Genomic DNA, 50317 nt, shown 5'->3' with positions numbered 1-50317 from the left:
CTGGCTGGTGAGCCGCCGCTCTATATAGGCTACGCCTTGATACATCAGGGTAGCGATGACCGCGATAATGGCTAAGCTCATCATGACCAGGGTGAAATTAAATACCTGGAAGCCGTATATGATCAAATACCCCAAGCCTTGCTGGGATACGAGAAATTCTCCGACGATGACGCCCACCCACGAAAGTCCGACATTCACCTTCAGCGTAGCGAGAAGGGTTGGGATGGTTGCTGGCAAGATGACGAGCTTGAAGATTTGCCATTTGCTCCCTCCGAGTGTTTGCACGACTTTGACGTAGTTTTGATTGACTTCCTTGAAGCTGGTGTAGACGTTGATTGTGGTGATGATGACCGAGATTGCGCACCCCATGGCTATGACGGAGAGCAAACCTGGACCAAAGCCGACGATGAAAACCGGACCGAGAGCTACCTTTGGCATACTGTTGGCAATCACCAGATAAGGCTCTAGTACGCGGGAGAGAAAAGGGGACCACCAAATGATCGTTGCCATGACTGTTCCCAAAATCGTTCCTAAGAGAAAGCCGATGATTGTTTCCCATACGGTCAAGCCGACATGCGGGAGAAGACTGCCATCTTGCAGCTGCAACCAAAATTGAGCCCAAATCTTGGAGGGATAGCTGAAGATGAGCGCATTAATGGTGTTGGTTCGAGCCAAGAGCTCCCATAAGCCGAGAAAAACGAGAAAGAGGAACAGTTGTGTGGAAAAGACGGAAAAGCTCATACGCTTTTCTAACTGTAAGTAGCGACGATGGACGGATTCAATTTCCTTTGGCTGCATCAGACACTACCTCCATCTCTTTCCACACGCGATGGAACAAGTCTTGGAATCCATCATGATTTCTCGCGTCGAATGGCAGAGCATCCCGGATCGGGCTGGGTACGACAATCTGGCTGTTGATGCGTCCCGGGTTGCGTGAAAAGATATAAACGCGATCGCCCATCGCGATCGATTCGGAGAGATCATGTGTCACAAGGACTGCCGTTTTCTTATGCCGACGCAGTGTTGAAAAGATCAAGTCTTCGAGCTTAAGTTTGGTCTGGTAGTCCAATGCCGAAAATGGTTCGTCAAGTAACAGCACATCAGGTTGACAGGCGAGTGTACGGACGAGTGCAACCCGTTGCCGCATGCCGCCTGACAGCTGCAGGGGAGAGGATTTGCGCACATCAGACAGTTCCATCTCATCCAGCAGATGCAGGGCGTACTCCTCTGTTTCCTTGGAACGGATGCCTTGGATATCGAGTCCGAGAAACACGTTTTCTTCGATGGAGCGCCAGTTGAACAAATAATCTTGCTGAAGCATGTAGCCAACTTGCCTAGACGTTCCGTTGACCTCTCTTCCGTCGATCCACACCTTGCCTGCTGTCGGCTTCTCAAGCCCTGCAATGAGTGAGAGCAGCGTCGTCTTTCCACAACCGCTGGGACCAACCAGACAAATGAATTCGCCTTCCTCCACGCGCAGGTTAATGTCTTGGACCGCCATGAACGCCCTGGTCGTGGATAAATAAAGATGGGTCACGTGGCCGAGTTCTATTTTTGCCGGCGTAGAAGAAATCTGCTTCATGACGGCCTATTTCCCTTCCTTGGATTGGGTAGCAAAAGTGGTGTTTACCAGCTTGGTGTAATCAGCGCGTTGCTTTAATTCGCCAGCGGAATCCATAATATCTTGTAACTGGTTCCATTCTTTTTCGTCCAGAATGGGATCTGTCGCATAGGACCCCTGTTCAAGGTAACGCTGTACTGCGGTTTCCAGAATCTTTGGATCGATTTGCTCGAAGTATTTGCCTATCACATCAGCCGTTTCTTTTGCACTGTGGCTGGCAACCCACTGTTGCCCTTTGTAGACCGCATTGGTAAACTTTTGAATAGCTGCTGCGTTGCTGTCGATATAGCTTTGTTTTGTCATGAAGACGGTGTAAGGAACGGTTCCGCTCTCTTTGCCAAAAGAGGCGACGACATGGCCGATTCCTTCCTGTTCAAAGCGGGAGGCTTCCGGTTCAAACAGCTGTACATACGCTCCGGTACCAGATGCGAAGGAAGACGCAATATTTTTGAATTCGATATTCTGAATGAGTTCCAGGTCGCCTTGCGGATTGATATTGTGCTTTTTGAGTACATACTCTCCGACCATTTGCGGCATGCCGCCTTTACGTTGACCCAAGAAGACACTGTCCTTTAGCTTGTCGAAAGTAAAGTCATCCATTTTGTTGCGGGAGACGAGGAAGGTACCGTCCGTCTGTGTGAGCTGCGCAAAGTTGACAACTGGATCGGCAGCTCCTTGCTGAGAGACGTAGATGCTGGTCTCGGAGCCGACGAGAGCGACCTCGATGCCGCCAGATAACAGAGCCGACATCACTTTATCTCCGCCGGGTATGGTTGAGAGCTCCACTTCCAAACCTTCTTCCTTGAAAAAACCTTTTTCAAGTGCGACATATTGCGGGGCGTAAAACAAAGAACGTGTCACTTCACCAATTCTTATTTTTTCAGGAGTGCTAGAGCAGCCAGTCAAGACGGCCGTCATAACGAGAAATGCGGCCAGCCCCAGCGCCAAAAATCGTTTCATGATTAGGAGTCCCTCCTTGCTAGGCTTTGTATGTTGTAGGCTATGCGCCCAGACAAAAAAGGGTGAATGCCTAGAGATAGAGACAGGCACATGATGAGGGAAGGCCACAAAGGAGATGGACATAGCGTGATCGTTACATTTTTAGGCACCGGATCAGGTGCACCCACTACACGAAGAAACGTGAGTGGGATCGGCTTGCGATTTTTACAGGCAGGCAAGTGGTGGTTGTTTGACTGCGGAGAGGGGACTCAGCATCAGCTACTACGAGCCCCGATGAAAATTAGTCAATTGGATAAAATCTTTATCACCCATCTGCATGGGGATCATCTGTACGGTCTGATCGGGCTGCTTGCGAGCCGGTCTTTGCGCAATACCGAACCGACTCCGTTAGAGCTGTATGGACCACCGGGGCTCGACCAATATTTTCGAGCTATCATGGAGGCAAGTCCAGTTCATTTGCAATATCCTTTAGAAATAAAAATCGTCAGCGAGGGCGTAATCTACGAGGACGAAGAGATCGTGGTGAGCTGTCGATTGGCGAAACATCGTGTGCCTTCGTTTGCTTATGCCGTGATGGAAAAGGAAAAGACAGGAGCATTTCAAGTAGAACTGGCAAAGCAGGCAGGAGTGCTGTCAGGGCCGTTATTTGGAGCCTTGAAGAGAGGAGAACAGGTCACACTCGAGGATGGTCGAGTGCTGGACGGGAAGGACTTCGTTGGAGAGCCGCAGCCAGGACGCAAAATCGTCTTCAGTGGAGATACGGAGCCGAGCCAAGCGGTTATGGAGCTGGCAGAAGGGGCAGATTTGCTCGTCCACGAAGCGACCTACGCCCACCATGACAAGGAGCTGGCGACCAGAAGCGGGCATTCCACAGCACGCGAGGCTGCTCAAATTGCCAAAGACGCGGGCGTGAAAGAACTGTGTCTGACTCACTTTAGTCCACGTTATGAAGATGAAGACGGAGATTTTTCGATGGAGGATCTATTGGCAGAAGCGCAGCAAATTTTTCCGGCGACCCAATTGGCTGATGATCTTGGCAGCATTTCTGTAAAGCGAGAGAGAAACGATGGGAGAAAGCCATAATCCCTGCTATAATGAATGATCACGATGGAGGAGGTGGGGGAGCATGAAGCGGATTACTTTTTCTACACCAGAAGAACTTATTCAACATTGCCAGTCGGAAGAAGTCAGCCTCGTCGTCGAATACCGAGATGATGTGAACAAGCACCGCCAGGTCACTTTGACGGGAGAGCAGCTTGTAGAGGCACAGAACTACCTGAACTTCTCCAAATCCGAAGCGTATTACCGGAAGGACGGGCTTTTTTACGAAGTCATTGCAGGCTGGAAGTAAACCACATCGTCAGGAGATGAGAGAGACGTGTCTGGCAGAGGGTTCAACAGGTCGATCGCAGTTCGCTACATGATGTTTGTACTGGGCTTGTTCGTTGGTGCATTCGGTACAGTACTGGCCATTAAAGCAAACCTCGGCGTAGCACCTTGGGAAACCTTTCACATCGGCCTGCAAAAAACATTTGGATTAACGATTGGCCTATGGTCTCAGATCGTAGGAGTCGTTGTCATTTTCGCCACTTATTTGGTGGCAAAAATAAAGCCTAATTTTGGAATGTTCTTAAATATGATTTGCTTTGGCGTATTTCTCGATCTTATCTTATGGTTAGATTTTATTCCTGAGCTGCAATCTATTTGGGCGAGGCTCTTGATGTTTCTCGCAGGTGTCGTTGTTTTGGCTGTCGGGATCGGGATGTATTTATCTCCTTCTCTTGGGGCAGGACCGCGAGACAGCTTCATGCTGGCGATGAACGAGCGTCTTGGCTGGAGTATCCAGCGAGTCCGACTCATCATAGAAGTAACCGTACTGCTTGCAGGTGCTGCTTTGGGTGGACCTGTGTCAATCGGCACGATACTGATAGCGCTGTTAACGGGACCGATGATTCAACGTACGATTCCGTTTTGGCGTCAAGTCATGAAAAAGCAGTATGGATTGCCAGAGCCAGTTGAAAGACAAGCGAGCTAATCTCCTTTCCATTTGCCAGTAACTGTGTAAAAAACCAGGAAAAACAGTCTTGTATAGGCGATGGTCCAATCATCTTTGAGCATTCGCACATACAGTATGACTAGTTGCTGGCAAAGGAGGGAAAGCGAATGAGTCTGTTCAACGGAGGATTTGACGACTTTGCTTTAATACTGGTGTTGTTCGTATTGCTCGTTATCGTTGCTTGCTCTTGCGACTAACGAAAACACTGGGTATTAGCTTCACCAGGAGGGAGAGCGATTTTTCGCTCTCTCTTTTGTTTTGCAAAAAAAGGCCTCGCCAACCAAAGAGGGGCGAAGCCAAATGGAGACATATCTTATCCGAGGCGATCATGCACTTGCTTTTTTACACTGGACATTTGCTGGTCGGATAAGTTGACACCGACCGCCTTGCTGACTTTTTTAATCAGCTCGCTTAATTTCTTGTCATCCTTCAAGTCTTTCATGGAGAAGTTTTTTGCCAACGATCGCACATCGCCCATCGTCCATTTTTTCTTGCTTTTTTTGTTGATGGATTTCAGTATGTCACGTGGACTGCCCTTCGCTTTGAGCTTGACTTTTGCCTTTGCTTTTCCTTTTGCTTTCGCCATGATGCATCGCTCCTTTCAAAGGAATACGCCTGCCATATGCAGTTATATGGAAAAGCAAGGGAGTTCGCTTGGACAGATTCACGCCACTATTCGCCTATTTTGCTCAACGTTGTGCAATGGCCCAAACCCATAGGGGGAGCCGTGACATAGGATGAGTCAGAACGACGCATGACAGGAGGCTAGTGGGTTGAAAATTGTCAGCTTTCATCGGGATACGCCGTTTACCGAGATACTGTCAGATTTGAAAACCAAGGTTCTGACCAAAACCGAGAGACTTCCATGGCGATGCTATGATGACCTTTCTTGCTTGTGTGTCAAACAAAAGATTTTTGAGCAGCATGAAGAGCTTTTTCGAAGGTATAAAGCTATGGTGGAAGAGAACATTACCGTAAGCGTCCATGCGCAAGGGGAGGATGAAATCCCGTGGGGCGTGCGATATGTGGGTGCACAGAGATTGTGGCGAAAGGGGCGTGGAGCAGGCGTCAAGGTCGCCGTCATCGATACGGGAATCTCCCGCGAACATTTTGATTTGAAGGATCAAATAAAGGGTGGCGTCCAGCTAGTACGCGGCAAACAAAATGGACACGGTACGCATGTCGCAGGGATCATCGTAGCTGAGATGAACCAAAGAGGAATTGTCGGAGTTTCTCCAGAGGCCCATTTGTATGACGTCCGTGCTTTTGATTATGGGGGTCAATCATCTTTGTCAACTATTTTGCAGGCCCTGCAATGGTCGATTGCCAATAAGATGGATGTTATCAACATGAGCTTTGGCATGCCCCAATATAGCGAAGCAATGGCAAGAGCAGTTAATCGGGCCCATCAGCAAGGAATCGTGCTCGTAGCTTCTGCAGGCAACGGAGGGGGAGAAGCGGAGTATCCAGCGCGGTACGATGGTGTCTTAGGGGTTAGTGCGATTGATCAAACGGGAAAATTGGCATCGTTCAGTGCGAGAGGCAAGGGCGTAAATATGAAGGCACCCGGGGTTGATATTTTATCTACGTGGCCGGGGAATCAGTTTAAAAAGCTGAATGGCACTTCGATGGCTGCCCCGCATGTAGCAGGGCTGAAGGCGTTAGAAATTGGTCGCAAGCGAAAAAAAGCATAACGTTCCTACAAAAAAACAGCTCCGAGGCTAAAAATGAAGCCAAGGAGCTGTTGCTTTTTATAAACGAATTATTGATGGATTTTGGTGTCATGGTCTTGCTGGACACGGAACCATATATTAAGATCATTAATAACACTGGCCAATTCGTGGATCTCGCTGTTCAATTCGCAAGATCTTACGAAATTTTCTTCTTCGGACATTTGTTTGGTTTTCTCAATGATGACTTTCTCTACCCGGTGTATTTGATCCGGAATGGCTGCGCGGATTTCTTCCCATTCCAGCAACATGTCTGCTCTTTCTACTTTCGAATAATCTTCCCATTCCAGATGCAGCACGGGAAGTCGTATACCTAGCCGTTCATCATGGATAAATTGATAGCGCAAAGGTGAACTCACTCCTCTCCACCTCCATCATACCAAAAATGAATCGGTACGGGGAGAGAAATACACATCAAAGGAGCAATCATGTCAAAAGGACGTGTTCTTATCGATGCGGATGCCTGTCCGCGCCAGGCTCTCATAACTGCCCAAGCATTGTGCAAGGAGCTTGACTGGATCTGTTTGACCTTCGCTAGCTATAATCATCAAATCGGCAACGCAAATCATGTAACGGTAGATGCCGGCCCACAAGCAGTAGATATGAAGCTGGCAAACGAAACGAGTTCAGGGGATGTCGTGGTGACACAGGATATTGGTCTGGCAGCGCTCATTCTTGGGAAGAGAGCCCATGCCCTGACACCACACGGGATGGTTTTTGACCCAGAACGGATTACGTTTCATTTGGAAGAACGAAATGAAAAAGCGAGATATCGGCGCGGGGGAGGTCGTACGAAGGGGCCTGCTGCTCGCACGCGTGAAGACGATCAGCGATTTGCTGAGTCCTTGCGCTTTTTGATGGAAAGAGGAGATCAACAATGAATCAGACAATGAGAAAAAATGAATATGTACGCGGAGCTCTTTGGTTTGCGGTACTTGCCACAATCATGTTTGCCCTCTACTTAGCAGGGAAAGTGGCAGGTATGGATCAAGCTGCCATCGCATTTGCGGAGTCGATTCGCTCGGATGCAGGGACTGCTTTTTTTCGATTGGTAACCAATCTTGGCGGAGGCCTGTTCCTTGTACCTGTAGCGGTGATCATGTTTGTTGTCCTATACATAAAGAAATATCGTGTGGAGGCAATGTTTGTTCTCATTTCCCTCGGTGCCAGTGAAGTAGCGAATGAGCTTTTAAAGCGGTTCTTTGAGAGACCTAGACCGAGTGGCGTCAATCTGATTGAGTTGCCGGATTCCTTTTCGTTTCCGAGTGGTCATGCGATGATTGGACCAGCCTTTTATTGCATGGTTGCGTTTTGGATTGCCCAATGGTTTGCGGAGAAAAGATGGTCGTCGCTCGTACAGCCTGCGGTTTTTATTTTCGTAGCATTGCTCGCGTTCAGCCGTGTGTACTTGGGTGTTCATTATTTAAGTGATGTGCTTACCGGCTTTTTCCTGTCGATGTGCTGGTATTTTCTCCTTCGTCTTGGCTATGAAGAATGGATGGGGAGACGAAGCACGGTCGTCGACCCCATACCGCATTCCAGGTAATCAGCAAGCTAGGTGGAATATCCTAATTCACTCATTAAACTCAGCCATTTTTCTACGCTGGGTTTATTTTTTTTGTCCTTAGGCAAGACGATGTACGCCGAGCGTTTGGGAGGCTTATTGCCTGTTATGATCAGTTCCTTCAAGGTACCCGCCGCAAGCTCCGCTTTGACGGTAGAGCGCGTCAACAAGCTCACGCCGAGACCTTCTTTGATCAGATCGATGGCGAGCTCCGCTTTGTCTACTGTCAGCTTGGGTACGTAATTACGCGGCAGGGTCTGTCTAATCCACTCGTTAAAAGGAGGGCCCCAATTCATGTACAGCAGCGGCAGATTGCGCAGCTCGCGCGAATCGACGTGTGTAGATGTGGCAATGGGGCTCTCAGGACAGCAAACCAAGACAATTTCATCATCCCACGTTGGAATAACGTCAAAGTTGGGCAAGGATGGGGGGACGTACACGATTCCGATTTGAATCACGTTGTCCAGCAAATACTGGATGACATCGGACGAGTGCCCTGTCTTTGTGCTGATTGCAATTTGTGGATACCGATAGTGGTACTCTTTCAAGATCGGCTCGAGGGTGGAAGTCCAGATCGCGTTTAAGCTGCCGATCGATAAATAGTCTTCATAGGGCTGGAGTGAAGCGACTTCATTCAGGGCTTCATGGGACAGTTTGAGGATTCTCTCTGCATACGGTAAAAGGGTTAAGCCTGCTTGAGTAATCTCCACACTTCTTTTATCACGAATGAAAAGAGGTTTGCCAACTTTTTCTTCCAGTTGCTTGATTCGCATTGTCACCGTAGACTGGACTAAGTGGAGCATTTCCGCAGCCTTGGTGAAATTTTTCGTTTGGGCCAATGTGTAGAAAGCGCGTAATTGTTCGAAGTCCATACAGTTGGAATCCCTCTTATCTAAATATTTGATTACCATATACAAAAATGTTCGTTTCCCAAATTATACCCTGTTCGCTAAGCTGGGGATATCCTTATTTCATGCGGGCTATCGGGAGAGTGAGGGGTATTGGGATGAAGTGGGAATGGTGGCGAGAAACGCCCTTTTCAGTGAAGCTCTTGTTAAGCACATCTTTTATGATGAATATGGGTTTTTATGCATTAATCCCGTATCTCACTTTGTATTTGACGGGTAGCATCGGCTGGACACTTGCGATGGCAGGGATAGTCCTGAGTGTTAGACAGTTCTCTCAGCAAGGTCTTGCTTTTTTAGGCGGTGTGATCGCGGATGCCTTCGGATACAAAGGGGCGATGTTCCTCGGATTGGGCGTACGTGCTGTTGGTTTTGCGATGTTCGCTTTTTGTACCGAGACGTGGCACTTTTTTGTTGCCGCGATTCTTTCCGGATTGGGTGGGGCGCTGTTTGAGCCTGCTTGCTCTGCTGCCTATGCGATTATTACACCAGAGGCCATCCGAAAAGAAGTATTCTCCCTTCGCAATGTGCTAGGTAATATTGCGGTTGTCGGTTCCCAAATCGTGGGGACAGCACTCTCGGCTATTGATTTTACGTACATTTCGTTGTTTGCAGGGGCCGTCTTCGGAGTGAATACAATCGTGATTTTCTTTTTATTCCCACCGATTCGCGCCACGAATACACGGCATAGTATATGGGAAAGTATGTCCACAGTAGTGAAGGACAAGCTGTTTGTACGATATACCTTTATTTTGATGGGGTATTATTATTTGAATATGCAGGTGTTTTTAACGATTCCGCTGTTTGTTGAAAATGTTACGCATAGCAAGGTGAATGTAGGGATCGTGCTTTCTGCGCTCTCGCTGTTTGTGATCTTATTTCAAATGAAAGTGACACAATTGCTGGAGAGTTATCAGCAAAGGCTTACCTTGATTGGCATCGGGACGTTGTTTATGAGTGTGGGACTATTTTTGTTCACGTTTGCCGATTCATTGTGGCTCATTCTCTTGGATGTGTTCCTTTTTGCACTGGGTACCATGATTGCTGTTCCGAATCTGGTGGATGTCGTTCCTCGTTTTGCTCCCAAGGACTTGGTGGGCGCCTATTATGGCTTCAACGGGTATTCGATTGCCATCGGGGGTTCGTTCGGACAAATAGCAGGAGGATGGGTGTACGATGTAGGGCTGCGCTTGCAAACGCCGTGGCTGCCGTGGACCATTTGCTTGGTCATAGGGTTTTGGGTGGCTTGGATGCTGCATCGCATGGAACAACAAACCGGACAAATCGGGAATGATCTAAAGAAAATAGCTCGATCATAAATATTTTTGGGTGAAATGAAACATTTTCCATCGTTCAAACGTATATAACGATAGAGATGATTGGCGCAAGAAAGTGAGGGAATTTTTATGGAAGATATGAAAAAGCTGAAGCGCATGTTGCTGGTAACGAGTTCCCTTGGATTTGCAGTTTTTGCCATGGTAGTCGTTACGGAAATTGTCCGAATCTCATTGTAGTATTGCCAAGCCTATCGCATCGCATATAAAACATGAAAAGCTTGCAATCCCTTCTTGAAGAGGGGGTAGCAAGCTTTTCTTTTTGAATTACGCTTCGAGTTTCTTTTTAAAATGGAATTGATACACGCATATCGCAATGATCATGAACGGAACTCCGCAATACAAGGCGATGCGCTGTTCTGGATCGAATGCCAAACTCACGAGAACGAGCAAGTTCAAGATCAAGGAAATCAAAGGCAGTATAGGGTACAAAGGTGTACGGAACTTCAGATCCTCCAACTTGCCTCCATTTTTCAGGTAATGGCGACGGAAAGCGAGCTGCGAAGCGGAGATGGAGATCCAACCCACCTGTGCGCCGAGACCAGCGATTGACAACAGTACCATGAACACCGTATCTTCTGCAAAAATACCGGACAGAAGAGACAAGAGAGCGATTGCAAACGTAATCAACAAAGCGTTCATCGGAATCCCTTTTCCATTTACGGCTCCAAGCTTTTTCGAAGCCATTCCTTCTTTGGATAGGGAGTAAAGCATACGAGTTGCTGCGTACAAACCAGAGTTGGCCACAGACAGAAGTGCTGTCAAGACAACGAAGTTCATGATGTCAGCCGCATAAGGAATCCCAATACTGTCAAATACCATGACAAACGGACTTTCAATCACACCCGCCTGTTGGTGTGGAATCATCCCTGCCACGATGGCAATCGCCAGAATGAAGAAAACGAGTGTACGCCAAACCGTCGTACGAATGGCCTTCGGAATCGTCTCTTCTGGATTCTCACTTTCTCCAGCCGCAATCCCGATGAGCTCAGTACCTTGGAAGGAAAAGTTCACGGTGATCATCGTCATCAGCAAGCCTGTGATTCCAAAGGGGAGAAGCGGGCTTTCTGTAAAGTTGGTGAGCATTGGCGCAGGCTGACCGTTTTTCAGGTCGATGAAGCCAAACATCGCGGCTCCACCCAAGATGATGAACAAGATGATAGCGCTTACTTTAATGCTGGAAAACCAGAACTCAGATTCACCGAACGCTCGAGCAGATAAAGCATTTAATAAGAAGAGCACTACACCAAAGATCGCGCACCACATCCAAACAGGTGAGTCAGGGAACCAACGTTGCATCAGCAATCCTGATGACAACAACTCTAAAGCAACGGTCACGGCCCAACCAAGCCAGTATAACCAGCCTACACCAAACCCAAGTGCTGGGCTAACAAAGCGGGTCATATATGTTTGGAACGAACCGGCCACTGGCATGGCAACTGTCAGCTCGCCCAGACATAGCATAGTCAGGTACATGATAAAGCCGCCGACTAAATAGGAGAGAATGGCACCAACTGGTCCTGCCTGACTAATTGTATAACCTGATCCGAGGAATAACCCGGTTCCGATTACGCCGCCAAGAGAAATCATAAAGAGGTGTCTGCTGTTCATCGTGCGTTTCAATTGATTGTGCTGTTCCATGTTGCTTGTGGACATATAACCCTCTCCTTCACGCGAGTATGTTAAATGGATGTATGCGTTTTCAGGCGCGATAGCGATATATGCTCTGCAAGAATGATACCAAACGAAATACTTTATGAAAATATTATTTTTGAGGTATATACTGCCAAAAAGCGCAAAATCATTCGGCAGTTGATGCAAAATAATTAAAAAAACGCCAAATCTCTTGGCGTTTATTAAAAATGATAAGGTAAAAACTGGACTGATTAAATAGCATCTAATAAGATTATCATGCAAGCTTTTGGAGGCCACGATGAACCGTCAAAGCTGGTGAGAAGAAAAAGCGCAGGGCTCGTAAGACCTTGACAATGCCTACCCAGTCGGAACTTCAAAAAGGGGACCACGCTCGTCTAACACTTCTTCCTCGAGAAACTTCCGCCCGTAGGGTGGCTTTGGATCGACGGGCCCCTTTTTGAAGTGGAGACGAGCAGTGAATCACCCTTGCAGGTGTTGTCAGAGTTGAAGAGAACTGTGCTTTTTCTTCTCCTCCACTATGTTGACTCAAACCAGAATGCTATTAAAAGGTACTCTTTATCCTTTAATCCCCAGCTTACGCAAGCGATATTGCAAGCTCTGACGACTGATTTGCAATTCCTTGGCTGCTCGTGAAATATTTCCGTTATAGCGTTCCACAACATGGTGAATATATGCTGTTTCAAATTCTTGCATGGTTTCCTTCAACGGTTTTCCTTCGTCCACAAAAGGCAATGTGTGAGGGGAGGGTTGCTCGATCTTTACAGAAGCGGCGGCTGGTGTACGACGCAAAAAGTGCAAGGGCAAGTGTTCATAGCGGATGCTTGATTCGTCAATCATCAGATTCATGGCCCCTTCTATCAAGTGTTGAAGTTCACGCACATTGCCAGGCCAGTCATGCTGGATAAAAAATTGCAGAACCTCGTCACTGATACCTCTGACTTCCATTTGGAACAGCTCATTGTATTTCTCGATAAAATGGCTGACCAGCATCGGAATATCTTCCTTGCGTTCCCGAAGCGGGGGGAGAAATAACGTGACGACGCCGAGTCGATAGTACAGGTCTTTTCGCAAATGTGAATTGGCGATTGCTTCAACAGGATCTTCATTGATAGCGGCGATGATTCGTACATCGATCGACCGATCCTTTGTGTCACCAATTCGTCTAATCGACTTCTCTTGCAGAGCACGCAACAATTTTGCCTGGAGTGGCATACTAAGCGAGTTGATTTCGTCGAGAAAAAGTGTTCCGCCTTCCGCTTGCTCAAACAATCCAGGTCGCTCTACTGCGCCAGTAAATGCTCCGCGAGCAGTTCCAAACAAAAGCCCTTCGATCAGGCTATCCGGAAGCGCAGCGCAGTTTTGTGAAATAAGGGGACCAGAAGCACGCAGACTGGCATTATGAATGCTTTGCACGAACAGCTCTTTCCCGGCACCAGTTTCACCGACTACCAATACGGATGAGGAGGTGCGTGCTGCGCGTTTGGCATTCTCTATGACATCGAGAATAGGACCGCTTCTCCCGATAATGTGCTCGAATGTGTAGCGTGACCCGTTTTTTTGCAGCAGGTTTTCTCTGATCAATCGTTCCATTTTGGTAACATCATTTGCGATTTCCATTGCGCCGATGACCTTGCCATTTTCAATGATGGGGAACGTATTGTTAATGGTTGAAATTTCTTTTTGCTTGTCATTGAAATACGTTTGGCGTGTATTGCGAATGCTATTTCCGGTACGCAAGCATGTGAGCAAGGTACTTTCCTGTCCAGAGGGGAACTGAAAAACCTCTGCCAAAGGTTTGTGCAAAACGTTTTGTCTGGTCATCGATTCCAGCTCGGTCATTTTGGTATTGTAGACAATCGTTGTCCCGTCCGAATCGATGACATGTACACCTTCATTCATTCTGTCCAAAATATGTTCATAAATGCGCAAGAGAGTGTCAGCTGAAGAATTATGCGTAGAAGACGACACCGTGGTCACCAGCCTTTCCTTATGAAGGTATCATAGCATAAAGGGAATGAGTGCAAAAACATTATGCACTGCAAAAGAATATGAATGCGAGATGCAAAATTTTTTTGCTCGTCTGATCGGATTGGATCGACTTTGCGGGGTTTTCCTATTTGGCATCGTTCTTGCTAGATAATTTTAGCAAGTGATCTTGAAGGAGGCTAACGACATGAGTAAAACAAACGTGGTTATTGAACAAACAGAAAAATTTGGTGCGCACAACTATCATCCACTACCGATCGTTATTTCCAAAGCAGAAGGCGTATGGGTACACGATCCGGAAGGCAATAAATATCTGGATATGCTGAGTGCATATTCTGCGCTGAACCAAGGGCATCGTCATCCACGTATCATCCAAGCTCTGAAAGATCAAGCAGATAAAGTAACGCTCACTTCCCGAGCTTTTTACAATGACCAACTGGGTGAATTTTACGAAAAGCTCTCTGCCGTGACAGGAAAAGAAATGATCCTGCCAATGAACACTGGTGCAGAAGCAGTAGAGACAGCACTCAAAGCGGTTCGTCGCTGGGCTTATGATGTGAAAAAAGTACCAGAGAACCAAGCAGAAATCATCGTATGTGAAGGCAACTTCCATGGTCGTACTGTCACAGTAACTTCCTTCTCTTCCGCAGAAGAGTACAGACGTGGCTTCGGACCATTCACACCTGGCTTCAAAATCATTCCTTATGGCGATATCGAAGCGCTTAAGCAAGCGATTACACCGAATACAGCAGCATTCATGCTGGAGCCGATCCAAGGGGAAGCAGGCATCATCATTCCGCAAGAGGGCTACTTGAAGCAAGCACAAGAGGTATGTAAAGCAAATAATGTACTCTTGGTCAGCGATGAGATTCAAACGGGCTTCGGTCGCACAGGTAAAATGTTTGCCAGCGATTGGGAAGATGTAGTACCAGACATGTACGTCATGGGGAAAGCTCTTGGCGGTGGCGTGTTCCCAATTTCCGCAGTAGCAGCAGATAAAGAAATCTTGAGCGTGTTTGAGCCAGGCTCCCACGGTTCTACCTTTGGCGGAAATCCACTCGGATGTGCAGTTGCTGTTGCAGCTATGGATGTATTGGCTGACGAAGGTCTTGTACAGCGCTCCCTGGAAATGGGCGCATACTTCATGGAGAAATTGAAAGAAATCAACAACCCGATCATCAAGGAAATTCGCGGTCGTGGTCTGTTCATTGGTTTGGAGCTGACAACAGCGGCTCGTCCATATTGCGAAAAACTAAAAGAACTGGGACTCCTGTGCAAAGAAACACATGAGACAACCATTCGCTTTGCACCGCCACTCGTCATCAGCAAAGAAGATCTGGATTGGGCAATTGATCGCATCAAGCAAGTTCTGCACGTAACAGAAGCTGCAAACGCATAATAGCAACGAAAAAAGCCATCCTGTACAGGATGGCTTTTTTTCTGGAGGGGTCATTATGACAGAATAGTCACATCATTCGTTCGACAATTTTCGACTGACTGTGGATAAATGGAAGAAAACATCCACAAAGGAAATGCTTGGATAATTATAAGTTACACACAATTTGCCCACATGTTACCAACAAGATGTCCACACTGCTTGTGGATATCCGAACGATTGTTCGATACAAATGCTTCTGTTACAATGGGCTCATATTAAAGATGGAGGTGAGCAAAGGTGAAATACTTAAGTGACCAAATGTTGATAGAAGTATATCATCGAGCTGTCGACCTTCAACTAGATGCAGCGTTTATCGAATTGCTTCGCGAAGAACTACAGCATCGGAATATCCGTATCACGCAGTTCAGCGCCTAAGAGCAAAATCATCACACATACGTAACATATGGCAAAAGCCATCCTCTTTTTTCGAAGGAGGATGGCTTTTGTTATCTTACGCTTACTCGGTAATAAACTCCAAAGCGGTAATTCCTTTGATCGGTGCTTCATTTGCCAGCAACACTTCCGGCAAATATAAGTACACAGGACCATCTTCTTTAATAGGCTTGCCGTCTTTGGAGAATTGTAGGATGGCTCTTCTTGCCTCAGCAAGTGGAAGAATGATCGCTTCGTGATCCTCGCGGTGAAGACGCACATGAGTCACCTCTGGTAGTGGCTCAGCATTTGTAATGAAAGGATCAAGACGGATTCCGTACTCGCCTTCGAGTACTTTACGTTCTTCGGCTAAGCTTTTTCGTTCGGAAGGAAGCGTAGCCCCCTCGCGCAATTCCTTATCCCATTGCGTCCCCGTGCCAGCCAAATACTTTGCTTGTGTTGCCAGCGAGCTATCATCTTCGCCCGAGTATGTTTTCAGATCGAATTTGCGTTCATCAAAAACCCAAACGGTTGGATCCAATGTAATGGGGAAAGCAATAGCCCCTTTGAACACGATAACATCAGACATACGTCATTCCTCCGTGATCATTCGTAGTCAATCTCTATATTACTATAGACTCGCAAATGACAGCAATTATCCAAAAAGCGAAAATTTCATAAAATAGTCTAAAAATTATTGACATGCATTTTATAGATTATATAATCATATTAGAAAGTTATTATGTGAGAGTGAACTTTGCCTGTGATAATTGAGTTCCTACTAAAAAGTTGGAGTCAGATAAAAGGCATTGTGTACAAGCCTTTCGATTCTTGTAAAGGCTTTCACGAGAAAAGAGAAGCTCACTTCGTCTTTCTCCCGCTGAACCATCAACGGCGATGAGCGCTAGAGAAGGAAGACCACATCATTCATCCCGAGGATGGTAGCAAAGCCGCAGAAACATTCAGGGAATTCAAACGACTTAGGGGGCGAAACTATGGCGAAAGGCACGAATGTGCAAGCAGATCTGATGAAGCAAAAAGGTATCCTAAAATGGATTGAAACGGTAGGGAATAAGCTCCCGCATCCATTTGTATTGTTCATTATTTTGTGTGGTGTATTGATGATAGTCTCAGCAATCCTTGCAGCCATGGACTTTTCGGTTATGCATCCTGCTAAAGGCGAAGAGGTTGCCGTTAAGAGTTTGCTTAGCGTCGAAGGTGTTCATTGGATTTTAACGAGCATGCTGAAAAACTTTATTGAATTTCCAGCACTTGGTCTCGTTCTGGCGATGACGCTTGGAATTGGACTGGCAGAAAAAATCGGTCTTTTGACGACTGTTCTACGCAAAATGATGGCAGGCATTCCGGCATCGGTTGTCAGTTATGCAATTGTCTTTGTCGGTATATTAGGAAATCTTGCTTCTGATGCAGCCATGGTTATTATTCCTCCGCTTGGCGGTCTTGTGTTCTTGGCAATGGGGCGTCACCCGATTGCAGGTTTTGCAGCTGGTATGGCTGGTGTATCCTCCGGTTTTACCGCGAACTTTTTCATTGCCGGTACAGATGCTCTCTTGGCAGGGATCAGTACCGAAGTAGCGAAAACGATTGATCCGAATGCAATGGTTACACCTGTAGATAACTGGTTCTTCATGTCAGCTTCCGTTGTCATTCTCGCTTTCATTGGTGGATGGATTACTGATAAAATTATCGAACCACGCCTTGGCACGTATCATGGCGATCGAAACGTACAATTCGAAGAAGTAACTCCTCAAGAAAACAAAGCACTGCGCAAAGCGGGTATCGCAGCGTTGATTTTCATAGTCATTGTAGGATTGCTGGTCGTTCCAGAAGGGTCACTGTTGCGTGATCCAAAGACAGGTGACTTCTTGACATCACCGTTTTTGAAAGGGATCATTCCCATCATCCTGTTGTTCTTCGTGACCGTATCTTTTGTATACGGTAGAGCAATGGGGCTGATTAAAACATCGAGGGACATTCCGCATTACATGTCCGAAGCAATCAAGGATATGTCCGGCTTTATTGTGTTAGCGTTTACAGCAGCGCAGTTCATCGCGTTCTTTAACTGGAGCAACATTGGTATTTTGATGGCTGTCAATGGCGCAGAATTCATGACGAGCATGGGCCTGACAGGCTTGCCGATCATTATTGCCTTCACACTTTTTACAGGTATCTGTAGCTTGTTTATCACGAGTGGTTCAGCACTGTGGGCGATCCTGGCACCTGTATTCATGCCAATGCTGATGCTGTTGGATTACAATCCAGCGTTTATCCAAGTCGCTTATCGGATTGCAGACTCTGCAACCAATACGATCTCTCCTGTGAATCCGTACATCCCGCTCTTCCTGGCTTTCTATCAGAAGTATAATAAGAATGCAGGAATGGGAACGATTTTCTCTACGATGACTCCGTATGCAATCGTTTTCCTGGTGGTTTGGATCTTGCAATTGACAGTGTGGTACTTCCTGGATCTCCCATTCGGTCCTGGCGTATACGCTCGCTAATCTATTCTTTAGTAAGAAGAGAGTCGCTCATTAGGGCGGCTCTTTTTTTCGTACACCAGAAGCTTGGACAATTGGAAAAAGACGGTTTATGCTGTGTGTATGTATGTGAAGGGAATAAGGGAGGGAACGAACGTGTACGATTTTGATCAGCGCATCGAACGCAAAGGGACAGATAGTGTCAAATGGGAGATTCAGAATCCGAAAGTGAACGGAGAAGGAATGCTTCCGCTGTGGGTGGCGGATATGGATTTTGCTTGCGCTCCTGAAATCACAGAGGCACTGATCAAACGAGCGAGTCACCCAATATACGGATACACGTTGAAGTCAAATGCCCTTTATCAAAGTTTGAAAGAGTGGATACACAAGCGATTTGGTGTAGAGGTAGAAGTGAGTTGGATGACAGGGATACCTGGAGTCGTTCCCGGCATACACGTAGCGGTAGAGGCGTATACAGCCCCGGGAGACGGTGTCTTGATCCAGACGCCTGTGTACCATCCTTTTTATCATGCAGTCGAAAATCGCGGACGTCATGTCGTTACCAGCCCACTAATGGAGCGTGACGGCCGTTATGAAATGAATTGGAGTGATCTCGCGCAAAAGCTTAGCGACCCGCGGGTGAAGCTCATGCTGCTCTGCACACCGCACAATCCGATTGGGCGAGTATGGACCAGAGAAGAGCTGGAGCGCTTGGGAAGATTGTGTGTAGAAAATGGCGTGCTTGTGGTTGCCGATGAGATTCATTCGGATTTGGTCTATGAGCCAAATGTTCATACGCCTTACTATTCGCTGGCACCGGAATTAGCCAACCAGAGCGTTACCTTTCTATCAGCAGCCAAAACGTTTAATTTGGCTGGTCTGTATACTTCCTTTTTGATGACAGAAAATCAGCAGTTATTGCGGAACTTCTCCATCACAGCGTCCAAAATGGGCTATGAGAATCTGAATCTGTTTGGGATGGAAGCTACGATTGCTGCCTACCAACATGGAGAAGCATGGCTGGAAGAATTGTTGATCTATTTACGTAAGAATGCAGCCTATGTGCATGAGTTTTTATCGACTCGTATCCATGGCGTATCCATGGCCATTCCGGAAGCGACATACTTGGGGTGGATGGATTTTAGACAGCTAGGACTTAGTCAGGCGGAGTTGAACAAGCTCATTCGCGAGGATGCCAAGCTTGGCTTACATGATGGCACCACGTTTGGGCCGGATGGTGTAGGGTTTATGCGAATCAATTTTGCTTGCCCGAGATCGATTCTAGTCGAAGCGATGGAACGATTGGAGCACGCCGTGCAGAAGTAGGGATAATTTGACATGTCCCATATAGAAATCTACAATCGAATCTGTATACATCGACGTAATAGACTGAGGGGTTTTTCGATGGATTTGAAACAAGCGTCCGAACAATTGGAGCAAGTACGCAACCAATCACTTAAATATACAAACAAGGGGAGTGTAGCTTCGTACATCCCTGAATTGGCAAAAGTCGATCCACATCAATTGGGAGTGGCTGTATGCTTGCCCGATGGGACGATTCTTTCTGCTGGTGATGCAGATGTGCCTTTCTCGATGCAAAGTATCTCCAAGATATTCTCTCTGATCGTCGCCTTATGCCAGAACGGGAAGGAACACGTGTTTCGGCATGTGGGAAAAGAACCAACTGGAGACCCGTTTAATTCGATTATTAAGCTGGAGACGACCGAATCCCATAAGCCACTGAACCCGATGATCAATGCAGGAGCCATTGCGGTTGCAGGCATGATTCGCGGTGCCAACGTAGACGAACGGCTAGATGCAGTGATGGCTTTAATGCGGAAAATGACGGGGAATCCTCATCTTTCTATCAATCAAGCTGTTTATTGTTCTGAAAAGAAAACGGCTGATCGCAATCGTGCCCTCGCTTGGTTTCTAAAGGACAGCGGCATTCTGGAAACGGATGTAGAAGAGACGCTTGATCTGTATTTTCGCCATTGCTCGATAGAAGTGACAGCGAAGGAAGTAGCTACACTAGGGATGGTACTTGCAGCAGACGGAATTCTCGTGAATACGGGTGAGCGAGTGATTCCAGAAGAAGTAGCGCGAATCTGCAAGACCTTCATGGTGACTTGTGGGATGTACAATGCCTCTGGTGAGTTTGCGATTGACGTAGGAATCCCAGCGAAAAGTGGGGTTGCCGGCGGTATTATGGCAACAGTGCCACATCGTATGGGGATTGGTGTGTTTGGTCCATCTTTGGATGATAAAGGAAATTCAGTAGCCGGTGTCAAGCTGTTGGAACTGCTTTCAAAAGAGTGGAAGCTTGGTATCTTTTAGCTTCTTGCAGTTGATCTGTCTTCTCCCCTTTTCAAATGGCCCAGAATCGCGTACTATGTATGATAAGGATGGAGGCAAACGGAGGGATAGGTTTTGACAGAAATTAAGGTTCCCGATCTGGAACAAAAAGCGCTAGCGTTGCTTCAAGCAGACGCCGACAAAATTTACAAGCTGATCGACGTACAGATGGAAAACCTGACCATGCCGCAGTGCCCACTGTATGAAGAAGTGCTGGATACCCAAATGTTCGGGCTTTCTCGTGAAGTAGAGTACGCGGTCCGCTTAGGACTGATTAGCGAAGACATTGGTCGAGAAATTATGGGTTCATTGGAACGTAAATTGGCCCATCTACATGAACTGTTTAATCAAAAGTAAGGCGAGGAGAGCGGCGATTATCCTCGCTTTTCATTTTGTTGAAAGAAAAAGTACTTGCCTATTTCGTATATTTATATTAAATTAAAGTCTATAATTTTTTATTAATTTTGAAATGCAATGACGGAGACTAGTATGCGGAATCACCGCTTGTCAGGGAGAAGCTGCCTTAGACTGGAAGCAGCTTTGAAGCGCGCCCCGTAGAATTCCCTCCTGAGCAGCCCTCTTAATGGCTTTTTGCCTAGTAGGAGGAATCGGGTCATTCCCGTTATCAATGATGGAGAGAAGTGCGCAGGGAATCTGTATCCCGTGCACTTAATCAGGGTGGTACCGCGAATAACTCGTCCCTTTTTTGGACGGTTTTTTTTTATTTTCGCAAGACGCCCAACAATCGAATCATAGAAACGAGCAAGGAAAGAGACTAGTAAACGGACCTGCTGCATGACAGGGAAGGTTGCCATAGATTGAGAGCAGCCTGATGTAAGCCCCGTTGAATTCACTCTTGAGCTGATCTCTGAACGCAGGCGCCGCCAGTAGGAGAGTCCGGGTCATTCCCGTTATCAATGACGAAGCGAGGCATCGCCAATTGGGGATGTCTAAGTAGGGTGGTACCGCGAGAAATGATTAACTCGTCCCTTTGTGGGGCGGGTTTTTTTGTATCCATTTTTGAGCATAAAAGAATATCTTTGGAGGTTGAAAACTATGAAACAAGCCGAACAATGGACGAGCAGGCTCGGCTTCATCTTGGCAGCAGCAGGCTCGGCAATTGGACTGGGAGCCATTTGGAAATTTCCTTATATGGTTGGAACGAGCGGGGGTGGAGCGTTCTTTCTGCTATTCATCATCTTTACGCTAGCAATTGGTCTTCCGCTGTTGCTAGGAGAATTCACAATCGGACGCAGTACACAAAAAGAGGCGATCAGTGCGTATAAAACAATTGCGCCAGGGTCACTCTGGCATTGGATCGGTCGCCTTGGAGTGATCACTTGCTTCTTGCTCTTGTCCTTTTACAGTGTGGTGGGAGGCTGGATTCTTAGTTATCTTCTTCGCGGGTTTACTGGTCAATTGCAAGGGCCAGCTTATGATAAAGTGTTTGGTGACATTATCGGTGATCCTGTTGGTGCAGTAGTTGCCCAGTTGGTTTTCATGCTCATTACCGCATGGGTAGTAGCGAGAGGCGTACAGAGTGGTATTGAGTCTGCTAACAAGTACATGATGCCTGGTTTGTTCCTTTTATTCATGGTATTGATGGTTCGTTCCTTGACGTTGGATGGGGCGATGGAGGGCGTTTCCTTCTTTCTGAGTCCTGATTTTTCCAAGCTGACTGCTGAATCGGTCCTGTACGCATTGGGTCAATCCTTTTTCGCGCTGAGCGTCGGGGTGTCCGTCATGGTCACCTACAGCTCGTACCTTGCCAAAAACGAAAGTCTGGTTCGTTCTGCTGGATCGATTGTCAGTTTGAATCTGCTCGTATCGCTGTTTGCCGGATTGGCGATTTTCCCTGCAGTCTTCTCCCTTGGAGTAGAGCCAACAGCAGGGCCGGGATTACTGTTTATTGTACTGCCTTCTGTGTTTGAACAAATTGCCTTCGGTAGCATTTTTCTGTTAATCTTTTTGGCTCTTTTCCTTTTCGCTACATTGACTTCGGCTTTTTCGATGATGGAAATTATCGTAGCTTCTCTTGCAAAGGGGGACGAAACGAAGCGTAAGCGTCTCGCTTGGGTGATTGGTCTGTTGATTTTTATCGTTGGTGTTCCGTCGGCTTTGTCATTCGGAGTATGGAGCGAGGTTACACTGTTCGGCAAATCTATCTTTGATGCGATGGACTTTTTGGTCAGCAATATCTTGATGCCGTTGGGAGCGCTGCTCATTGCGATCTTCGTTCCGCTGAAAATGAAGCGTGAGACCTTGATCAACGAGCTAGGGGCCCATACTAATCTGGGCAAGCGCATGTTTATCATTTGGCTTCTCCTGATTAAATATGTAGCACCTATCGCGATTCTCGCCGTTTTCCTACAAATGCTGGGTATCTGGTAAAAAAACGAAAGGCTTCGCCACAGAGGATGGCGGAGCCTTTGTTTTGTTCTTGCGCCCTACGCGAAGAAAAAGACTGTACCCAAAATAACATACACCGTCAACAGAAGTACGCCTTCAAACCAGTTCGTGGCGCCATCCCGTGTGATGGAAATGGTAATAAAGGTAGCAACTCCGATCGCAGCCAATTCAAAGGTAGTGAACACGATGTCCATAGGATTGCCTAGCAAGAGACTGATGATGACGAGAGTAGGGGCTACGAACAAGGCAATTTGCAGGCTGGAGCCGATCGCGATTTCGACTGCTGCACCGATGCGTCCTTTTAGTGCCAAAAGCAAGGCAGCGCTGTGCTCTGCGGCATTCCCGATGATCGCGATGACAAAAGCACCGACGAATAACTCCGACCACCCTAACGATTCGGAGACATGCTGTACACCCTCTACCAGCCATTCCGAGACAACAGCCACGAAAAAGGTGGAGACAGCAAGCATCAGGAGAGAGACACCCTTTGACCATACCGCATCACTTTCTTGTGGCTCGATATCCGATAAAAAATCGCTGTGTGTAATCATCGAAAAGATGAGCCACAAAATGTAGGCAATGATGAGCAGGCTGGCGATAACGATGCTGATGATCTCCACCTTGATCATAGGCAGATCGAACATGAAGACTGCCGGTATGAACAAAGCGACGATCGCGAGTGTCATCAGCGAAGCATTGTGACTTGCCAGCCTGCTATTGAAGGTTTGTTCCTTGTACTTGAGACCGCCCAGTAACGTACTCAAGCCAAGAACCAACAGCATATTTCCGATGATCGCTCCCGTAATAGAGGCTTTGACCATATCGAACAAGCCTTCTTTCACCAGAAAAAAAGCAATAATGAGTTCTGCGGCATTTCCGAAGGTAGCGTTAAGAAAGCCGCCGATTCGGTCCCCCGCATAATGGGCGACGCTCTCTGTCGATTTTCCGAGCCAAGCCGCCAAAAAAATGATGGCAAGTGAAGCCGTGACGAATTGGAGCATTTCATTTCCAGAAAAATAGTGGGCGTAAAGAGCTAATAGCATGCTCCCGCCTACTAATGAGAAAAAGAGTTTCAAGTTCATATCATCACCTCAGCAGTTTTTATTCATCCCTAAAACCTCATAGGTATAGAGTTCCTGTTCTGGACAAAACTAACCATGAATAAGAAAAGTGAGGTGTTTTTTATGACCCAGCCTTTGTTATGCCCAACATGTAAATCGAATCGGATGAGGTTCACTGTCATCGAGCAGACCCCTCGCTATATAAGACTCGACCCACAGTCAGGCGAAGTCGTTGCAGAACTCCATCAAGAACAGCTCGATATGTTTCACCAGCCGTACAAAGGTGAGAACTACATGATACAATGTGGAGTTTGTGGGACCACAGAACCGGAAGAGCGATTCGTCAAAATGGCCCAGCATATGCATTCACAACGTTCGAAATGAAACTCGAAAAGGAAAACAGGCACGCAGCTTACGACTGTCGTGCCTGTTTTTTATGAATGCTAGCGGCAAAAAATGTGTCTGCCGATCTTTTTGATTTGAGGGCGGCTCCAAATCCAACCGGATGTAGCTGTATCCGGGTTGAAATAATAAATGGCTCCATCTGATGGGTCCCAGCCTTTGAGCGCGTCATTCACTGCTTTTTTTGCCTGCTCGTTCGGTGTTAGCCAAATCTGACCATCCGCCACAGCTGTAAAGGCACGAGGTTCGAAGATAACGCCCGCGGGTGTATTGGGAAAGGCTGCGTTCTTCGTCCGGTTTAGAATGACAGCCGCCACTGCCACTTGGCCAATGTAAGGCTCTCCACGCGATTCTCCGTAAACGGCATTCGCCATCAAACGCAGGTCATTCTCCGATATTCCGGCTACGTGATATGTAGGCTTAGAAGGCTTAGGAGGCGCAGAAGGTTTCGATGGTGCAGGGGTTGCGGTTTGTGGCACCCCGAGATCAGAAGCAGTGGGCTTATAATTTTTCGTTGCGTTGTACAGCTTTACTTTCGTCTGCGCCCCGAGGACACCGTCTATGGTTAAGCCAAACTCATACTGAAAGTTACGCAACGCCCAATAAGAACGCCACCCGAATACGCCGTCTACTTTTCCCGTATAAAAACCAAGGTGCTTCAAGCGATACTGCATCTCACGCACGTCTGAGCCTTCTGCCCCTACTTTGACGATCTGCTTACTGAATGCATCTGAGCGCAACGGAGATACCATAACCGCAGTCGTAACCAGAAGTGCGAATACTACCACAGCTAGCAGCCATTTGACAGGCTGTTTCATTTCTTACCCTCCTTCGGGTATGGATTTGAATATCAGTTGATTATTGTTAGGTTCTCCAACTTCCGTCATTTTGGCCTTAGTAAAATATTGGAGAATGCGTAGACTACGAGTAATGTATTTGCACCTTAGTTCTGGAAGGGGAAGATTTTGATGCAGGTCGCGCAATATTTGACGGAACAATTGATCAGATGGGGAGTAAAGCGAATATACGGGGTGGCAGGTGACGGAATCTTTGCGTGGCTGGATCAGATCGCGAAGCAATCCGACATTCAATACATTGCTTGCAAGCATGAATCTGCTGCGGCCATGATGGCAAGTGCGGAAGCAAAACTGACGGGAAATCCGGCTGTTTGTACCGCGACGATGGGGCCGGGTTTCGTCAATCTGCTGAATGGACTTGCAGATGCGCATACAGATCGCGTACCTGTCATTGCGATTACGGGTCAAGTGGAGACATACAAGCTGGGTGGTGCGTACAAGCAGTTTATCTCACAAGAAGATATGATACGTCCCATCAGTTTTTATTCGACGACGATTACGCATCCAGATGCAATCCAAAGTGTTTTGCACAAAGCATTTGTCACGGCTATACAGCAAAAAGGAGTGAGCCATCTCTCCATTTGCAAAGACGTCTTTACGCAAACGACTTCAGATGCTGTTCTTCCAGCACTTCCACGCATTCCACATGCCATTTATCCTGATCGGATGGAGATCGAGCTCGCTTGCGAGCAGGTTGTGAAGGCGCAAAAGCCTCTCATACTGCTTGGTATCGGTGCCCGCAAGTCGGCGGATTCGTGTGTAAAGCTAGCGGAACAGCTAGGGGCAGGCTTGTTGCTGTCGCTCGGAGCAAAAGGGGCGGTAGATGAATCACATCCACTTGTGATCGGCGGATGGGGAGAGGGGGGCAGCGAAACAGCTTTACATGCTTTAGCGGAAGCAGATTTGTTGCTGATTTTGGGAGCGAGCTGGTTCCCGCGCGCTTTTTTGCCAAAGAAACTGTCCGTCATTCAAATAGATCATCAGCCTGGATCGATACACGCGCATCCCTATCTCCAGTCTGTCACAGCTGAATTGGACGATGTCCTGCCTATCTGGATGAGACGCTTGCAATCGCGCAGGCGCGATGATGCGTGGCAGGAACAGATCAATCAGTGGCATGGAGAATTTGGCGAGGAGACAGAGCATGCGATCATTCAAAATGTGAGTGAGCAAGTAAAACCACAAACCTTGATGCATACGCTTGGGGGCGTGGTCAATGAAGATGCGATTATCGTCCTAGATACGGGGGAGCACACGATCTGGTTTAATCGGGCGTTCCGTGGGAAAAAACAGACCCCACTCTTCTCCGGGAAGTGGCGAACGATGGGATTTGGGTTGCCTGCGGCTGTGGCTGCAAAGCTAACCTATCCGGAGAAGCAGGTCATCTGCATCGCTGGGGATGGGGGATTGCAAATGAATCTGGCAGAACTTATGACAGTGGCTGAGCTCCAACTTCCGATTGTGATTCTCGTGGTGAACAATGGGACATTAGGATTGGAAGAGGTCAAAATGAGTCAGGCGGGCTTGATCCCTTTTGGAGTAAAATTGCATAACCCAGATTTTCAACAATTGGCGAATGCTTGCGGAATCAGTGGTAAGGTCGTCAAAGAGGTACATGCTCTAGAGCATGTATTGCGGGAGGCGCTTGCTGCAGATCAGTTGACACTCGTTGACATTCATTGCACGTCTCCGACACTAACGGAGAGAAAAAAACAAATTTCCTTCCAAGCCCAAGCATGATTTGTTTATAATGAAAAAAAGGCAAATGAAACCAGTGGGGGAAGTACGAAACGGGCGAGGAGGGCGTCCTGATGGCTGACAGGCTTGGCGAAATCAGAGTAGCAGATCAGGTGATCGCGATCATTGCTGGCGTTGCTGTAGAAGAAGTGTTGGAAGTCACAGTTCGTTCAGGCGGAATCTATCAAGATTTGGCGAAAAAGCTGAATGGCGGCTCGAAAGGCATTACTGTATCTGTAATAGATGACAGAGTCACCATTGACATGCGTGTGTCCGTCCGTTATGGAGCGCAGATCCATCACGTCTGTCACGTCCTACAGGAAAAAGTAAAAGAAGCAGTGGAAACATTGACTGGTCTTTATGTGGAAGCCGTGAATGTACGGGTGGAAACAATCGAGCTCCTTCGAAATGAGTAAGAAAAAAGGGATACTGGACGCATCCGGTATCCCTTTTGTTTGTTTCTTACATGGCATAGGGTTGTTTTTGTAATTGCTCTTCTACTTTTTGGCGACTGACTTCTCGCGAAATACTAAGCAAAAAGCCAGTGGCGAGCAGACATACGAGTAAAGAGGAACCACCATAACTGATAAACGGCAAAGGTACACCTGTCAATGGAATCAAACCCGTTACTCCGCCAATGTTTAGGATCGCCTGAATGGCGAACATGCTGACAACACCGATTCCTGCCAGACTGGCAAAGGTGTCCTTTACGCGTAGACAAATATGGATGCCGCGCAGCAGGAAAAGCAATAAGATCAAGAGGAACACAGAGGCACCGATAAAACCAAGCTCTTCAGTCATAATCGAGAAAATAAAATCGGTATGCCTCTCCGGCAGATACAAATATTTTTGAATGCTTTTTCCAAAGCCTGTCCCAGTCAGACCGCCATGTGCAATTGCAATCCAGGATTGAATGATGTTGTAGCCAGTGCCATCCATATCACTCCACGGATTGAGATAGGAGTAGATCCGATTCAAGGCATGGGGCTTTGCTGTGATGTAAACCAATAGTGCAACAGTCACAGCTGGTGCACCGAGACCGACTAGATGACGGATTTTGGCCCCACCACAGATCATGACAATCAAAGCGCATCCGAGCAAGATGGCGGCAGAACCGAGGTCGGGTTGGACTACAATCAGCATAAAAAACATCCCTGTTACCATCAGTGGCGGCATCAAACCAGATTTCAACTTTTGTATCCCGTTCCCTTTTTTGGAGATGATCGCTGCCAAGTACAGAATAAGGCCAAGCTTGGCAAACTCCGCAGGCTGTATGGTTGCAGAACCGATTTCAAACCACGATCGTGCTCCGTTAACTTGCTTACCAATCCCTGGAACAAGAACCAGGAGCAAAGAAAAGAAGCTGACGAGCGCAATCAATAAGAAATTTCTCTTATAAAAGGAGAAGGGAATGTTCATGGCCACCAGCATCCCAACGACACCAACCAGCAAGAAAACCGATTGACGCTTCACGAAATAAAGCTCATCTCCGCCACAATAATCACAGCCGCCGCTTGTAAAACTGGTCAACGCGAAAATGGAGCTGGAGCTGAGCACCATGGTTATCCCAAACCCAACAAGTAGGGCGGTCAAAAACAGGAGCAAGAAGTCAGGTACGCCCCTCGTCTTCATAAAAATACCCCCTCTACGTGAAACAGAGAGGGGATTCCTCTCTGTACACCGTGCCAATTCATTTTTTAGTGTGAGGACAGCTTTTCGCCCAGCATTTGCAGCTTTAATTTCGCTGTTTTTACAACGGAGTCTGGCATTGGGTAATCGTAATCCAGACCGTGTGGGAAAAGATGTTTGCCCATATAAGGATCTTCGAGCTTCAGGACGGCGTGCGTATCCTCAAGTTTGCCTTCTGTCACGTTCGCTTCGATGCGCAGGTAGAAGACAGTGCCTTTATCGTGGATTTTATAATCGTATGTAGCATGCTTGTAATCCCAGGCGCCGCGATCAAAGCCGAGTTCGCTCATGTAGTGCTCCAGATCGGCGAAAAAGACTTCTTTCGTGCCAATCCCCGTGTCCTTAATGACCATTCTTTTTCCTCCTAAAAATGGGTGAGATATTCACTTATTAATCATAGTCTGTTTTTGGAAGAAGCGCAATATATCATACTCTTTCTTGCGCATGAAACGATAGGTGAGAGGACAAACTACAATCGTTGATTAGCAAAAGGAGGAGAATGAAAATGGCGAAGCTAGAAAATCGCACATTGCGCGAAATTATGACAAAAGATGTCGCTACTGTGACGCTTAAGGATAATGTGTATGAAGTGGCTTGCAAAATGCGCGATTGGAATGTAGGGGTCATTCCGGTTGTGGATGAAAAAGATGATGTGATCGGGATCATTACGGACCGCGATATCGTCATTCGTGGCTTGGCTGAAAAGCATGAAGGCTCGACCGCCACAGAGGTCGTCATGACACGAGACATTATTCTTGGGCAACCTGGAACGACTGTCGATGAAGCGGCTAGGATCATGGCCCAGCATCAAATTCGTCGTCTGCCTGTTGTCGAACATGGCAAGCTGGTCGGAATTGTAGCGTTGGCAGATATGGCTGTTCGTCAGTTTCACCAAGATGAGGCGAGTGACGCTCTCCAGCAAATTTCTGAGCCGGCGAGACATTAATAAGATAGAAACGAGCTGTCGGAAGGAATCCGGCAGCTTTTTTTCTTTCGTTCTGTACATTCACGCTGCGTCAAGGTTTATGATAAGGAAAGAATGATACAGGGAGAGAGTTCCATGCAAATCAAAGACATGGCCCATCGCTTGCAAATAACCCCGCGTGCGATTCGATATTATGAAGAAAAAGGGTTAATCAAGCCATCGAAAGCAGATGCGTCCGGGTATCGCCAGTTCACAGAGGAAGATGTCTGGAGGCTGCAAACCATCATTACACTCCGCGAGGTCGGGATGGCGGTAGAAGACATTCGGGAGCTCCTGATTCAAATGAAAGATCAGGAAGGCAGTCTTCTCCATTATTTAGAGCTGCAGCGTTCGTTTATGTATACAAGGTGGGTAGAAATGAGCAAGGTAATCCAAACGACAGAAGCGATGATTGAGCGGATAAAGGGTAGAGAATCGATTGATCCAGGAGAACTGTTTACGCTGGCAGAAGCGAACAAGCGATTGAAGCAGACACGAGATAACTGGGTGGATCGATGGAATTTTAATGAATGGGCGGACCGCTACGACGAATGGGCACATGGCGGGAATGGTCATGAATCATACGAAAACGTTCTGGATGAGGTCGTTGCGACAGTTGCGGTCAAACAGGGAGAGCGTGGTCTGGATGCCGGAACGGGTACAGGAAACCTCGCAGGGCGTCTCGTGAAAAAAGGAGCCAGGATGAGCGGGTTCGACCAATCTCCGCAAATGCTAAAGCAATGCAGATCGAAACACCCAGAGGTCGAGACGAAGCTGGGAACCTTTTTCGCATTTCCGTTTTTAGAAAACCGATTTGACTTTGTGGCTACGAGTTATGCCTTGCACCATTTGACGGATGATCAGAAGCAGCTCGCCTTGGCGGAATGTCGTCGTGTGTTAAAACCAGGGGGACGGTTGGTCATTGCCGATTTGATGTTTGTGGATCAGACGCATAGACAAGCTCATTTTGATGCCCTAGAGGAGTCAGGTCATACGAGAATGATAGCAGATATTCAGGACCGCTGTTATGCTGATCGCTCTCGATTGCTACAGGAACTTGCCAATCTTGGTTTTACGAATGAAGTAAGGCAGCTAGGTACCTATACGCATTTGATCTTGTGTACTTGTAAGTAGTACATTTCCTGGAGCGGTTTTTCAAAAAGTCGTCTTTTGAACACGCATTTCACTTTTGGGCTCTTCCAACTACTGGCACGTGTCTAGCCTTTTGCATAGGCTGTAGCGAGACGGAAAGGAGGACTCCACCATGGGTCTGTTCGACGGTTTTTTTGATCGCGAAAACGAGGAATTTATTTGGATTATTATTGTCGTGGTCGTCCTGTTGTTCTTGTTTAGCGCCGATCGTGACTAAAATCTGGACGTATAGACAAAACGACCTTGCGTGAAGGTCGTTTTTTTCGTTAGGAAAAACGAACTTCTATCTTGAACGTTTGTACTTTTTTCTCTCCTATTGACCTGCGCTGGCAAATCCACTACGCTGGAAAACAATGCAACGTAAGAAGAGGAGAAGGAAGTATATGAAACGATTAACCATATATCTGTTCGCACTGGTTCTTTTGCTATCGGCATGTGGATCGTCCGGCCAGCCAGAAGCTAACGGCGAGATAGATGCTGTGATCAAACGAGTGGTTGATGGCGATACATTCGAGCTGGACAGCGGGGAAAAAGTCCGTATGATTGGCGTAGATACTCCAGAGACAGTAAAACCAAACCATCCAGTCGAACCGTATGGGAAAGAAGCGAGCAATTACTCTAAAGAGCTTTTAACTGGCAAAAAGGTCAAACTGAAGTTCGATGTCGAGCCCTATGACAAATACAAGCGCTTGCTTGCTTACGTATATTTGGAAGACGGAACCTTTGTCAATGAAAAGCTCGTTCGTGACGGCTACGCGCGGATTATGACAATCCCACCGAATGTAGCCCAAGCAGAGCTGTTCCTGGCAGCAGAGCGGGAGGCGCGGGAGCAGAATCGCGGACTGTGGGCTTTAGAAGGGCAGCAGGCAGAGGCTCCTAAGGAAAAAGCCAAGCCAAAAAAACAGTCCAATAACAATACCGCCGCAGACACCGCGCCACCAGAAGGTAAGACTATCAAGGGCAATATCAACAGCAAAGGCGAGAAAATCTATCACGTTCCAGGCTCCGCTAGCTACGAGCAAACAAAAGCGGAGACGTGGTTTGCGACGGAGGAAGAAGCGCAGCAAGCAGGCTTTCGGGCGCCAAAACGATAAGATATGTAAGAAAAAGTAGCTTCATAAATGGATAAGTAAGCCTCGTCCGCCATGGCAGTCGGGGCTTTTTCATTGTCGAAAAGAATTCCAAAAATGTTACAGAACGATGTTGTATGATAAAAAGGTCAAAAGACCTATAGAAAATGCCGTTACATAAGAGGAAGGGATTATGAAATAACTTACATAGTTCACAGAATGAAGGAATAATTCGTAGAATTACGATGGAGGAAACAACTATTATGAAGTTGACGGTAAGGAAAAAGCTATTTTTAGGATTTTTGGCAGTGTTATTACTTTTAGTGGCAGTAGCAGGGATAGGTTTTTCTCAGATTTCTTCCATCGATTCCCGTTATGGGAGGATGATTGAAGACCGAGTTAACAAGGAGATGTTGTCCAAGGACATTATTGCAAGTGTCAGTGAACGACAAAAGTATGCGCGCGGATATGTCATTGTAGGCGATGACAGCTACCTGACGGGGTATACAAAAGCGAATGACCATTATAAAGAGCTTACAGCAGAACTGTTCAATTTGGGCATGACTTCTGAAGGGCAAAAACTCGTCACAGAGATGAACGAGCTGCATGCCCAACACGAGGAAATTATTGATCGGGTTGTAGCCCTAAAACAACAAAACAAGGTAGAAGAGTACACGCGCTTGGTTAGAGATGAATGTACGCCAGTCGGCGAATTGTTTATTCAAAAAGCCCAAGAATTTGTTGCTCTCGAACAGAAGCTATTGGAACAAGATATTGCCGAGCTGGATAGCGGTATTCAATCTACGAAGCTCCTGGTTGTCTTGCTTAGCTTACTTGCTCTTCTCACAGGAGCAGGTATCGCCTTCATGATTGGACGTGCCATTTCTCATCCCGTTTTACTGATCACGAATGCAGCCGAACAAATTGCCGCAGGGAACTTGGCCTCAGCAGATATTCAAATCAAGAATCGCGACGAAATCGGTGAACTGGCCCGCCATTTTTCCCAAATGAAGCATAATCTGCAAGATTTATTAGAACGAGTCTCCTTCCATTCACAACAGGTAGCCGCCTCCTCCGAGGAATTGACAGCCAGCTCCGAATTAACACGTCAGACAGCAGAGAACGTATCCCAATCGATCCAAGGTATTGCAGCAGGTGCTGAACAGCAAGTAAATGATGCAGAGAATGCCACACAGATTGCTGTGAGCATCTCGCAAGTTATGCAGCACGTATCAATGAGCATGGATCATGCGATCAGCTCATCCCTTGAAGCGAATAAAACAGCAACCGAAGGCAATGAAGTGGTTGCCAAATCAATCGAACAAATGAATGAGATTAATCAAAGAGTGAGCTCTTCTACCGAAGTGGTCAATATGCTCGGCGAAAAATCCAAAGAAGTCGGTTCAATCGTTTCGATTATTACGGAAATCGCGAGTCAAACGAATTTATTGGCGTTAAACGCAGCGATTGAAGCCGCGAGAGCGGGAGAACAGGGTAGAGGATTCGCAGTTGTAGCAGATGAAGTTCGCAAATTAGCAGAGCAGTCCGCGCAAGCAGCTTCGCAGATCGCTTTCATCATCGGGGATATTCAAAGAGATACGGAAAAGGCGATTCACGTCATGAGTCAAGGGGACGTAGCAGTTAAAGAAGGAGTCATCATGATCGAACAAGCTAGGGTTGCCTTCTATAAAATTTTGGGAGTAGTAGACGAAGTTTCGAAAAGAACACAAGAAATGTCAGGACAAATCAATGAAGCAAATAACGGAACTGTTTCCGTGGTGGAATTTATAGAGGGAATTGCGCATGTTTCAAGAATGGCAGCGGAAAACACGCAAAGTGTAGTTGCTTCTGTACAAGAACAAACAGCTTCTATGGAACAGATTACAACCGCTTCCAGTACACTCGCCGAAATGGCAGAAGAGCTGCAGCATTCCATTCGTAAGTTTCAATTGTAATGCGAGAATAGGCGGGGGTGCCATGTGTTTAATCAAATCAGAGATGTAAAGTATGCATTATCTGCATTGGAAGAGTCATCAGTTATTTCGATAACAGATGAAAAAGGAATCATCACCTACGTCAATCATAACTTCTGTCAAGTATCCAAGTTTAGTAGAGAGGAATTAATCGGAGAGAACCATAACATCGTCGATTCCGGTTTCCATCCGCGAGACTATTTTAAATCGCTATGGGATACCATCAGCCGAGGAAAAGTATGGAAAGGCGAGATGAAAAATCGGGCAAAGGACGGTACGGAATATTGGCTTAGTATGACGTTAGTACCGTTCATGAACGACAGTGGATTCCTTTATCAGTACGTGGCAATCGGGACCGACATCACGAAACGAAAGCATATGGAGGAGTCTCTTTCAAAGACAATGAAGGACTTGCACGATATCAAAAATGCACTTGATGAATCTTCGATTGTAGCGATTACAGACGACAAAGGCGTCATTACTTATGTAAATGACAAGTTTTGTGAAATCTCCAGATACGAAATGGATGAATTGGTTGGAAATACACATCGTGTCATTAACTCTCGCTATCATTCCAAGTCGTTTTTTAAATTGATGTGGGAAACGATCAAGCAAGGACGTGTCTGGAAGGGCGAAGTGAAGAATCGCGCCAAAAACGGCAATGAGTATTGGATGAATACGACCATCGTTCCATTTCTAGACGACCGGGGAGTTCCGTATCAATATGTTTCGATCCGTACGGATATTACCGACCGCATTGAAGCAGAGACAGCTTTGGCAGAAGCATTGCAAAACGATTTTCGCCGGACGGTTCAAAACTTGCAAAACTGTGTGTTCAAGATCGTGACAGATCCGAAAGGGAACATCACCTATACCTTATGTGAAGGGAAAATTGCGGAAGAGCTCGGGCTAACGTCTGAGAGGATGTTGAGAAAAACGTCGTATGAAATCTTTCCTTATGAGGTAGCGGAGCAAATGGAAATCTATTTTCGCAGAGCTTTTGCTGGCGAGCCCGTTACCTTCGAACTGAAACTATCCGGAAATGATTATTACATTACGTTGTCACCTATTGAGGAAAACGGAGAAATCGTGGAAATGGTAGGCTCCATGATTGACATCACCGAGAGAAAAAAGGCCGAAGAAACGATTCGCTACATGGCCCATTACGATGCCTTAACCAACCTGCCTAATCGAACGCTTTTTCATGAAAAACTGGTAGAGGCAATGCTCAAAGCAAAGCAAAAAGATGAGAAAATTGGCGTCATGTTCATTGATTTGGATCGATTCAAAAACATAAATGATACGTTGGGTCACTCCATAGGGGATGTCCTTTTACAAGCAGTAGCAAATCGTCTCATCGGTTGTTTGCGAAAAGAAGATTCTGTTTCTCGGCTAGGCGGTGATGAGTTCGCCATCTTTCTCAAAGGTGTCACACACAAAGAGGTTGGTGAAATTGCGCAGCGAATCATCACGAGCATGTCCGAATCGATTACGTTGGACCATATCGAAATCTTTATCACACCAAGTATTGGCATCAGCATGTTTCCGGATGATGGAGACGATATTGAAGCGCTGTTGAAGCATGCAGACGCAGCCATGTATTTGGCAAAAGAGCAAGGGAAAAATAATTATCAATTTTTCTCGGAGGAGCTACATCAGGTTTTAGCCAAAAAGCTACAGCTTGAAAGAGAGCTGCGAAAAGCTTTGGATGAGAAACAATTTACGCTGCACTACCAACCGAAGATTCAATTGCAGACAGGCCAGATTATTGGCATGGAGGCGTTGATTCGTTGGGAACATCCAGACCTTGGCCTCATCCCACCTATTCAATTTATCCCGATCGCAGAAGAAACAGGCTTAATCGTACCGCTTGGGGAATGGGTAATGCGAACGGCTTGCCAACAGACAAAAGTATGGCAGGAAGCAGGCTTTACACAGCTAGCGGTTGCGGTGAATATATCCTTACGTCAATTTATGCAAAACAATCTCATTGAGATGATTACCTCGATCCTTGAAGAAACCGGCTTATCTCCGCAATGCTTGGAGCTGGAAATCACGGAAAGCATGGCACTAAATGTAGACTATACGATTCGGATTTTGAATCGCTTGAAAGGTCTTGGGATTAGCATCAGTATCGATGATTTCGGGACGGGCTACAGTTCTTTGAGCTATCTAAGTCAATTTCCGATCGATCGGCTCAAAATCGACCAATCCTTTGTCCGGAATTTGAATCCACGGAATCAAGCAATTATTAAAACGATTATCGATATGGCACACAACATGAAAATTGCTGTTATTGCAGAGGGTGTAGAAACACAAGAACATGTTGATTTTCTAAAGGAACAAATGTGTAATGAAGTCCAAGGGTACTTCTACAGTAAACCGCTGCCCACGAAAGAAATCGATTCCTACTTGCAGGTAAATCGTTATGGTGAATCAGGCAGCATGGTTTAAGTGAGACCATCCAGATTAACAAAAGGAAAGCGGTGAAGGAGCTTGGATCACCAGATACATGGGACGTACGACAATTTCCTTGTGATACTATCTTATTTAATCGCGGTTGCAGCTTCTTTTTCTGCTCTCAACCTGGCAGCCAGAGTGAGTAAAAGTAAGGGGAAGCATCAGCTACTCTGGTTAATTTTTGGTGCCACAACGATGGGGCTTGGAATATGGTCCATGCATTTTGTCGGAATGCTGGCACTTACCCTCCCTATTAAGGTTCTGTATGACATGGAGTATGTCATCCTATCTGTCATTCTTGCCATTTTTGTCTCAAGCATAGCCTTGTTTACCGTCACGAAAAGCAATCTCAATGCAAGACAGTTAGGTATCGCGGGAATTCTTATGGCCGCTGGAATATCTGGGATGCACTACGTTGGAATGGCCGCGATGATTATCGAAATTACATACAATATGTGGATCGTCATTTTATCTATTATCATCGCAGCGACTGCTTCGGCAGCGGCACTTTGGCTCTTGTTTTACTTTCGCCGTGATCAGTCGAAATACGCGTATTTATACAAATTGGGCAGTTCACTCATTATGGGAGCTGCAATAGCGGGTATGCATTACACCGGGATGGTTGCAGCGCATTTCTACGTAACGGAACTGCCGACAACCGAGATGGAAACGCAGATCGAGCCGGAGACCTTGGCCTATATCATAGTCTTGGCCACCTTTTTACTGATCGGCATTACATTGTTTGGCTTGTTTATTAACAAACGACTCTCACAAAAAGATACGGTTATTCAGGAAAATGAAAGCTGGTATCGTTCCCTTTATAAAAATAATGAATACGGTATTATTTCCTTAGATACAGGTGGATGTATTATCAAAATGAACCCAGCTGTCACGAAGATTGGTGGTCTGAGTGAGGAAGAATTCATCAATCAACATGTATCCAAAATTGGCATGCATATTGTTGAGGAAAAAAGGGACACCACCAAAGATTCTTTTACCCAGTCGTTTCAGCCCATTCGTAATAATTTTGAGACGACCATCCTTCATCCGAACGGAAATCGCGTAGAGCTGAGTGTACTCAATGTCCCGGTTGAGATTGAAGGAGAAGTGGTGGGGAATCACATCATTGTAAAGGATATTACCGAAGAGAATCGCGTGAAAGAAAAAATCAGATATTTGGCTTATCACGATGAGTTGACCGACTTACCGAACCGAAGAAAGTTTAATCAAGTCCTTCATCAATCCATTGAAAAAAGTAGCCAAGATTCATCGAGCTTTGCCGTCATGGTTATCGACATCGATCGGTTCAAAATGATCAATGATTCCTTGGGACACTCCTACGGCGATATCTTTTTGCAGGGAGTCAGCGACAGAATCGTAAAGAGTGCGGAAGGGTACCACGCAACAATTGCCCGGATGGGTGGAGATGAATTTACCATCCTCTGCGAAACAGGAGCGGACCGCAGGGAAGCGGCGAGTTTAGCGGATAAGATCATTGAAGCATTGAAACAGCCATTCTCGCTAAAAGACAGTGAATTTTACATATCAGCAAGTATTGGAACGGCGATATTCCCAGACCACGGAACGGATGCTGTCGCGCTGCTCAAAAAAGCGGATACGGCGATGTACGAGGTGAAAAAACAGGGGAAAAATGGTCACCTGTTCTATACTCCCGATTTTGATGTCCAATTGCTAGAAAATATTGAAATAGAAAGTGATCTCAGAAAAGCAATTGAACGTAACGAGTTGGTAGTGTATTACCAACCTCAATTTCATGCGGAAAGTAATCGCATGATCGGAGTGGAGGCGCTCGTTAGGTGGAATCATCCGACCAAAGGGATGCTTTCACCAGGAGTGTTTATCCCTATTGCTGAAGAGACAGGGTTGATCTATGAGATCGGTACATGGGTGCTTCGCGAAGCGTGCAGGCAAATGAAGTATTGGCATGATGAAGGGGGGCCGTTGATCCCCGTCTCCGTCAACTTGTCCTCCCATCAATTTCACCAACGGAACCTCGTCCAGTACATCAAAAATATTCTCGAGGAAACCAAGCTTGCCCCACACTTTTTGGAACTGGAAATCACGGAGAGCATGATGATGGACCCGGCCGTCTCGATCAGTATCCTGCATGAGTTAAATAAAATCGGAACGAGAATCAGTCTGGATGATTTTGGAACCGGTTACAGCTCATTGAGCTACTTGAAAAAGTTCCCGATCCACAAATTAAAGATTGACCGCTCCTTCATAACAGACCTGTCTCGAAATGATAACGATAAAGCCATTGTGGCCACCATTATTTCGATGGCGAAGCATCTGAAATTGGATGTGATTGCAGAGGGTATTGAAACGAAGGATCAGTTAGATATTTTGACAGAAAATCATTGCAAGGAAATTCAAGGGTACTATTATAGTCGCCCATTATCCGCGAATGAGGTGGAGCACGTGTTTTTTGCTCCCATCAGAAATCATCTCAGCCAAGAAGCGTAAGGAAAACTCCCTGTCTTTTATAGATGGGGAGCTTTTTTGTATGTACACAGCAGGAAAATGTAAAATTGGGTATTGAATACCCTACAGGGGTATCGTAAAATGTAATCAAGTAAAGCTTCTCAAAAACAAAGGAGGATGTAAAATGAATGTCACTTTGAACGTACAAGGAATGTCCTGCAATCACTGCGTTATCTCCATAGAAGGTGCACTTCAAAAACTAGACGGGGTTAGCAAAGCCACGGTAAGCCTTGCTGACAATCAGGTAAGCGTGACTTTTGATGAATCCGTTGTTTCGCTGGACAATGTGAAAGAGACCATTGAAGATCAAGGATACGATGTCGTTTAAGTAAAGGTTGCGGGAAAGGCTGTGATTGTAGAATTGCAGTCTTTCTTGTAGCTTGAGGTTGACCGAAAATTACAAATTCAAATAGTGCAGGAGGAATGTCTTTTGAAGCGTGTACAGTTTGCTGTAAGTCCAGAAATTCGTGTCGGCGGTTCTGTCTTTACTCCAACAGATATGGTGGCGATCGGTCAAATCGTTGGCGAGGATGCACAAATTGAACTTTCGACCTTTCAGCAGCTTATTGTAGAGATGAATGAAGAGAAGGCTGAGGATGCGAAAAAAGCGCTGCGTGAAAAAGGCTTGTGCGTGTACGAAACCGGCTCTGTTGTGAAGAATTTGTCTGTCTGTTCTTTTTGCAAAGGAGCAGAGATTGAAGGGCTAGAGGCCGCGAGAAATTTGAATGATACGATCGCAGGGATGGCTGTTCCTTTTACAATGAGAGTCGGTTATACGGGTTGCCCAAATGCCTGTGGAGAGCCGTTGGTAAAAGATATCGGGATCGTCAAAAGAAGAGAAACTTTTGAAATCTACGTCGGAGGCCAATCGAAAACAATGGAGGCCAAAACAGCCGAGCTTCTGGTCGAGCAGGTGAAGGAAGAACAATTATCCTCCATCGTCCAAAGCATCATTACGTTGTATCAGACGCAAGGGAAAAAGAGGGAGAAGTTTTTCAAGTTTGTCGAGCGATATGGATTGGAAAATGTCCGAAAAGAATTGGGGCTGTCTTCCTGACAGATATGTGAATATGGAACTTGCTTCATTTTGAAAATTTGGATTATAATCGAATCGTATATTTGCTAGGATGATTAGAGGAGGAATCTCATTGTCAAGTGCAGAATTGAACGTTGTACAGTCGTGTCATACATCTGATCGAAACAGTAATCATTCAGAAAAAACCAAGCAAAACTTGCAGGCGCGTCTCAATCGGATTGAGGGACAGATTCGCGGGATTAAAGGCATGGTGGAGAAGGATACTTATTGTGATGATGTCTTGAATCAAATTGCTGCGGTACAATCTGCCTTAAATTCAGTGGGACGTATCCTTTTGGAAGGACATATGAAATCCTGTGTGATTGAACGCATCCAAGAAGGGGACAGCGCAGTTATTGACGAGTTGTTAACCACGATGAATAAGCTGATGAAATAAAAAGCTTCAGAAATGAAGCTTTTTTTATTATTGCGAAATATAGGTTAGTGGGGTATAGTATTTTTAAGTCAGAATATTTTAACAATACAGAAAATATCAATCAAACAGGATGCAAGGGAGATGAAAAAATGGGCAAGAAAATGTTGCTGTTAGGTGTGTATGGCATGGAAGTGGTGGAGTGTGGCGGTGCTCTTGCCATTAACGTGAACAATGGAGGGGAATCGTACGCCTCGATCATGCTGTCTAGCGAAAAATCACGCCCGCAGGTTACAGAGGCGGCAGCGGTATTGGGGGTTCAGATGTATTTTCCCGGCTTTCAATCCGGTTATGTAGATGTCAATCCGGAGTCCAAGAAAAAGCTTGTACAGATTATCCGGGAAGTGAAGCCAGATATTATCATTACGCAGGACCCGGAACATTCCTTTCACGACTTGGACCCAGACCGTAGACAGGCCATGATTTTAATCTTAGAAAGTATCGCATTGGCAAGCCGGGAGTTTGCTTTAGATGAAATGCCTGGCTTGGAAGCACACCCGATCCCGGCGATCTATTACATGACTCCGCATCATCCCAACTGTGTCGTTGATATTTCGTCTGTGTGGGAACAGAAAAATCGAGCGATGGATGTCTTGCACAGTCAAATGGAGTTCAGTGGCCGACATTTTGAAGAAGCGGTAGATGCGAAGGCAATGGAGGCTATTGTCCCTGGGTTTTTCGCGTTGCCCTCTGACTACGAAAAGGGAAGAGCAGTGCACAAGGTACTCGATCAAGCCATTCACGTCTATCACGGTTTGGCAACACATGGTCATTTTGCCTTAGCAGAAGCATATAAACGTGATGGGAACTTCCATTTGAAAGAACTGATCAACTAATAGGAGAGAGATGTCGGATGAAGCATAATCGAATCGATATCATATGGCTGCTCATCGCTCTGTTTTCCACGTTGTTCGCTATTCCGGCTGGTGCCGAGAATCACAGGGAGGTGAAGCTTGGGATCACACAGGATGAACGCTCCTTGAATCTGTACACATACAATACCGGTTTTCCTGGACTCGAGCTGGTCAATCTACTTTACGACCCACTATTTATCCTCGATAAAAGCAACAACCCCATTCCTTGGCTGGTCAAAGAATTCACGGTATCTGACGACGGCAAGCAATACAAAATGATCTTGCATGACCAAATCTTGTGGCAGGACGGAAAGCCTTTGACCTCAGAGGATGTGAAGTTCACCTACGAATACTTGTTGAAATATAAAAAATCCCGGTTTACAACCCCAGCTGCACTCGTGAAAAGCATTCAAACACCCGACCCAACCACCGTAATCATGGAGCTTGATAAGCCTGAGCCAGATTTCTTCATTCAACCTCTCGCTGATTTGCCGATTCTCCCGAAACATATTTGGAGCTCTGTGACGGATCCTGATAACTTCAACAATTCTTTGGGGAGCGGTCCTTTCATTTTAGAGGATTACAAAAAGGATCAATTTTATAAGCTGAAAGCGAACCCGCAGTACTTTAAAGGAAAACCGGAAATCGATACGTTAGTCATCCCCATCATCGCAGAAGCTAATGCCATGTTTACAGCACTCACGGCAGGGCAACTGGATGTCATCAGTCGCAGAGTCCAGCCAGAACTCGTCAAAGAGTTTGAAAGCAATCCATCTATTCAAGTAGAAAGAGGCCCCGGTTTTGCTACAACGTTTCTCCAATTCAACGCTGAAAAGTTCCCGATGTCCGATCAAAAATTTCGTCAAGCGATTAGTCTTGCTATCGACCCGCAATACTTGGTAGATACGGTTTTGCTCGGTTTTGGCACAAAAGGAAGTCCAGGCTTTATTCATCCAGCTACTTCTTCTTACAACAAGGCAGTCGTACATAAGACCGATGTTGAACAAGCCAAATCCATTCTTGAACAAGCAGGCTATAAAGACACGGACAATGACGGTCTGCGAGAGGCACCAGATGGCAAAAAACTCGAACTCGTCAATCTGGTCCAATCAAATAACCCTTCTAGCATACGCTCTGCCGAGATCATTGCCGGATGGATGAAAACGATCGGGATTGATATGAAAGTTCGACCGATGGACCCCGATACCGTGATTAGTCTTGTCTGGCCCGAATATGATGTCACCAAGGGCCGGAATTATGACATGACGATGTTTGGCTGGTCGACTACAATGCAGCTGTTCCCTGCCAGACTAATTGATTTGTTCCACTCCGATCTAGCTGGCAAAGGGGGAACCAATATTGGCGGATTCAAAAGTGCAGAGTTTGACAAGCTGGCTGAGCAGCTCGAGGCCACATTGGAACCGGAAAAACGCCAACAGATTATCAATCAGATGCAAGAGCAGGTAGCCAAAGATTATCCAATCGTCCCCTTGTACTATGCAGAGGAAATTAGTGCGTACAATCCCGCTAAATACGACAGGTGGGTATTCCAGGATGGGAAAGGCATCATCAACAAGCTCTCTTTTGTTTCCAATGGCGAAAAAGCCGCTGTGACAACGGAACAGCCAGCAGCAACACCTGCAAGCACAACGCCTGCCGCTGCTACAGAAAGTGCTACATCTGCATCCACACAAGAACAGGCGAATGCGAATACGGGAAAAGGCACGACCTCGATCGTGACCATTCTCATCATTATCGTCGTCGTGGCGGGTGGATGGTATTTGCTCAGCAGAAGAAAAACGAAGAGCGAACGGTAAGCATGTTGACAGCTTCCCCTCAGTAATGCTCCTCAAGGTTATTGCGGGGGAACCATTTGTTCCTGTTGATTATCGAAAGAAGAGGTGTACTCATGACCCGATTTCTAACAGGCAAGGTCACTCAATATATTTTCGTTATTTTTATTATGCTGACATTGAACTTCCTTCTCCCTCGTTTGATGCCAGGCAGTCCCCTCGCGTATATAGCGGGAGAAGACATCATGCTCATGACGACGGAAGAGAAGGAGGCCATATTAGAGGCACACGGATTGAATAAATCACTCTTGGAGCAATACGTCATCTATTTGGGGAATATGGCGACGATGGATTTTGGCTATTCCTACCAACAAAAGATGCCAATAACGGAGTTGATTTCGGAGCGGTTGCCGTGGACGCTGCTGTTAACTGGAATGAACTTAGTGATTTCTACCTTGTTAGGCGTTATTTTTGGGACGATATCTGCCTGGAAGTGGGGGAAAAGAAGCGATGTTAGTCTCTTGACGATTTTTATGTTTTTAAGCGCGATGCCGTCCTTCTGGCTGGGCATGATTCTGGTAGCGATTTTTGCCGCACAATGGGGGCTGTTTCCCATCTTTGGGGCGCAGACGGCATGGAGCAATCTGACTGGCTTAGATCGTGTTACCGACATTGCCCATCATCTCGTTTTACCTCTGGTGACACTCGTATTAATCACCGTTACGACAACCTATATGACGATGCGCTATTCGATGCTGAACGTGCTGGGCGAGGACTACATTATGATGGCCAGAGCCAAAGGTGTAAAAGAAAAAATGATCAAATACCGTCATGCGATGCGGAATGCGTTACTCCCGGTCGCTACGGTTTTTATGCTCAGTCTCGGTAATATTTTTGGAGGGGCAACGGTGATTGAAACCGTGTTTGCCTACCCAGGCATCGGCAGGCTGATGTTTGAGGCCGTCTTAAGCAGGGACTATCCAGTGATACAAGCTGCTTTTCTTATCATTACACTGAGCGTAGTCATCGCCAACTTCCTAGCAGACATCTTATACCCGATTCTCGATCCAAAGGTGGGAAGGAACAATGGATAAAGGCAAATGGCTGCAGTACTGGACCATTTTTCAATCTAGCCGACTCGGGGCGATTGGTACCATCATCCTTCTTCTATTTGTAATTGTTGCGCTAGCGGCACCGCTCCTAGCACCTTTTGACCCGGACGAACGTGTAGCCGCGCCATTTCTTCCGCCAGGCGGAGATTATGTACTTGGAACCAATGATGTTGGACAAGACATCTTTAGCGAGCTCCTATACGGTTCGCGCATTTCGTTGACGATCGGTATTTTAGCTGCGTTGTTTTCGATCTTGCTCGGTTCTCTTGTGGGGATCGTTGCCGGTTACTTCGGGGGAAAAATCGATTCTGCTTTAATGAGACTGGTAGATTTGGTACTCGTTGTGCCTTTTCTGCCTTTGATGATTTTGCTCGCCGCGTTTATCGGTCCGAGCTTTTGGAATCTCATTTTCGTCATTACCGTATTGACCTGGGCATCTCCTGCTAGGGTGGTTCGCTCACAGGTCCTTACGATAAAAACGAAAGGGTTCGTGGAGGCCGCGCGCTCAATTGGCAGCAGCGTTCCTACCGTGATGTTCCGTCATATTTTGCCGGGTGTCGTACCGATCGCTTTATCGCAATTCATTATGGCGGCAAGCAATGCCATCCTGTTGGAGGCTTCCCTCAGTTTTCTAGGGCTGGGCGACCCATTGAATAAAAGCTGGGGAACGACCCTGTATTATGCACAGGCCAGAAGTGCTTTCCTGACGGATGCATGGCTATGGTGGATCTTGCCACCAGGTGTATTAATTACAGCGCTGGTTATCGGGTTTGCTTTTGCTGGCTACTCGCTGGAACAAATCTTTAATCCTCGGCTGCGGAAAGGGTGACTAGCCATGAATAAAGTTCTCGTCGTCGAAAATTTGCACACTCACTTTTTTACGGCAAATGGTGTAGTAGAAGCGGTTGAGGATGTCAGCTTTCACCTGGAAAAGGGGGAAATGCTCGGGCTGATCGGAGAGTCTGGCTGCGGGAAGTCCACCGTGATTCAGTCCATTCTGCGATTGCTCGAATACCCGGGGAAGGTCATGAGCGGGAAAGCCATGCTGGGCGAAGTCGACTTGTTGCAGGCGCCGGCAGAGCAGATTGAGAAGCTTCGCTGGAAATCAATTTCTGTTATTCCCCAAAGCGCGATGAATGCCTTAAATCCTGTATTTACGGTCGGGGAACAAATTATGGAAGCGATTTTGTTACACGAAAAAATAACGATGGACGAAGCGATTCGACGAACAGAGCAGCTATTAGAAATGGTCGGGATTCCCAAGCAAAGGCGCAAGTCGTACCCACATGAATTCAGCGGAGGAATGAAACAGCGTGTAGCCATAGCGATGGCGCTAGCCTGTAATCCGCAGGTCGTCATCTCAGATGAATCGACGACCGGGCTGGATGTTTTGACCCAAGCACAAGTCATCGCGATTTTGAAAGATCTGCAACGATCTATGGACTTGTCTATTATTCTTATCTCTCACGACCTGCCGATGGTGACAGCCATCTGTGAAAGGATTGCCATTATGTATGCGGGCAAGATTGTGGAATGTGGGACAACGGAACAATTGATTACGAACCCAAGACACCCGTACTCACAAGGTTTGCTCGCTGCCACTCCCGATATTAATGACCCCGAGAAAGAATGCCGTTCGATTCCGGGGACAGTGCCGCTGCTCATAAACCCGCCAAAAGGGTGCAGATTTCATACGAGATGCCAGCATGTGCAAGACAAATGCAAGGTAGAGTCACCTCCAATAAGAGAAGTGCATGAAGGGCATTTTGTATCCTGTTTTGTAGGAGGGTAAGACATGGCAATCACAAAAAAGTCGCAATCCAACGATGATTTGGTGACGGTGCAAAATCTGGTCAAACGCTTTGAAAAGAAGCAGGGAGCGTTTTTTCGCAGCAAAAAGACGACGGTCTATGCAGTAAACAATGTGAATTTCTCTATTAAAAAGGGGGAAATTCTCGGGATCATCGGGGAGAGCGGGTGCGGGAAAACAACGACTGCTCGAATGATTATGCGGCTTACAAAAGAATCATCCGGTCAAATTCTTTTTGATGGGCAAGACTTGTGTCGATTAGGGGAACGGGCAGTGAGGGGAATTCGGCAAGAGATGCAAATGATATTTCAAGACCCGTACGATTCATTGAATCCGGGAATGACTATTCTTGAAATCTTAATGGAACCGCTCCATGCCCATCAAAAAGCGAGTACCTTTGAAGAGAAGAGGGAGCAAGTACTTCAAATTCTCAATCATATTGAGCTGAGACCTGCCGAAAGCTATTTGCAGCGATATCCGCATCAGCTAAGCGGGGGACAGCGGCAAAGAATTGCAATCGCTCGAGCGCTCATTTTAAAACCAAAGTTCGTTGCGGCTGATGAGCCGACCTCCATGTTGGATGTGTCGGTCAGAATGGGCGTTTTGCAGCTATTAAAATCATTGAAGAACGAAATGGGTCTGACGATGCTGTTTATTACCCATGACCTGTCGACGGCTGCCTACATGTGTGATCGGATAGCTGTTATGTATCAAGGGAATATCGTCGAGATCGGACCGACCCATGAGATTCTGTATCATCCCTCTCACCCTTACACACGCGCACTCGTAGCGGTGGTATCTGATCTTAATCATTTTCTCAAACACAGGCAAGAGCTGATAGTCGATGGGGAAGTGCAGAATGAAGGAATCCAAAGAGGGTGTCCTTTTCTTGTCCGCTGCCCCCATCAGGTTGACCACTGCCGGAATATGGTGCCTATGCTAGAGCGAATCTCATCCGACCACTATGTTTCATGTATCCATCACCCGGGGGAATATGAGAGCGCAAAGGCTGCCAACAGGCATGCAAACTAGTAAATGTGTGAGCCCTCTCGACAGCAGTCAGAGGGTTTTCTTGTTCGTTTTGTCCTATTTTGTTGGCGTAGGACATACTTTACAATGAGGGAAATATACTCGGGGGTGGTATCTTGAGCGCGGTGTATCAGGTCCTGATCTACGTCGGTTTCGCTTACGTTTGCTTCACTTGGTTTATATGGCGACGAAAGCAGGGAATCGATCATATGCAAGGCATGATGAGCACGATGTCCGTCAGTATGATGATTGGCTTGATCGGAGGGTTGATCCTCGGCGATGTTTACAGGGGAGACCTTTATGTATCCACCATGTGGGGAATGCTGGCAGGTGGACTGTCTGGTTTTCTGCTAGGAGTTCCATTGTCGATCCTGAGTATTGTAGAAGGAATCTTATCAGGCGTCATGGGCGGGATGATGGGCGCCATGCTGGGAGAGATGGTCCCTAGTGAAAAAGTAGAGCCTCTCCTGTTTGTTTTCGTCATGCTCTATACCGTATGTATGCTGCTAGTAGCCAAGCTGATTGATTTTAATAAAAAAGAAACGAAGTGGTCCTCCATTTTTCATCATCCTGCCGCTCCAGCTGTGTTGCTGCTTGCCGTCTTCTTCTGGTTTCAATCATTACCGTTTCCATCTCCGGCTCTTTATGCAGGCGATCGCGCGATAGAAATCAACCTCACAGCCGTCGACTTTTCCTATAAACCGAACCAATTTACCGTGAAAAAAAATACGGAGATCAAAGTGGTCTTTCAAAATGATGGCAATGTAGAGCACGATATCGAGGTTGTGTCCCATGGAAAAATTGTAACGATTTCAGAATCAAGCACGGAACATCAGCATGGAGCAAAGGCTGAGGGCGTGGTTCATTTGCACGCCAAACCGGGAGAGTCTGTTGAAACAGTATGGAAGGCATTGGAGGAAGGAACCTATGAATTTTATTGTACGATCCCTGGACACAAAGAAAGCGGCATGATAGGACGCTTGCAAGTGACGGGATGAAGCAAAGGAGAGGCGAATCATGCCTTTCTTTTTTTCTTCATAGTTTCCTCACAACCTTTTTGTAAAATAAAAGAAAAGGAAGCCACGCGCGGAGGAGAAGCATGGATTGGTATTCGTACTTGTATCAATATGGAGCATGGATCAGCAAGCCCTTTTCCGATTTGTATTACGGAATGGGTGAACAAGCACCGTTGATTGGAGCGTTGTTGCTCGGGATCGTTGGGGCGTTTGCACCATGCCAGTTATCAGGGAATGTGGCTGCATTTACAGTGTTCGGGAAGAATGTCGTCGTCAAAGGTGGCTTTCGTAGTCATGTATGGATGTTCATCCTTGGCAAAGCAGTCGTGTATTCAGCTTTGGGAGCAATCGTATTTGCGTTCGGCGAACAACTCTCTACACAAGCGATTCCTTTGTTTCAGTGGGCGAGAAAATTACTAGCACCGATGTTTATTTTGATTGGATTGTTCTTAATCGGATGGATTCGACTGCCATTTCTACATACGCAATCATTTGAAGAAAAAATCAAGCGTTTTTCGGAGCGATTTGAGGGAAAGACACAATCCTTTTGGCTTGGCGTTGCCTTTTCCCTCGGGTTTTGTCCGACGATGTTTTGGCTCTTTTTTGGACTGACGATGCCTTTGATGTTCACGAGCTCGTTCGGCCCGATCATTCCCACTGTATTTGCACTTGGCACGGCGCTACCGCTACTCATCGTTTTACTGCTACTTGCCGTTGCCAGTGATAGCCCTTCTCTCATGAAGAACACAAGGAAATGGGGGGCAGTAACGCAAAAATTGGCTGGAATCGTGTTTGTCCTGCTCGGTATTTCGGACTTCATGGCATTTTGGTAAGGCTGCGACAAGATAAAATACGAAAAGGTGGATCGGATGAAAAAGATATGGATAACGAGCGCTCTGATGGTCGTACTCGCTATGGTAGCGCTAGTATTTTGGAATACCAAACAAACATTGCAAATCATAGATTCAGAACAGTTGGCGCAATGGATGACGGATGAAAAAGAGATGGTGATTGTGGATTTGCGCGAGCCTGAATTGTTTGAAGAGGGGAGAGTCCCCCATGCCATTAATATTCCTTTTGCAGAGATCAATGAGAAATACAGGAGTATACCCACAGACAAGAAAGTCGTCTTCGTCTGTCATACCGGAAGGATGGGAGTGGAGAGCGGAAACCTCTTGCTTGAAAATGGATACAAAGATGTTGCGAATCTGGACGGTGGCATGGCGAAATGGACTGGACAGGTGGAATCGTAGATGTTAGCCGCTTTCCTTTTACAGAGGAGGGCGGTTTCTTCGTTTTGGGGGATCAATCACGCCTACTGGGTGGGCTGCATAGTGTAGTCATGAAGGAATAGACAATGCAAGTTGGAGGAGGATATTGGCATTGCATTCGCAAACACGCGACTACTATCCGTATGTAGGTCCTTATGATCCTTGTCCGCCGATTCGGGTGAAGACGTACCAGGTGCCCCCTCAGCTGTTCATGACATTTCAGCCGGAGAACTTACCACAATACAGCCCGATGGAAGCGTTGAAATTAGGTACGTTATGGCCGGCACTTTTTAGCCCCTATGATCCCAGACTGAGTCATTTGGGGAGGGAGCACTCATGACAGCTGAAAATAGATTTGGCGATGAACAATATTACGCATTGCTTGAACAGCTGCAAGCGATCGACTTTGTACTGGTAGAGCTCAGTCTTTATTTAGATACGCATCCCACCGATCAGAATGCGCTTCAGCAGTTTAATGATTTAACGGAGCAACGCTGGGTTTTGGCGAACGAATATGAGAAATTGTACGGACCTTTGCAAAATCTTGGCCGTAGCTATTCAGGCTATCCGTGGCAGTGGAATGATGATCCATGGCCTTGGCAAGTTTAGAAGAGAGGGATAACGAAACCGATGTGGATCTATGAGAAAAAACTGCAGTATCCGGTTCGTGTTAGTAAGTGCGATGTGAGAATGGCGAAGTACTTGATTGAGCAATATGGAGGGGCGGATGGAGAGCTGGCTGCCGCTCTGCGTTATATGAACCAGCGGTATACGATCCCGAATAAAGTGGTCGGATTATTAACGGATATCGCTACGGAAGAGTTTGCGCATCTCGAAATGATTGCCACGATGGTGTATAAGCTGACCAAAGACGCGACTGTCGAAGAGTTGAAGGAAGCGGGACTGGGTGACCATTACGCCAATCATGATCGGGCGCTCTTTTACAACAATGCCAGCGGTGTGCCATGGACGGCAGCCTATATTGCTGCCAAGGGCGATCCGATCGCGGATTTGTATGAGGACATCGCAGCTGAAGAAAAAGCCCGCGCGACGTATCAATGGCTGATTGACATGACCGATGATGTTGATTTGCAGGACAGCTTGAAGTTTTTGCGAGAGCGGGAAGTCGTTCACTCTATGCGTTTCCGCGAGGCTGTAGAGATTTTGAAG

The 50317-nt window shown here is 46.6% G+C and carries 52 protein-coding genes and 2 other annotated features (1 of these 54 cut by a window edge); of the genes, 39 read left to right on the top strand and 13 right to left on the bottom strand.

All coding sequences use genetic code 11. The annotated features are described in order from the left end of the window. The 3 genes from PMI05_RS20740 to PMI05_RS20730 form a co-directional block, all read right to left on the bottom strand. On the bottom strand, positions 1-798 hold a 798-nt coding region (locus PMI05_RS20740; protein ID WP_007725896.1), incomplete at its 3' end, for an ABC transporter permease. Next, positions 779-1582, bottom strand: a complete 804-nt coding sequence (locus tag PMI05_RS20735) for an ABC transporter ATP-binding protein (protein WP_007725894.1) — start codon at positions 1580-1582, stop codon at positions 779-781. The genes PMI05_RS20735 and PMI05_RS20740, both read right to left, overlap by 20 nt. A gap of 6 nt (positions 1583-1588) precedes the next feature. Next, positions 1589-2581: an ABC transporter substrate-binding protein gene (locus PMI05_RS20730; protein WP_007725892.1), complete on the bottom strand. Its 993-nt coding sequence runs from the start codon at positions 2579-2581 to the stop codon at positions 1589-1591. Positions 2582-2707: 126 nt separating this feature from the next. On the opposite strand from PMI05_RS20730, the gene rnz reads away from it, so the two are divergent. The 4 genes from rnz (at position 2708) to PMI05_RS30185 (ending at position 4834) form a co-directional block, all read left to right on the top strand. After that, the gene (gene rnz / locus PMI05_RS20725; RefSeq protein WP_007725888.1) at positions 2708-3664 is read left to right on the top strand and encodes a ribonuclease Z; all 957 of its coding nucleotides are present in this window, start codon (positions 2708-2710) and stop codon (positions 3662-3664) included. A gap of 43 nt (positions 3665-3707) precedes the next feature. Next, positions 3708-3932 (top strand): hypothetical protein, encoded by a 225-nt coding sequence (locus PMI05_RS20720; protein ID WP_007725885.1) that lies wholly within the window; start codon positions 3708-3710, stop codon positions 3930-3932. A 27-nt stretch (positions 3933-3959) separates the two neighbouring features. Further along, a complete protein-coding gene (locus tag PMI05_RS20715; protein WP_007725883.1) occupies positions 3960-4616 on the top strand; it encodes a YitT family protein in 657 nt (218 codons plus the stop codon). Positions 4617-4744: 128 nt separating this feature from the next. Beyond that, entirely contained in the window at positions 4745-4834 is a 90-nt protein-coding gene (locus PMI05_RS30185) for a YjcZ family sporulation protein (protein WP_100169674.1), read from the top strand. A 116-nt stretch (positions 4835-4950) separates the two neighbouring features. Here the strand turns inward: PMI05_RS30185 and PMI05_RS20705 are convergent, their stop codons facing one another. Continuing rightward, positions 4951-5223: a stage VI sporulation protein F gene (locus PMI05_RS20705; protein ID WP_007725880.1), complete on the bottom strand. Its 273-nt coding sequence runs from the start codon at positions 5221-5223 to the stop codon at positions 4951-4953. A 187-nt stretch (positions 5224-5410) separates the two neighbouring features. Here PMI05_RS20705 and PMI05_RS20700 point away from each other — a divergent pair, with 187 nt between their 5' ends. Beyond that, positions 5411-6331 (top strand): S8 family peptidase, encoded by a 921-nt coding sequence (locus tag PMI05_RS20700; protein WP_007725878.1) that lies wholly within the window; start codon positions 5411-5413, stop codon positions 6329-6331. Positions 6332-6399: 68 nt separating this feature from the next. Here PMI05_RS20700 and PMI05_RS20695 read toward each other — a convergent pair whose 3' ends face one another. Next, complete coding sequence (locus PMI05_RS20695) at positions 6400-6726, bottom strand: hypothetical protein (RefSeq protein ID WP_007725876.1); 327 nt, start codon at positions 6724-6726, stop codon at positions 6400-6402. Positions 6727-6795: 69 nt separating this feature from the next. On the opposite strand from PMI05_RS20695, the gene PMI05_RS20690 reads away from it, so the two are divergent. Both PMI05_RS20690 and PMI05_RS20685 read left to right on the top strand, forming a co-directional pair. Continuing rightward, positions 6796-7248, top strand: a complete 453-nt coding sequence (locus PMI05_RS20690; RefSeq protein ID WP_007725874.1) for a DUF188 domain-containing protein — start codon at positions 6796-6798, stop codon at positions 7246-7248. Next, positions 7245-7913: a phosphatase PAP2 family protein gene (locus tag PMI05_RS20685; RefSeq protein WP_007725872.1), complete on the top strand. Its 669-nt coding sequence runs from the start codon at positions 7245-7247 to the stop codon at positions 7911-7913. The genes PMI05_RS20690 and PMI05_RS20685 overlap by 4 nt, the downstream gene beginning before the upstream one ends. A gap of 8 nt (positions 7914-7921) precedes the next feature. Here PMI05_RS20685 and PMI05_RS20680 read toward each other — a convergent pair whose 3' ends face one another. Continuing rightward, positions 7922-8803 (bottom strand): LysR family transcriptional regulator, encoded by an 882-nt coding sequence (locus PMI05_RS20680; RefSeq protein ID WP_007725870.1) that lies wholly within the window; start codon positions 8801-8803, stop codon positions 7922-7924. Positions 8804-8937: 134 nt separating this feature from the next. Between PMI05_RS20680 and PMI05_RS20675 the strand changes: the two genes are divergently transcribed. Then, positions 8938-10155 carry an MFS transporter gene (locus PMI05_RS20675; protein ID WP_007725866.1) on the top strand — a complete coding sequence of 406 codons (1218 nt, stop codon included), beginning with the start codon at positions 8938-8940 and terminating at the stop codon, positions 10153-10155. A 282-nt stretch (positions 10156-10437) separates the two neighbouring features. Here the strand turns inward: PMI05_RS20675 and PMI05_RS20670 are convergent, their stop codons facing one another. Together PMI05_RS20670 and PMI05_RS20665 are read right to left on the bottom strand one after the other, a co-directional pair. Then, positions 10438-11826: an amino acid permease gene (locus PMI05_RS20670; RefSeq protein ID WP_007725861.1), complete on the bottom strand. Its 1389-nt coding sequence runs from the start codon at positions 11824-11826 to the stop codon at positions 10438-10440. 555 nt (positions 11827-12381) lie between these two features. Continuing rightward, positions 12382-13803 (bottom strand): sigma-54-dependent Fis family transcriptional regulator, encoded by a 1422-nt coding sequence (locus PMI05_RS20665; RefSeq protein ID WP_007725859.1) that lies wholly within the window; start codon positions 13801-13803, stop codon positions 12382-12384. Positions 13804-13999: 196 nt separating this feature from the next. On the opposite strand from PMI05_RS20665, the gene PMI05_RS20660 reads away from it, so the two are divergent. Beyond that, positions 14000-15211 carry an ornithine--oxo-acid transaminase gene (locus tag PMI05_RS20660; RefSeq protein WP_007725858.1) on the top strand — a complete coding sequence of 404 codons (1212 nt, stop codon included), beginning with the start codon at positions 14000-14002 and terminating at the stop codon, positions 15209-15211. A 276-nt stretch (positions 15212-15487) separates the two neighbouring features. Further along, positions 15488-15625, top strand: a complete 138-nt coding sequence (locus PMI05_RS20655; RefSeq protein WP_007725857.1) for a sporulation histidine kinase inhibitor Sda — start codon at positions 15488-15490, stop codon at positions 15623-15625. Positions 15626-15707: 82 nt separating this feature from the next. On the opposite strand, the gene PMI05_RS20650 is transcribed toward PMI05_RS20655, so the two are convergent. Continuing rightward, the gene (locus PMI05_RS20650; RefSeq protein WP_007725856.1) at positions 15708-16211 is read right to left on the bottom strand and encodes a hypothetical protein; all 504 of its coding nucleotides are present in this window, start codon (positions 16209-16211) and stop codon (positions 15708-15710) included. Between the two features lie 406 nt (positions 16212-16617). Between PMI05_RS20650 and PMI05_RS20645 the strand changes: the two genes are divergently transcribed. The 5 genes from PMI05_RS20645 (at position 16618) to PMI05_RS20625 (ending at position 22866) form a co-directional block, all read left to right on the top strand. Next, positions 16618-18144: an AbgT family transporter gene (locus tag PMI05_RS20645; protein WP_007725855.1), complete on the top strand. Its 1527-nt coding sequence runs from the start codon at positions 16618-16620 to the stop codon at positions 18142-18144. 132 nt (positions 18145-18276) lie between these two features. Next, positions 18277-19446, top strand: coding sequence for a MalY/PatB family protein (locus tag PMI05_RS20640; protein ID WP_007725854.1), 1170 nt, complete (start codon positions 18277-18279; stop codon positions 19444-19446). 78 nt (positions 19447-19524) lie between these two features. Beyond that, entirely contained in the window at positions 19525-20457 is a 933-nt protein-coding gene (glsA, locus tag PMI05_RS20635; RefSeq protein ID WP_007725853.1) for a glutaminase A, read from the top strand. 93 nt (positions 20458-20550) lie between these two features. Beyond that, the gene (locus tag PMI05_RS20630; protein WP_007725848.1) at positions 20551-20832 is read left to right on the top strand and encodes a YlaN family protein; all 282 of its coding nucleotides are present in this window, start codon (positions 20551-20553) and stop codon (positions 20830-20832) included. A gap of 108 nt (positions 20833-20940) precedes the next feature. Next, positions 20941-21181 (top strand) — a binding site (T-box leader). A 50-nt stretch (positions 21182-21231) separates the two neighbouring features. Continuing rightward, positions 21232-21469, top strand: a binding site (T-box leader). A gap of 62 nt (positions 21470-21531) precedes the next feature. Beyond that, entirely contained in the window at positions 21532-22866 is a 1335-nt protein-coding gene (locus PMI05_RS20625) for a sodium-dependent transporter (protein ID WP_007725845.1), read from the top strand. Between the two features lie 56 nt (positions 22867-22922). Here the strand turns inward: PMI05_RS20625 and cax are convergent, their stop codons facing one another. Next, positions 22923-23966 carry a calcium/proton exchanger gene (gene cax, locus PMI05_RS20620; RefSeq protein ID WP_007725844.1) on the bottom strand — a complete coding sequence of 348 codons (1044 nt, stop codon included), beginning with the start codon at positions 23964-23966 and terminating at the stop codon, positions 22923-22925. Between the two features lie 102 nt (positions 23967-24068). Here cax and PMI05_RS20615 point away from each other — a divergent pair, with 102 nt between their 5' ends. Then, on the top strand, positions 24069-24329 hold the full coding sequence (locus tag PMI05_RS20615) for a hypothetical protein (RefSeq protein WP_007725841.1): 261 nt from the start codon (positions 24069-24071) through the stop codon (positions 24327-24329). A gap of 59 nt (positions 24330-24388) precedes the next feature. On the opposite strand, the gene sleB is transcribed toward PMI05_RS20615, so the two are convergent. After that, on the bottom strand, positions 24389-25165 hold the full coding sequence (gene sleB, locus PMI05_RS20610) for a spore cortex-lytic enzyme (protein ID WP_007725840.1): 777 nt from the start codon (positions 25163-25165) through the stop codon (positions 24389-24391). 150 nt (positions 25166-25315) lie between these two features. On the opposite strand from sleB, the gene PMI05_RS20605 reads away from it, so the two are divergent. Together PMI05_RS20605 and PMI05_RS20600 are read left to right on the top strand one after the other, a co-directional pair. Next, positions 25316-26944, top strand: coding sequence for a thiamine pyrophosphate-binding protein (locus tag PMI05_RS20605; RefSeq protein WP_007725839.1), 1629 nt, complete (start codon positions 25316-25318; stop codon positions 26942-26944). A gap of 71 nt (positions 26945-27015) precedes the next feature. Next, positions 27016-27357: an Asp23/Gls24 family envelope stress response protein gene (locus PMI05_RS20600; protein ID WP_007725838.1), complete on the top strand. Its 342-nt coding sequence runs from the start codon at positions 27016-27018 to the stop codon at positions 27355-27357. Positions 27358-27403: 46 nt separating this feature from the next. On the opposite strand, the gene ftsW is transcribed toward PMI05_RS20600, so the two are convergent. Together ftsW and PMI05_RS20590 are read right to left on the bottom strand one after the other, a co-directional pair. Continuing rightward, the gene (gene ftsW / locus PMI05_RS20595) at positions 27404-28573 is read right to left on the bottom strand and encodes a putative lipid II flippase FtsW (protein ID WP_007725837.1); all 1170 of its coding nucleotides are present in this window, start codon (positions 28571-28573) and stop codon (positions 27404-27406) included. A 65-nt stretch (positions 28574-28638) separates the two neighbouring features. Continuing rightward, positions 28639-28983, bottom strand: a complete 345-nt coding sequence (locus PMI05_RS20590) for a YugN family protein (RefSeq protein ID WP_007725836.1) — start codon at positions 28981-28983, stop codon at positions 28639-28641. Positions 28984-29135: 152 nt separating this feature from the next. Between PMI05_RS20590 and PMI05_RS20585 the strand changes: the two genes are divergently transcribed. The 21 genes from PMI05_RS20585 to PMI05_RS20485 form a co-directional block, all read left to right on the top strand. Continuing rightward, a complete protein-coding gene (locus PMI05_RS20585; protein ID WP_007725835.1) occupies positions 29136-29576 on the top strand; it encodes a CBS domain-containing protein in 441 nt (146 codons plus the stop codon). 114 nt (positions 29577-29690) lie between these two features. Continuing rightward, positions 29691-30728 carry a MerR family transcriptional regulator gene (locus tag PMI05_RS20580; protein ID WP_007725834.1) on the top strand — a complete coding sequence of 346 codons (1038 nt, stop codon included), beginning with the start codon at positions 29691-29693 and terminating at the stop codon, positions 30726-30728. A gap of 401 nt (positions 30729-31129) precedes the next feature. Further along, on the top strand, positions 31130-31840 hold the full coding sequence (locus PMI05_RS20575; RefSeq protein ID WP_007725832.1) for a thermonuclease family protein: 711 nt from the start codon (positions 31130-31132) through the stop codon (positions 31838-31840). Positions 31841-32079: 239 nt separating this feature from the next. Next, positions 32080-33771, top strand: coding sequence for a methyl-accepting chemotaxis protein (locus PMI05_RS20570; protein ID WP_007725831.1), 1692 nt, complete (start codon positions 32080-32082; stop codon positions 33769-33771). A gap of 24 nt (positions 33772-33795) precedes the next feature. Next, positions 33796-36243: an EAL domain-containing protein gene (locus PMI05_RS20565; protein ID WP_007725830.1), complete on the top strand. Its 2448-nt coding sequence runs from the start codon at positions 33796-33798 to the stop codon at positions 36241-36243. Between the two features lie 42 nt (positions 36244-36285). Next, a complete protein-coding gene (locus tag PMI05_RS20560; protein ID WP_007725828.1) occupies positions 36286-38736 on the top strand; it encodes a bifunctional diguanylate cyclase/phosphodiesterase in 2451 nt (816 codons plus the stop codon). A gap of 142 nt (positions 38737-38878) precedes the next feature. Continuing rightward, positions 38879-39082, top strand: coding sequence for a copper chaperone CopZ (gene copZ, locus PMI05_RS20555; protein WP_007725825.1), 204 nt, complete (start codon positions 38879-38881; stop codon positions 39080-39082). Positions 39083-39184: 102 nt separating this feature from the next. Beyond that, positions 39185-39811 carry an NAD(P)H-nitrite reductase gene (locus PMI05_RS20550; protein ID WP_007725823.1) on the top strand — a complete coding sequence of 209 codons (627 nt, stop codon included), beginning with the start codon at positions 39185-39187 and terminating at the stop codon, positions 39809-39811. A gap of 91 nt (positions 39812-39902) precedes the next feature. Next, the gene (locus PMI05_RS20545; RefSeq protein ID WP_007725822.1) at positions 39903-40226 is read left to right on the top strand and encodes a metal-sensitive transcriptional regulator; all 324 of its coding nucleotides are present in this window, start codon (positions 39903-39905) and stop codon (positions 40224-40226) included. Positions 40227-40354: 128 nt separating this feature from the next. Then, positions 40355-41098: a PIG-L deacetylase family protein gene (locus PMI05_RS20540; protein WP_007725821.1), complete on the top strand. Its 744-nt coding sequence runs from the start codon at positions 40355-40357 to the stop codon at positions 41096-41098. 17 nt (positions 41099-41115) lie between these two features. Further along, complete coding sequence (locus PMI05_RS20535; RefSeq protein WP_007725820.1) at positions 41116-42933, top strand: ABC transporter substrate-binding protein; 1818 nt, start codon at positions 41116-41118, stop codon at positions 42931-42933. 92 nt (positions 42934-43025) lie between these two features. Beyond that, entirely contained in the window at positions 43026-44003 is a 978-nt protein-coding gene (locus PMI05_RS20530; protein WP_007725819.1) for an ABC transporter permease, read from the top strand. After that, positions 43996-44850: an ABC transporter permease gene (locus PMI05_RS20525; RefSeq protein ID WP_007725818.1), complete on the top strand. Its 855-nt coding sequence runs from the start codon at positions 43996-43998 to the stop codon at positions 44848-44850. The genes PMI05_RS20530 and PMI05_RS20525 overlap by 8 nt, the downstream gene beginning before the upstream one ends. A gap of 6 nt (positions 44851-44856) precedes the next feature. Then, positions 44857-45813 carry an ABC transporter ATP-binding protein gene (locus tag PMI05_RS20520; protein WP_007725817.1) on the top strand — a complete coding sequence of 319 codons (957 nt, stop codon included), beginning with the start codon at positions 44857-44859 and terminating at the stop codon, positions 45811-45813. Between the two features lie 3 nt (positions 45814-45816). After that, positions 45817-46863, top strand: a complete 1047-nt coding sequence (locus PMI05_RS20515; RefSeq protein WP_007725815.1) for an ABC transporter ATP-binding protein — start codon at positions 45817-45819, stop codon at positions 46861-46863. Between the two features lie 122 nt (positions 46864-46985). Further along, on the top strand, positions 46986-47858 hold the full coding sequence (locus tag PMI05_RS20510; RefSeq protein ID WP_039961090.1) for a cupredoxin domain-containing protein: 873 nt from the start codon (positions 46986-46988) through the stop codon (positions 47856-47858). Between the two features lie 101 nt (positions 47859-47959). Then, a complete protein-coding gene (locus PMI05_RS20505; protein ID WP_007725809.1) occupies positions 47960-48709 on the top strand; it encodes a cytochrome c biogenesis CcdA family protein in 750 nt (249 codons plus the stop codon). A 36-nt stretch (positions 48710-48745) separates the two neighbouring features. Then, positions 48746-49129, top strand: coding sequence for a rhodanese-like domain-containing protein (locus PMI05_RS20500; RefSeq protein WP_007725807.1), 384 nt, complete (start codon positions 48746-48748; stop codon positions 49127-49129). Between the two features lie 130 nt (positions 49130-49259). After that, positions 49260-49487: a spore coat associated protein CotJA gene (locus tag PMI05_RS20495; protein ID WP_007725805.1), complete on the top strand. Its 228-nt coding sequence runs from the start codon at positions 49260-49262 to the stop codon at positions 49485-49487. Next, on the top strand, positions 49484-49756 hold the full coding sequence (locus PMI05_RS20490; protein WP_007725800.1) for a spore coat protein CotJB: 273 nt from the start codon (positions 49484-49486) through the stop codon (positions 49754-49756). The genes PMI05_RS20495 and PMI05_RS20490 overlap by 4 nt, the downstream gene beginning before the upstream one ends. A 21-nt stretch (positions 49757-49777) precedes the next feature. Further along, on the top strand, positions 49778-50317 hold the 5' portion of the coding sequence (locus PMI05_RS20485) for a manganese catalase family protein (protein ID WP_007725798.1). Its footprint extends 30 nt past the window's final position; only the first 540 of its 570 coding nucleotides appear in the window; it begins with the start codon at positions 49778-49780; its stop codon lies off the right edge, out of view.

This window comes from Brevibacillus sp. BC25 (genome assembly GCF_000282075.1).
Taxonomy (GTDB): domain Bacteria; phylum Bacillota; class Bacilli; order Brevibacillales; family Brevibacillaceae; genus Brevibacillus.
Note: the sequence above shows the minus strand (reverse complement) of the source record. Positions and strands in the feature narration are given on the sequence as shown.

What these genes read in the sequence shown, in the direction of transcription:
- PMI05_RS20575 (WP_007725832.1), top strand. Translation starts at nt 31,130, where the DNA reads ATGAAACGATTAACCATATATCTGTTCGCACTGGTTCTTTTGCTATCG.
- PMI05_RS20680 (WP_007725870.1), bottom strand. Translation starts at nt 8,803, where the DNA reads ATGGACTTCGAACAATTACGCGCTTTCTACACATTGGCCCAAACGAAA.
- copZ (WP_007725825.1), top strand. Translation starts at nt 38,879, where the DNA reads ATGAATGTCACTTTGAACGTACAAGGAATGTCCTGCAATCACTGCGTT.
- PMI05_RS20520 (WP_007725817.1), top strand. Translation starts at nt 44,857, where the DNA reads ATGAATAAAGTTCTCGTCGTCGAAAATTTGCACACTCACTTTTTTACG.
- PMI05_RS30185 (WP_100169674.1), top strand. Translation starts at nt 4,745, where the DNA reads ATGAGTCTGTTCAACGGAGGATTTGACGACTTTGCTTTAATACTGGTG.
- PMI05_RS20645 (WP_007725855.1), top strand. Translation starts at nt 16,618, where the DNA reads ATGGCGAAAGGCACGAATGTGCAAGCAGATCTGATGAAGCAAAAAGGT.
- PMI05_RS20540 (WP_007725821.1), top strand. Translation starts at nt 40,355, where the DNA reads ATGGGCAAGAAAATGTTGCTGTTAGGTGTGTATGGCATGGAAGTGGTG.
- PMI05_RS20530 (WP_007725819.1), top strand. Translation starts at nt 43,026, where the DNA reads ATGACCCGATTTCTAACAGGCAAGGTCACTCAATATATTTTCGTTATT.
- PMI05_RS20705 (WP_007725880.1), bottom strand. Translation starts at nt 5,223, where the DNA reads ATGGCGAAAGCAAAAGGAAAAGCAAAGGCAAAAGTCAAGCTCAAAGCG.
- PMI05_RS20590 (WP_007725836.1), bottom strand. Translation starts at nt 28,983, where the DNA reads ATGGTCATTAAGGACACGGGGATTGGCACGAAAGAAGTCTTTTTCGCC.
- ftsW (WP_007725837.1), bottom strand. Translation starts at nt 28,573, where the DNA reads ATGAAGACGAGGGGCGTACCTGACTTCTTGCTCCTGTTTTTGACCGCC.
- glsA (WP_007725853.1), top strand. Translation starts at nt 19,525, where the DNA reads ATGGATTTGAAACAAGCGTCCGAACAATTGGAGCAAGTACGCAACCAA.
- PMI05_RS20690 (WP_007725874.1), top strand. Translation starts at nt 6,796, where the DNA reads ATGTCAAAAGGACGTGTTCTTATCGATGCGGATGCCTGTCCGCGCCAG.
- PMI05_RS20515 (WP_007725815.1), top strand. Translation starts at nt 45,817, where the DNA reads ATGGCAATCACAAAAAAGTCGCAATCCAACGATGATTTGGTGACGGTG.
- PMI05_RS20605 (WP_007725839.1), top strand. Translation starts at nt 25,316, where the DNA reads ATGCAGGTCGCGCAATATTTGACGGAACAATTGATCAGATGGGGAGTA.
- PMI05_RS20490 (WP_007725800.1), top strand. Translation starts at nt 49,484, where the DNA reads ATGACAGCTGAAAATAGATTTGGCGATGAACAATATTACGCATTGCTT.
- PMI05_RS20505 (WP_007725809.1), top strand. Translation starts at nt 47,960, where the DNA reads ATGGATTGGTATTCGTACTTGTATCAATATGGAGCATGGATCAGCAAG.
- PMI05_RS20730 (WP_007725892.1), bottom strand. Translation starts at nt 2,581, where the DNA reads ATGAAACGATTTTTGGCGCTGGGGCTGGCCGCATTTCTCGTTATGACG.
- PMI05_RS20650 (WP_007725856.1), bottom strand. Translation starts at nt 16,211, where the DNA reads ATGTCTGATGTTATCGTGTTCAAAGGGGCTATTGCTTTCCCCATTACA.
- PMI05_RS20600 (WP_007725838.1), top strand. Translation starts at nt 27,016, where the DNA reads ATGGCTGACAGGCTTGGCGAAATCAGAGTAGCAGATCAGGTGATCGCG.
- PMI05_RS20735 (WP_007725894.1), bottom strand. Translation starts at nt 1,582, where the DNA reads ATGAAGCAGATTTCTTCTACGCCGGCAAAAATAGAACTCGGCCACGTG.
- sleB (WP_007725840.1), bottom strand. Translation starts at nt 25,165, where the DNA reads ATGAAACAGCCTGTCAAATGGCTGCTAGCTGTGGTAGTATTCGCACTT.
- cax (WP_007725844.1), bottom strand. Translation starts at nt 23,966, where the DNA reads ATGAACTTGAAACTCTTTTTCTCATTAGTAGGCGGGAGCATGCTATTA.
- PMI05_RS20720 (WP_007725885.1), top strand. Translation starts at nt 3,708, where the DNA reads ATGAAGCGGATTACTTTTTCTACACCAGAAGAACTTATTCAACATTGC.
- PMI05_RS20500 (WP_007725807.1), top strand. Translation starts at nt 48,746, where the DNA reads ATGAAAAAGATATGGATAACGAGCGCTCTGATGGTCGTACTCGCTATG.
- PMI05_RS20625 (WP_007725845.1), top strand. Translation starts at nt 21,532, where the DNA reads ATGAAACAAGCCGAACAATGGACGAGCAGGCTCGGCTTCATCTTGGCA.
- PMI05_RS20615 (WP_007725841.1), top strand. Translation starts at nt 24,069, where the DNA reads ATGACCCAGCCTTTGTTATGCCCAACATGTAAATCGAATCGGATGAGG.
- PMI05_RS20580 (WP_007725834.1), top strand. Translation starts at nt 29,691, where the DNA reads ATGCAAATCAAAGACATGGCCCATCGCTTGCAAATAACCCCGCGTGCG.
- PMI05_RS20525 (WP_007725818.1), top strand. Translation starts at nt 43,996, where the DNA reads ATGGATAAAGGCAAATGGCTGCAGTACTGGACCATTTTTCAATCTAGC.
- PMI05_RS20570 (WP_007725831.1), top strand. Translation starts at nt 32,080, where the DNA reads ATGAAGTTGACGGTAAGGAAAAAGCTATTTTTAGGATTTTTGGCAGTG.
- PMI05_RS20670 (WP_007725861.1), bottom strand. Translation starts at nt 11,826, where the DNA reads ATGTCCACAAGCAACATGGAACAGCACAATCAATTGAAACGCACGATG.
- PMI05_RS20675 (WP_007725866.1), top strand. Translation starts at nt 8,938, where the DNA reads ATGAAGTGGGAATGGTGGCGAGAAACGCCCTTTTCAGTGAAGCTCTTG.
- PMI05_RS20535 (WP_007725820.1), top strand. Translation starts at nt 41,116, where the DNA reads ATGAAGCATAATCGAATCGATATCATATGGCTGCTCATCGCTCTGTTT.
- PMI05_RS20585 (WP_007725835.1), top strand. Translation starts at nt 29,136, where the DNA reads ATGGCGAAGCTAGAAAATCGCACATTGCGCGAAATTATGACAAAAGAT.
- PMI05_RS20660 (WP_007725858.1), top strand. Translation starts at nt 14,000, where the DNA reads ATGAGTAAAACAAACGTGGTTATTGAACAAACAGAAAAATTTGGTGCG.
- PMI05_RS20685 (WP_007725872.1), top strand. Translation starts at nt 7,245, where the DNA reads ATGAATCAGACAATGAGAAAAAATGAATATGTACGCGGAGCTCTTTGG.